Origin of the sequence: Ensifer aridi, from assembly GCF_002078505.1 — a bacterium.
GTDB classification, from domain to species: Bacteria; Pseudomonadota; Alphaproteobacteria; order Rhizobiales; family Rhizobiaceae; genus Sinorhizobium; species Sinorhizobium aridi.
Genome location: NZ_LUAV01000038.1, coordinates 335,524 through 381,622 on the forward strand (window position 1 = coordinate 335,524; position 46,099 = coordinate 381,622).

A 46,099-nucleotide genomic window follows, 5' to 3' on the forward strand; every position below is an offset into this window, starting at 1 on the left:
GCGTTACATTGCATTTCTCGGCGGCGCGCGTGAAGTTGCGCGTTTCGCAGACCGCCAGGAAATAGCGAACGTGGTGAATGTCCATACCTGCCCCCCGGGAAGGCTTCTACGGCATATTGCTTCGGATCGGATCCGATCTAGAAATCAATCATTTCAAAGTGCTATAGAGACCCACCATGGGTCCTGGCCGACGCGCAGCGCCGAAGTCGAGGCGATGAACTTCCTATGTGCGCGCCGCCTTCGCCAATGCAATTCACCTATCGAATTCATAGCACAGTGGCATTTCAGTTGAAATGAATAGAGCGCCATTCTCTTCCCGGAAAAGGCCCTTCGGCCCAAACGTGAGGAGACGCGGACATGCTCAAAAGTACCGACGCTGAAATCGACGCGATGTTCGGACGCAGGGCGCTCGAGGGGCGCAGCGCCATCGTCACCGGTTCCACCAGCGGCATTGGTCTCGGCATCGCCCAGGCGCTGGCCAAGGCGGGCGCGGCAGTGATGCTCAACGGTTTTGGCGATCCGGCCGAAATCGAGCGGCAGCGGGCCGAAATGGCGGATGAGAACGACGTCGACGTCGCCTATGACAGCGCCGACATGTCGAGCCCGGAGGCGATCCGGATGATGGTCGAGCGCGCCGGCGCCCGCTTCGGACAGATCGACATCGTCGTGAACAATGCGGGAATCCAGTATGTTGCGCCGATCGCCGAATTCCCTGAGGCCAAATGGGACGCGATCCTCGGCATCAATCTTTCTGCTGCGTTTCACCTCGTTCGGGCGACCTACGGGCAGATGCGCGCTCGCGGTTACGGACGCGTCATCAACGTCGCCTCGGCTCACGGTCTCGTCGCCTCGCCCTTCAAGTCCGCTTACGTGGCCGCCAAACATGGGCTTGTCGGGCTCACCAAGGTCGTGGCGCTCGAAGGCGCGGAATTCGGCATTACGGCCAATGCGATCTGCCCGGGCTATGTCTGGACGCCGCTGGTGGAGGCGCAGATCGACGGCCAGGCCAAGTCGCGCGGGATCGCCCGCGACGCGGTTATCCGCGACGTGTTCCTGAAGAACCAGCCGACCAAGCGCTTCGCGACGGTCGAGGAGATGGGGGCGCTAAGCGTCTTCCTGTGCAGCAGCGCGGCCGCTTCGATCACCGGCGCGGCCATTCCCGTCGATGGCGGGTGGACGGCCCATTGATCGAGAGGAGCAGAGCCATGAACAAGCACACCCACATGGGCCAGCCGGTGCCCGAGCACCAGGTGCGGCGCTCCGGGGCCGACATGCGTCCGCCGCGAACGATAAACCTCGCGCTTCAGGGCGGCGGTGCGCACGGCGCATTCACCTGGGGCGTGCTTGACCGGCTGCTCGACGAGGCGAACCTTTCCTTCGAAGGCATCGTTGCGACCAGTGCCGGCGCGATGAACGCCGCCGTCCTGGCCTATGGGCTTGCGGAGGGCGGACGCAGCGGCGCGCAAAGGGCTCTCGCCAATTTCTGGCGCCGCATCAGCCATGCGGCAGCCTTCGGTCCGCTGCAGCCGAGTTTGCTCGACCGCCTGACCGGGTCGAAATCCTTGGAGTATTCGCCGGCCTTCGTCGTCTTCGACATGGTGACGCGGCTGCTATCGCCCTACCAGTTCAACCCATTGAACTACAATCCGCTGCGCCAGGTCCTGGAACAATCGATCGATCTCGATGCGATCCGCATGTCCCGTTGTCCCGTGAAGCTGAACATCTGCGCCACCAACGTGCGCTCCGGCAAGGTCAAGGTGTTTTCCAATGACGAGATCTCGATCGACGCCGTAATGGCCTCGGCCTGCCTGCCTTTCCTGTTTCAGGCTGTCGAGATCGACGGTGAGGCCTATTGGGACGGAGGCTACATGGGGAACCCCGCCATTTTCCCGCTGATCTATGGCTGCGACACGCCGGATGTGCTGGTGGTGCATATCAATCCGCTGGAGCGAACTGAACTGCCGCGCACTGCGGCCGAAATCCTCAACAGGATCAACGAAATCAGCTTCAACTCGTCTCTATTGAGGGAGATGCGGGCAATCGCCTTCGTGACGCACCTGATCGATTCCGAGGCCGGCAATTCTCTTGGCCTCAAACGCATCTTCGTACATGGCATCTCCGACGACGAGACGATGAGAAACCTCAGCGTCTCGAGCAAGCTCAATGCCGAGTGGGGAGCCCTCGTAGACCTCCGTGACCGCGGTCGACAGTGCGCGGAGGACTGGCTGATGGCGAACTATGACGCGATAGGGAAGCGTTCGAGCGTCGATATCAGTACGCGTTACCTTTAGACGGCTCAGCGCTTCCCGACCAATCACGGCGCGTCGCCACCGGCCGAGCGCACCTCCCTTGCCATCTCCCTCCCGATGGCAGTCCTGCCCCCCGATACGGCCCGATCGGCCCGACTCCGGGGGGCTTTTTTCGTCTCAGGTGCACCCGTCGCCGGCGGATAGTTCGGCCTATCGAAACCATGCCTGAACAGCATTTCAAAGAGCGCGAGCGGTCTGCGAAGCTTGTCAGTATCAGGCCGATACCCGGTCTGAACAACGTCAGATCCAGGAGATGTTCAATGATCAACACTCGTACGCTCATCAGTTCGGCGCTTGCCGCGATCGCCTCCGTCTCGGCGTCGACCGCATCGGCAGGACCGGCCGCCCAGCCCGAGTTCTCGTTCGAGAAGTGCTACGGCATCGTCAAGGCCGGGCAGAACGACTGCCAGACAGCCACCCATTCCTGCGCGGGCACCTCGACGATGGACGACCAGGCCGACGCCTGGATCTACGTGCCTGCCGGCACCTGCGGAAAGATCGCCGGCGGCAGCAACGCCCCCAAGGCCTGACGGCCTCCAACTACAAGCGAAAAGGGAGTAGACCGATGCCCAAGACGTTTCCAACCCACCCGGTGCCGTGCGCTGCGGGCATCGGCCTCCGTTCGATACACATTGCCGAGATGCTTTCCCGCAGGCCCGCTGCGGGTTGGCTGGAAGTCCATGCCGAAAACTACATGGGCCAATCAGCGGCCGTGAAGGCGCTCGAGAAGCTGCGCGAGGTTTATCCGCTTTCGGTGCACGGCGTCGGACTGTCGCTCGGCAGCGCCTCAGGTCTCGACCGAGCGCATCTGGAGCGGCTGCGTCTCGTCTGTGAGCGCTTCCAGCCGGCGATCGTCTCGGAGCACCTTGCCTGGAGCGTCGCCGACGGCGCCTACCTCAACGACCTCCTGCCGCTCCGTTACGACGACGAGGCGCTCGCCATCGTTTCCGGGAACATCGGCCGGCTGCAGGACACGCTCAAGCGTCAGGTCTTCATCGAAAACCTCTCCGCCTATCTGGCCTTCGCGGAATCGAGCATGACCGAGGCCGAGTTCCTGAGCGAGCTCGTCAACCGGACCGGTTGCGGCTTGCTGCTGGACGTCAACAACGTCCATGTCTCCGCAAGCAACCTCGACTACGATGCATTGGCCTTCATCGACGCTCTGCCTGCCGAAGCGATCGGCGAAATCCACCTTGCCGGCCACGCAGTCAACGAAGTCGACGGCGACGTCATTCTCATCGACGACCATGGGTCGCGCGTGCCGCCGGCCGTCTGGTCGCTGTATGCCCACGCTCTCCGCAGGATCGGCCCGCGACCGACACTGATCGAATGGGACACGGATGTGCCGCCGCTCGAGGTCTTGTTGGGCGAAGCCATGTGGGCGGACATGCTCGCCCGCAGTATCGCCTTCGACGAGCGCCCGGAGGAGCCGCCGGTCACCGTGCCGGACAGCCGTTTCGAGACCATGAAGCTGCCCGGCCGCGACGACACAAGTGGCATTCGTTTCCCGGCGCTTGCCGCAATCGCGGCAGTCAAAGCCGCTTGCGGCAAGTGCGCAGCGGACCATTGCAGGAGGGACGGCCATGTCCTCCATTGAAACCCTGCAGAGCGTGGTCGCGCGTGCGGTTCTGACGACCGGGCCCGCAGATGTCCTGCCGCTCCTCGAGCGGGGTCGTTTCGATCCCGCAAGGCGGCTCAATATCTACCGCAACAATACGCTGGTCTCGCTCACGACGACATTGAAGGCCGTGTTTCCCGTGACGGTGCGGCTGCTCGACGAGCGCTACTTCAGTTATGTGGCCGGCTGCTTCATCCGCAACAGCCCGCCACAAGAGCCGCGCCTTTCACATTACGGCGCAGGATTTGCGCCATTCCTCGCGCGCTTCGAGGGAACCGCCGACATGCCATTCGTTTCCGAGGTGGCGCGCCTGGAGTGGAAGATCGCCGAAGCGCTCGACGCGCCGCTGGAGCGGCCAAGCACACTAATCGAGCTCTACGAGGGGCTTTCGAGCGGGTCCTTCGCGCTCTTCCTACAGCCTTCGCTGCGACTTGTTCTGTGCCGCTGGCCCGCCCTCAGCATATGGGCGGCGCACCAGCAGGGAGGCGATCCCGAAAGGCTCGCCCATCTCAAACGCGAACCGGAGCGCGTCGCGCTGTGGAGACATGCCGACACCGTTCGCTTCCTGCGCCTCGACGCCGCGGAGTTTGCGTTCTGGCACATGTTGATGCGGGGCAGCGGACTCGAGGCTGCGGTCGCTCGCGCCTGCCGCCATTCGCCTGAGTTCGATATCGCTCGAGCGCTGACGGGCCTTTTCGTCAGCGAGCTCGTCATCGGCATCCATCGCATGAAGGGGTCTTCCAACCAGCAGGAGAGAGTGTCATGACCACAATGCGCGCAACACCGATCAGTATTCCCAGAACGATATACAGGCTCCACCACACTGTCGTGGAGTGGGCGACCGCCCTGCCGCTATCGATCGTGCAATTGGCGTCCCGCGTGGCGATCGCGGAGGTTTTCTGGCAATCCGCCCAGACGAAGCTCGCATCCTGGCCGGTAACGCTCCAGCTGTTCGCCTTCGAATATCGCGTGCCGCTGCTCGATCCCGAACTGGCCGCCGTCATGGCGACGACGGCGGAACTCAGTGGCGCGGCGATGCTCGCCCTGGGACTGCTCGCGCGGCTCGCGTCGCTGATGCTGCTCGGCGTCGTCGCCACCATCCAGATCTTCGTCTACCCGGATCATTGGGTCGAGCATCTGATGTGGACGAGCCTGCTCCTGCTCATCCTGTCGCGCGGCGCCGGAGTCATTTCCGTCGATCATCTGGTCGCCCGACGCATCCGTGCCGGAGGCTGAGCAATGCCGGTGACGCCTGTTCAGAGCGGCTCCGCGCCGGGCAAGATCGCGGCCGGCGCGGAGCAGACAAGGCACCGGCCGCGCGTGGTCATTCTCGGTGCGGGCTTCGGCGGCCTGAACGCGGCATTGGCGCTTCGCCGCGCGCCGGTCGAAGTCACCGTCATCGACCGACGAAACTATCACCTGTTCCAGCCTCTGCTTTATCAGGTGGCGACCGCGGGGCTCTCACCGGCGCAGATTGCCATGCCCATCCGCCGCATTCTTTCGCGGCAGTCGAATGCCACGGTCCTGATGGACAAGATCGAGGCGGTCGATACCGCCGCGCGATGCGTCGTGACCGGCAGCCGGCGCATCCCCTATGACTACCTGATCGTCGCGACCGGCGCCCGCCACACTTATTTCGGCAACGATACTTGGGCGGACCACGCCCCGGGCCTGAAGACAATCACGGATGCGACGGCGATCCGCGCGCGTATCCTCTCCGCCTTCGAACGGGCGGAGGTGACCGATGAGCCGCATCTGCGTCAGGCGCTCTTGACCTTCGTTGTCGTCGGCGGCGGGCCGACCGGTGTCGAACTGGCCGGCGCCATCGCCGAGCTCTCGCGAAGGACGATCGTCCGTGATTTCCGGCGCATCGATTCGTCCTCCGCCCGGGTCGTGCTCGTCGAGGCGGGTGAGCGGATACTGCCGGCGATGCCGCCCTGCCTTTCGAGGAAAGCCCAGAGACAACTCGAAAGGCTTGGCGTCGAGGTCCTGCTCGGCAATGCGGTCGCCGGCTGCGACGACAGCGGAGTGCGGCTGGCCGACGGAACTGAAATCGGCTCCGCCTGCATTCTCTGGGCCGCAGGCGTCATGGCTTCGCGCGCCGCCAAGTGGATCGGCGCGCCGGCCGACCGTGCCGGACGGGTCCTGGTCGACGGGTGTCTAAATCCGCCGGGGCACGAGGAAATATTCGTCATCGGTGACACGGCCTCGGTGACCGATGCGGCCGGACGTCCTGTACCCGGCGTGGCGCCGGCAGCCAAGCAGATGGGTCGCTACGCGGCGCGCGCCATTCTCGACGACGTGGCGGGACGGCAATCGGCGCCCTTCCGTTACCGCGACTACGGCAATCTCGCGACCATCGGCCGCAAGGCAGCGGTTGCGGATTTCGGCAAGGCCAGGCTCTCCGGCTATCCCGCATGGCTCGTCTGGAACTTCGCCCATCTCTGGTTCCTCGTCGGCTTCCGTAATCGCCTCGTGGTCTTTCTCGACTGGGCGGTCGCCTACGTCCGCAACGATCGCGCCGCGCGGCTGATCACCGGCCGACACGAGGCCTAGCGATGTATCGCCCGAAGCTCGCCCAGGTCATCATCGTCATCCTCATGCTGGCGGTGCTCTCCACCGCCGCGTTGATCCATCTCATCTGGCAGCGCGCAGCCGGCGAGAACATCGAGGAGATCGTCGCCAGTCTCGATGCCCAGACGGCGGGATCCGTCAGGAACGACCTGTCCCGAACGCTGGCGCTCGTGACGAGCACCGCCGAAGTTGTCCGCTCCATCTTCTTCCAGGGTGCGATCGGCGCCGATGACGAGGTCAAGCGCGAGTTCCTGTTCCTGTCGCTGCTGCGCGAGCAGCCGGCGATCGCCTGGATCGGCTTCGGCTTTCCGGACGGGCGCTTTTTCGGATCGCATGCGACCGCCGACGGTCGGATCGAAATGGTCGAAATCGGCGCTGCGAAAGCCGGCGAGCTCCGTCCGCTGCGGCGCGATCTCTACCGGCCGATCCCGGGCGACATCTTTTTCGAGGAGCGCATCAAGGCGGAGAGCGCCTATGTGGCACTCGGCGCCCCCTGGTATCGATTGGGCAAGGAAACCGGAGAGCCCGTCTGGACGGTCACCAATGTGCTGCCGAACGGTTTCGAGCCGGCCATAGTGCTGTCGAAGCGTGTCGTGACTTTCGGGAAGTTTACCGGCGTGGTGATGGTGGCCGTGAGCCTCCGGCGCCTTTCCGAGGCGCTGCAGGCGCTCGAACTACCAGCGCTCGGCAAAGCCTTCGTTCTTGACGAGCGCGGGCGGGTGCTTGCGACGTCGCAACCCTCCGACGGCGTGATGGCGGCGCATTTTTCCGACTTTCCGGCCTCCGATGCCGTGGCGACGGCCGCCGCCGAGGCCGTTGCGACGAATAAGGTCGACGCCTTCCGCGCCGTAGTGCTAAACGCTTCGCTAGGCCCCGTCTTCGTGTCGTCGTCGCGCTTGCCATTCGAGAACTGGCGCCTTGTTACCGCCACCCCGCGCTCGACCTTCGCAAGCGGTATCGACAAGAATATCCGGCGCATAGCCATAGTCGTGCTCGCCATGGCCGCGCTTGCCGCAGCAACTGCCGTCGGTTTTGCAAATTTTCTCTTCGCCCGGCCGCTCGCCCGGCTGGCGGAGCAATTGCGTGCGGTCGAGCGCTTCTCTCTGGAAAGCATCCGCCATCACCCGACCTTTCTCGCCGAGCTCAACGACTTGTCTCAGGCGTTGAAGCGGATGGCGGTCGGGCTTTCGGCCTTCGCCCGCTATATGCCGCTCGACGTCGTGCGACCGCTGGTCGAGGGTGGCATCGAGCCGAAGCCCGGCGGCTCGCTCTGCGAAGTGACGGTCATGTTCGCCGACCTGCCGGGTTTCACCGAGCTGACGGAAAGGCTCGGGCCTGGCGTCGAGCCGCATCTGACGCGTTTCCTGACGATTGCCGTTACCGCGATTCACGCCGAGGGAGGCACCGTCGACAAGTTCATCGGGGATGCCGTTATGGCGATCTGGAACGCGCCGGGCAAACAGGCGGATCATGCAGCCCGCGCCTGCCGCGCGGCTGTCGCGATCCGGACGGCAATGCATGACGAGCCGCCAATTGCGGCCGGCGAGAATGCGATCCGCGTGCGCATCGGTATTAACAGCGGCACGGCGCTGATCGGCAATATCGGCTCCGCCGAGCGGCTGAGCTACACCGCCATCGGCGACACGGTCAATCTCGCGAGCCGGCTGGTGAATGTGGCCAAGGAGCGCGGCGTCGAAATCGTGCTCAGCGATGCAACGATGCGGGAACTCGGGGCAGAGCCGATGACGAGACCGCTCGGGCTTACGGCCGTCCGCGGCAAGGCCAGGCCCGTCGGCGTGCATACGATTGACCAGCTAAACGCTCGATCCGCGGGAGGAAGCGATGGAAATGGCGATTACGACGGTGGCGATGCTCGCTTGCATGCAGCTCAAGCACTTCGTCGCTGATTATGTGCTGCAGCCTGCCTGGATCCTGCGCGGCAAAGGAAATTTCCGCATGATCGGCGGCTATGTCCATGCCGGCGGGCACGCGCTCGGAACCCTGCCGGCACTGATGCTCGCCGGCGCTGGAATGACGCGCGTCGCCATTCTCGTGCTCGCCGAATTCGTAGCGCACTATCTCATCGACTATGGCAAGGCACTGCTGTCGCGGCATAGCCGCGCCGATGCGACGACCCGGACCTACTGGGCGATGCACGGAGCCGATCAATTGATGCACCAGCTCACCTATGCGGCGCTGATCCTTGCCGCACTGGCGTAGGTACTTTCATGCCTAGCGGCAAAACATTCGCCGCCGGGCCGAGTTCATCGGAATCCCGTCAAGCTCGTCGCTCTCGCCATTCGATATCCAGTCCTAACCTCCCACGACCGCCATTCAGCACGTCGCGTCGAGAGCGGTGCTCGCGACCAGGCAACGGGCGACAAACCTGCGCGAAGTAGCGGGTGTGTGTCTCCACTGCCGTCGGGCCTTATGTCGCTAGAGCCTTAAAGCTCGCGGTGGAGGTTGAGCATCTTTAATATTTCCATGATATTTTGCTGAGCTTTGATAGTATCAGGCCGGAAAACAGCGGAACGCTGTTAGGAGTTGTGCGGCTGTCCGATGGCTACCGGGGGAACACAAGCACAAGTTGGTGCACTTTCGGGAGAGCGCAGGCAGGTGACCGCGCTCTTCTACGACGTAGTTGGCTCAACTGCCTTGTTGCAACAACTCGATCCCGAAGTCTTCGGTGTCGTGTTGCGGACCCTCCACAATGAGGCGAGCGCCCTCATCAGCAGCTATGGCGGTCACCTTGAGCGAGCTCAAGGAGATGGCGGCTGTGCCTACTTTGGGGTCCCGGAGGCGAGGGAGGACGCCGCCGAATGTGCGGTTGCGGCGGCGATTGAGGTGGTTGAACGCTGCCAGCGGCTGGCACAACAGTTCGGAGTGAGTCTGAAGGTCAGAGTTGGCGTCGCCACCAGCCTTGTCGTAATTGCCGACGGCTCGACGGCAGATTTTCCGAGCTACACAGAAGTCATCGGAATCGCGCCGGCGCTCGCTGCCCGCATTCAGTCCGAAGCTGCACCGAATACCGTTGCGGTGGCGGAAGCCACTTATCGGCTGACCACGGGAGTGTTCGAATTTGAGGAGATCGGGGTTCGGGAGCTCAAGGGCTTCGTCGAACCAGTTCGCTTGTGGCGGCCAGTGGCCCGCCGGCCGCAATCCGATCGCTTCACGGCCTACCGGCGTGTGTCGACGCCCTTCGTCGGCCGCGACGACGAGCTTGAGCTTTGCCGAAGGCGCTGGGCCCGTGCCATAAACGGCAACGGCCAGCTCATTTTTTTGCATGGCGACGCAGGGATGGGCAAATCGCGGCTGGTTGCGGAGTTCCGTCGTGATCTCGCAGGGAGAGGCGTGGACTGCCTTGTGTTTCAGTGTCAACCTCGCGGCAATACTGAACCGCTGCATCCGTTTCTGCGGCCGATCAGGCAGGCCGCCGCGGAGGCCACCGGAGAGTCCGAGCCGGATCGGGATGCCGTCATTCGCTTTCTGCGGTCGCTCGGCTCCGAAGTTAGCGAGCTGCACGCCGAGATCGTCGCGTTCCTGCTGGTCGACAAGCCGCAGGAACTTTCAAGCGAAGCCTGGCAAGTCGATCTCTCGGACCAGGAGATCCGGAGGCGCGCTGTCGAGGCCACGCTGGCGGTTCTGACATCGTACTCCGCAACAAGACCAGTCCTCATCGTGATCGAGGACGTGCATTGGGCTGACACGCTCACAAAAGCCCTTATCGCCGGGCTGGCCGAATGGATCGAGTCGAGACCGGTTCTTGCCATTGCAACGTCGCGTTTGGCCACCGACTCTGACTGTCTGGGTGATCCGAACGTGCTCGACATTGCGTTGCCGCGGCTTACAGATCAAGCGACCTCGCAGCTGGTCGGCCGAATTTGGGAGACGACGCCTCCGGATGGGCTCGCTGCCTTTGTCTACGAGAAGAGCGACGGTGTCCCACTCTTCGCCGAACAGCTCGCGCTGCTGCTGAAGGAACGCGCCGGGCCAGACGTTCGGGATCAGGCCGGATGGGAAACGCTGCTTCGCGAGGGCCGCATTCTCAATCTGCAAGACCTTATCGCAGCCCGTCTTGCTGGCCTGGGACGGCTGAGGCGCGTGGCGCAGATCGCAAGTGTCATCGGGCGGGAGTTCCGACTGAAGCTCCTCGTCGCCGTATTGGAACCTGAGCCTCTTCCTGTTCCCCTAGATGAAGCGATCGAGACGCTCGCCCAGGCCGGGATCGTGCGTCGAACTTCCGCGGGCGCGGCGATCCGATTTCGTCACGTCCTCATTCAGGAGGCGGCCTACGACAGTCTCCTGAAGTCCGAGCGGCGGGAAATACACCGACGCATTGTGCGCCTTGTACAGTCGGACTCAGTTCCGCCTCTGCCCGATGAGGCGATGGCATGGCATTGCGAACAGGCCGGTGAGCCGCTCGCGGCGGCGCGCCACGCAATTCAGGCGGCGGAGGCGTGCGGCGCTCGCTCTGCCCTGCACGAGGCCGACCGCCTGTTGGATTTCGCCGAGAAGCAGCTGGCGGGAGTTGGAGAGGGTGGCGAGGCGAACGATCTGCTGCTTCGCCTGCTCGCGGTGCGCGGACCGGTTGCTGCCGCGCTCCACGGGAGGGGAGGGGCGCGAGCGCGCTCGATCTATGAGCATGGAGTGTGGCTTTGCGCGGAACGCAAGAATCAGGATCGCGCGAAATGGTTTCCGCTCTATTGGGGCTGGTGGTTCACTGCCCCGGACTTCGCGACGCAGCGAGTGCGGTCGGACATCCTTTTGCGCGACCTTGAGGGCTCGGCCGATCCGGAGGTCCGGCTCCAGTCCCTCCATTGCGCATGGGCCACGAACGAAGATGCCGGACTGCACGTACACTGTTTGCAGTGCGTCGAGGAGGGTTTGAAGCTCTATGACGAGGACCGAGCCCGATTCAGCCGCGGTCGCTACGGTGGCCATGATGCGAAGGTCTGCGCACTGGGCGAACGAGCCTTCTCTCTTTGGTTCATGGGCGACAACGCCGGATCGTCGGAGAGTATCGACGCGGCGAAGCAGTGGGCTGAGCACATCAATCATCTCCCCAGCGTGCTTCATGCGCTGGAGTTCGAGATCGAGCTGGAACGATATCGCAATGATCATGCGGGCGTTATCGCGGTCGCTGACAGGATCGCTGAGCTCGCGCAGGACGTGCCGGGCGTGGTTGCAAAGGCGGCGCTTTTTCGGGCTTGGGCGCACGGCATGAGCGGGGATGCAGCCGCCGGCTTGGCAGAATTCGAAGCCGGGCTGGCGCGCCAGCGGGAAATCGCCACGTCTGAAGGCATGCCCATCTATGCGGGCATGCGTGCAGAGCTGTTCGAGCGTGCGGGACGCAACGACGAAGCCCTGTCAATCCTCGACGGCGCAATCGCGGCCTCGACCGGGAGTGGGCAGGTTTTCTGGCTAGCGGAGTTGCTTCGCCAGCGGGCTCTCCTTCGGCATGCACGCCACGAACCGGAGGAAGCTGTTGCGTCGGACCTTCACCGCGCGCTCGAAGTCGCCACCGAACAGCAAGCCTCGACGCTTGCTTCGCGTGTGCGCCTGGATCTGGAGCGGCTCGGGCTTCGCGCTCAGACCGGGGATGCATGAACGAAACGCACGCGGCAACAGCGGCTGAACTGGGCGCACAACTCGAGCGAGAACTATCCACCTGCCGCGATTTCCGGGGCAGGAAGCCTAAAGCCACCGAAGAGCTCGTCCGCGCACTCTTCTCCAAACGGAGTCGCTTTGGCATAACGCGCGTTGGATCGCTGACCCGACTTGATCGGGCTGGAGTAGCGGTCGTCCAGGTGGTCCGGCCGCTGTCGCTGTCCAACGCGGTGTCCCAAGGCAAGGGCCCCAATGTCATGGAGGCAGCGGCCTCGGGCCTTATGGAAAGCCTGGAATGCTGGGCGGCGGAGCGGATTGCGCCTGAGCGGATCAAGGTTGCGAGCGCGCGCCAACTGGGGGATGAGATACGCGATCTCTATGCTGGTTGTCGCGTGCACGGTTTCGACGCAGGGTGGGATCAATTGCGGCTTGGCTGGACGGACGGCTACGACCTCTTCACCGCGCGCGTGCGGCCGGTTCCTGTCGCGATGGTCGATACGATCTACACGCTTCCTTCGCCGCACCCCATTGCGTTTCCGCGATCGACACGGGGCCTCGCCGCGAGCCCGACAATGCTTGCTGCGATCATCCATGCAGCACTTGAAATCTTGGAACGGGCGAGCGTCGCTGGGGCGGAGCGATATCCGCGTTCCTACCCGGAGCTTCGGATCGATCCGGCCCGCGTCGCCGGACCTCTCTCATCCGGCATGTTGGCCCGCCTCGAGGCTGCGGATCTTGCTGCGGGTATCTGGCTGGTTCCGGGCGATCACGATATGCCCGTCTTTCGCTGCCAGGTCATGGAGACGCAGCGCCATCGGGAAATCGCACCGATGCCGGGCGAGGGATTCGCCTGCGATTTCACCTATGACCGCGCTCTGGCAAGAGCCCTCATGGAGGCAGCACAGGCGCGGGTCACCGCGCTCGCCGGGGCCCGCGAGGACATTACCCGAGCTGTCTACCCTGAGCGCTACGACCGCGAGCACCTTGATGCGTGCCGGCAAGCGTTCCTGTCGCCGAGCGGGACGACCGCGCTTCCTGCCGACCGCGACGAACCCGCCTCCGCAACCACAGCGCTGACAGCCGTGCTCGGCGCGATCAAGGCCGCTGGAGGGCAAGCGGCCCTGGTCGTGCCTCTCTACAGCAGCAAGGACCTCGACCTGAACGTAGTCCGCCTTGTCGTCCCGCCGCTCAGGGACCTCGTCAGGGAGTAGCGCGATGGTGAGCGAACTGGTCGTCTTCCTCGGTCCGACACTGTCGCGTGCCGAAGCTGCCGGAATCCTCGACGCAACTTATCTGCCGCCGGCCGAGCAAGGATCGGTCGTGCGTGCGGTGCGGCAATATTCGCCTCGGGCGCTCGTCCTGATCGATGGCTCGTTCGGACGGGTGCCGGCGGTGCGTCACAAGGAGGTCCTCTGGGCGCTTGCGAAAGGCATCCCGGTATTCGGGGCGGCAAGCATGGGCGCGCTCCGGGCGGCTGAACTCTCCGCTTTCGGCATGCAGGGCTACGGCTTCATCTATCGGTGGTACTCGATGACGCCCCTCGCTGACGACGACGAGGTTGCAGTAGCGATGAGTCCTCCTGAGCTTGGCACTGCTCCACTGAGCGAAGCACTCATCAATATCCGCCTCACTCTGCGCCGCGCAATGCACGCTGGCATCGTGACTGCCGACGTGCGGAGGAAGCTCGAAACGCTGGCACGCGACACGCACTTCGTCGAACGCAGCTATCCCCGCCTCCTCGCCGATGCGCGGTCTACCTTTTCCGAAGCATCGGCAGTCGCTATGGATCGCCTCGCGGACTGGCTGCCGTCAGGGGCACTCGACCGCAAGCGTGAGGACGCGATAGGACTGTTGACGAAGCTTGCCCGCGGCTCGGGATTTGTTGGAAGACCCCTGAACGCTCCGCCCTTCCGCCTGACCGAAGCATGGGCATACGATCTCGACGCGGCAGGGCTCTGGAGCGATGATATCAAATTAATTCTTTCGGATGAGGGAAGTTGACTTAAGAAAGACCTCGCGTCATCTTCCTCAACTTGGGGAAGACTTTACATCATCCTAAAAGCGAGGGGAGCCGCCTGGATGGACGCGTCCGGACAATGGCCGTCAGAGTTGAATTCGACGGCTTCGCGTCTTGGAACACGCTTTCTCGTTTTCCCGCAGCCTCCGTTCATTCCAGGCTATGAGCGGCCGGAGACGATATGGGTTTCCACGCCTCCAAACCGAATCGGCCCCGGGCCGGCCGACAGCCGAATGTATGTGATCGACCCGATGGTCGACAAACAACCCTATCAGTTTCCCTATCTGCCCCCCTACGCCGGCGCGTCGAAGCCGCCCGCCGTGGCGGGTCCGGACGGTCACTTCGACCACATCCAAATCGGTACGCCGGAATTCGAGGCGGCGCATGTCTACGCCTGCGTCCGCCGCACGCTCGACATTTGCGAGAGTTATCTGGGGCGGGATATCCCCTGGTTCTTTGAACCGACTTACGGCCGTCTCGAAATTGTGCCGCGGCTGCGCTGGGACAACGCGCAGTCAGGCTACGGTTTTCTGGAGATGGGGGAGGACGAGTCGCGGGGCGAGCCGCACCCCTTCGCGCTCAACTTCGATGCTGTCGCGCATGAGGTTGGGCACCTGATCATCTTCGGCGTGATGGGCGCGCCCCAGTTTGACCCGCCGCATGAATACTTCGCCTACCATGAAGCGGCCGCTGATTTCATCGCGCTCATCGGCCTCTTACACTTTGACACGGCGCTCGACCTGCTTCTGCGCCGGACGCGCGGCAATCTCCTGATCACCAACGAACTCGACCGCTTCGGAGAGCTTTGCGACGAAAAGCAGGTGCGCCTGTTCAGCCATTCGCTGAGGATGAGGGACGTCTGCGCCGAGGTGCACGACCTCTCCAAACCCTTCGCAGGCGCGCTGTTCGACGTCCTGGTCGAGATCTACCAGGTGCTGCTTTTCGAGCGTGGGCTTTCCGATCTCGATCCGCGCGACTTCCGCGACCTCAGGAGCGAGCTTTCGGACGAGGAAATGGAGGAACTGTTTTCCGCCTCGCTCGGCGTCAATGACGACCGGGTGTTCGCCTTGAAATCGGCGCTGGAAGAGGCGCGCGATTTCGTGGGCGAAATCCTGGTGCGCTCATGGGATGAGCTGGAGCCGCAAACGCTCGACTACCGCGGAGCGGCGGAGGCAATGATCCAGGCCGCCGAAACCGGGCGCGCGAACCGCTTTGTCCACAGCATCGCCGACAACTTTACCTGGCGCGAGATCCTGTGAGTAACGGCGCATGGCGAAGAAGACATCGCCAACGTCAACGCAAGTTCTGCGGCCAGAAAATCGGGCTCGCAGGTCCGGTCAGCCGCCGGAAAAATCGGGACAGCGTCAACCACGAACCGGTTCAAGGGGAGAATTAATATGCAGTATGAAACTAATCCAGCGCCGCCGAATCCGCGGAGTTATCGGCCGGATCAGATCACGCTTTACGGCGTAAGACTTAACGTCGAAAATGACGCTGCATATCTGCCGTTGGACGGCAATAGGCTTAAGCTGGCTGTTGTGCCTTTTGGTTCAGACGTTGCTGTAGATCCACAGGAGATGGAGATTGCTGTGATCTATGGATATGCGTACGAGGGATACTGCTATCGTTTCGATAAGCCGAAACTCTTCGTGTTCTCCCCAAACACGACCAAGGCGCCCGCGAAAGGATGCGGTTACGAAAACAGTGGATATTTCATGTGGCAGATTACGAAAAAGACTCAGATGATGGAGCTTTCGACAAGTGCCGACCTGGCTGAGGAGCTCGTCTTGAACGCAAATCTTCCGGGAAATCGCAGCCCTAACACTTACGGCAATAGCATGGCTCTGGCCCATCGGAGCGGTCGGCTGAGTCGCGGCGGTGGAACTCAAGGCTAAGCGGTTTATGCTCCGGGAAGTCGTTTCGCTACAGCGCCGTGTGTCTTTCAGACGCACAACGGACGCTCCCTGCCCTTAACTATATTATCAGCTTGCATGCGGCGGGAGTTTTGAATCGTCAATCGGATATAGTTGCCCCTTGCGTACTATCATTCGAGAGTTATGAATGCCGTAGTCGGAACCGTTCCTGCTAACTTCGATTTTTACTTCACCAGTTTGCCCATCGAACGTTGAAACGGAAACCTCAAACGGTGGTTCTCCGGCCTCAGCCCGCTGAAGCTTAATCTCGGGTTCCGCAGCGTCGTTTAGATTATCGGTGACTTTCAGATATTTGTCCGTACCGGTTGCTGTGAATCTTACGATCGCCATGTGTCTCCCTCCAGAGCGCCATTCGCACTTCTAAACTTCCATAGCACTGTTTAGAGTGCAGCTACTTCGAGCCCGTTGTAAAGAAGCGCTACTAGAGAAAGTGCAGACTGTCGGCTGCGTTCAACACACCAAGTCAAGCGTAATAATCGCCAGAAAGCGATTGGCGGCGGTTCGTTTACTACCTTGCCTCAGCCTGGTCGTTTCAAGAAACCTTCGCAGCGCGCAACGAAGGGCAGCAAAGCGCGCTTTCTACTCGTTCCGTCGCCGCAAGGGACGGCAAAATCCCCCCACCGGGCCCTTCGGCGTGCCTGCTTCTGCTGTTACCAGAATCAGCGATGGCTTCTGGCGATCATCGCGAGGATCGTCTCGAAAAGCTCGTCCTCTGCTTGTCGGGCTGTAATCTCGCCGGTAGCGGCGGCATGGGACAGGGCGTCGGCGGCTCCGAGCATGGCCCAGAAGCCCGCTTGTGGAACGCCTCGTGGGCCGATGAAAGAGGCCAACGCCTTTCGACACTTGTCGATGAAGACAAGTTGATAATCCCGCTTGACCGCTTCCAGCTCGGGTGAACCGGCCAGGGCGGCCAGCACGCCGGGTATCTCGCGCCCTTGCGCGAGAACGCATTCGACATAGGCCGCGGCGAGGACCCTCGCCGTCCCTTCCAGTGTTGGCTCGCGTGCCTCGAGCGCCGCGTCGATGATTGCCGTCTGTCGCGCGTCAAAATCCTTGTAGAGCGCGATCAGCAAACCATTGCGCGTGCCGAAATGGTCATAGACGACCGGCTTGGTGATATCGGCTTCTTCCGAAAGCCTCGGGAGCGTCAAGGCATCCGTGCCTTCCTCCCGCACCAGCCGCCACGACACGTCCAGGAGCTGGCGGAGCCGCTCTTCGCGGCTGAGGCGAAGGCGCTTCGGCGCATGCCGGTCTTTTTCCGATGTGCTTGACATGTCTATATACCAAAAGTAACTTACCTTAAGTATATAGGAGCCACCCCTTAACCGCAACCACTCCGCCGGTCTCGTTGCCGGCGGCTGAAGCGGCGTGCCTCGCGCCCGCCGTCGATGGAGGATTTTTGCCAAATGACCGATGCTTCCCTTTCCCGCCCCGTTGACCAGAAGGCATGGCTAGGCCTCATGGCGGTGCTGCCACTGGTCCTGATCGTGGCTATGGACGGTTCCATTCTCTACCTTGCGATGCCGCGCGTGACCTCCGCGCTCACACCCACCGCCGACCAGGCTCTGTGGATTCTCGACATCTATGGATTCGTGGTCGGATCGCTGCTGATCACCTTCGGCAATATCGGCGACCGTTACGGCCGGCTGAAGTTGATCATGGTCGGTGCCGTCGTCTTCGGCGTCGGGTCCCTCGGCGCTGCCTATGCGCAGGCGCCTGAAACCCTGATCGCGTTCCGCGCCCTGATGGGCCTCGGCGGCGCCACGCTGCTGCCCTCGGGCCTTGCGATCGTCAGCGCCCTGTTTCCCGATCCTCGGCTGCGCGCGCAAGTCATCGGTATCTTCGCCGCCACTTTCTCGGCCGGCTTCGCAATCGGCCCGGTCGTCGGCGGTCTTCTGCTCCAGCATTATACGTGGGGGAGCGTGTTTGTGATCAACGTCCCGGTCGTCATCGCCTTCCTGATCGCCGCGCCGATCCTGCTGCGGGAAGTGCGCTACACGCATTACGGGCGCATCGATCTCCCGAGCCTGCTGCTGTCCTTCGTGGGCATCCTGTTGTTCACGTGGTCGGTCAAGGCCGCTGCCGCCTATGGGTTTACAGTGGCGCAAGCAATCGCCGGGATCGTCGGCATCGTCGTGCTCGCCCTCTTCCTGCACAGACAGACGAGGATCGAATATCCGCTGCTCGATCTCAGCCTGTTCCGCGACCGCATCTTCTCCATTGCGATCCTGACCGGCCTTTTGTCGCTGGTCGTCTGGGCCGCCGCGGGATATCTCTCGGGCATCTATCTGCAATCGGTCCTGGGCTTCGACGTCCTTTCGGCCGCGCTACTGACCCTGCCAGGCGCAATCGTGCTGACGGCGGTCTGCGTGGGTGCAGCTCGGATCGTCGAACGCATCGGCCGCAAGCCCGCGCTGGTCGCCACGCATCTTCTCATCAGTGCAGGCGTCTTCCTGCTGCTGTTCACAAGCACCGAAGCCGGTATCGCGGTCTTCATCGCCTCGACCACGATTGCCGGCATCGGTTATGGCCTGTCGTTCAGCCTAGTGGCCGAGGTCGCGGTTTCGGCGGTGCCGGCAGAGCGCGCCGGCGCGGCAGCCTCTATTGCAGAGACCAGCAACGAGCTGGGCAACGCACTGGGGATTTCGCTGCTCGGCTCTCTGGCGGCACTCGGCTTCCGGCTGCTCGGGCCTGATGTGGCCGGCACGCTTAACGAGACTCTGGATCAGCCGGCGCTTACCGCCGAGACGGTGCTCCATGCGAAGCAGGCCTTCCTGACGGGCCTGCATGTGGCCGTCTCTGTCGGCGGCCTGCTTACGCTCGCGGTCGGTATCATCGCGTGGCTCTGGTTGCCGAGGAACCTACCGGAATAACGAATGTCCTCTTATCGCGGTGAATACTATCGGGGAGAGACTCCGAGCGCGGCTTTGGCAACGACGGGCTCCGGCACGCCAGGCAAGGCCATTGCGTTGACCCTCGTCAGAGCCGGAGAGTAGCGCTTGGAGCCTTCGGCTGCCTGACGCAAGAAACTAGCTGATGCCGAACGGTCACACTCAGAGCTTTCCTCGAAGCTGAAGAAGTACGCTTGTCTTCTCTCGCCGCACGTTCGTCAAATTCCTCCCGACTGTTTTGTGACAGTTTCATGACAGGGAGCGAAAGCGATGAGCCGCGAGAATGTTGCGTTTGTCTGTTCGGTAGCCGCCATCGTAGCTTTGCTCTTCACCATCGGTCTTTCGCGGCCGGATTTGCTGGTCGAGGATAACCTCGTGGAAAGTGCGGGCGCCTTGGGTTTTGCCACAGCATCTCTGCTCGCATTAGCAACTGCCATCCAAAGGTGCGCATCCTTGTCCGCAATTGAGAGGAGCCTCCTCGTAGGCACGAGCGGATTGTGTCTGATACTGTTCCTCAGCGAGATCAGTTTCGGCGCCCGCATATTTGGACTGCAGATGCCAAGAATGCGTGGCGGAGGCGAGTTCGACGGTGGCCATGACATCGTCATCCTGGCCTTACGGCTTTTGCGTGATGCCGGCCCCACCGGCTACCTTGCTGCGGCAATAGGGGCGTTGCTATTCCTGACCTTGACGGCTGTGCTTCTCCACATGTTCCGACAGGAGGTTTGGGCGATCCTGCGTCGAATTCTCGCAAGGCCGTTTGAATGCCGCTTGGCCCTGGCTTTGGCTATGCTCGCGAGTGCCGTAACGCTGGATCTCATCACATCATACAAGGCGGCGATCCTGGAGGAGGTCCTCGAGTTCAGCGCTAGCGGCGTATTGATCCTCGCCATTATCGCCTTGCGGCGCGAAACGGGAAGCAAGATGGTCGAACACGCGCCGGACTCCTCCCTCACCCATGACAAACATGCTCTGTCGGCGCGGATTTTCGGCAAGCCGACCGCCTCTCCGGCACTCGCTGAGGTTGGACGGCGCTCACGCCAGCGCGCCAAGTGAAGGACGCTACCCCATTGATGCACGTCAGTCGTTAAGCACCGGCTTCGGCGATGCGAGCAAAGGCGGCAAGCACCGTGCGTTCGGAGCGGGCGAGATAGGCTTCAAGCGCGGCTGCAGCCTCGGCCATCTTTCCTGCCTCCACCTGCGAGAGAATGGCTGCGTTCATATCGACATAGGGAGCGTGCAGGAATTCGACGTCCTCCAGCAGTCCGAAGCTCAGGCGCAGTTCGGCAGCGATCTGACCGTAGAATGCGTTCAGTCGAGCGCTGTCGGCGAGATCGACGATCGCCGCATGGAAGGCCATGTTGGCGCTGCCGACCCCGACCCAGTCGTTCGCCGCGCGGTATTCGAGCGCCTTGTCGACCGCAAGGTGCATGCGGGCGACGGCCGGGTGCTGCGGATAGGCCTGCTCCAGTGCCCGGCACTCGATCACCCGGCGAACACGGTAAATGTCGATGATAGAGGCGATACTCGGGGTTGCCACGAATACGCCCCTGTTCGGCTCGTGTCGCAGCAGCCCTTCCTTGGTCAACAGCCGAAACGCCTCACGCAGCGAGTTGCGTGACACGTCGAGATCGGAACTCAGACTCGCCTCCGACAAGCGCTGGCCGGGCTTCAATTCTCCGGCGATAAGCTTGTTGCGGATCTGCTCTGCCAGCCGCGGCGCCAACGTGAGTGTTGTGTCCTGCTTGGTCATAAATCTCCTCGGCACGCGTGAGTTTTCCGCGCCCGGTGCACGGGGCGCACTTCGCGGCTCGTGATCTTATGTTGATAACGGCGCCCTGCAGCCGGTGGATTCGCGACGCGGCTGGAATATCGTTGAACAATGCGTCGCAAGCAAGCACATGTGCGTCTCGGCTACCTCTTTGCCCATGTTCGGGGCGGTCAACGGCCGCTCCCTCCGTATTTGCACCAATATTGCAGATGTAGAACGAAAATATATAATCGTTGAACAATGTTGACAGAACTGTGAAACGTGAAGAAGCTGATGTGGTGGATCAGCCCAACTCACCTGGATGATGTTCCGGTCAAAGGGAGGATGGTACATGGGCTATAAATCGGTTGGGCCTATCTTCTTGCTCATCAACCCGTAGGAGGGAGGCAAGGACCATGACGGCGATCGATCTCAACAGCGATCTCGGCGAAAGCTACGGCGCCTGGCGCATGGGCGACGACGAGGCGATGCTTTGCATCGTTTCCAGCGCGAATGTCGCATGCGGTTTTCACGCGGGCGACCCGGCCGGCATTCTGAAGACGGTGAAGGCAGCGGCAGAACGCGGCGTCTCGATCGGCGCCCACGTCTCCTATCCCGACCGCGTAGGCTTCGGCCGGCGCGACATCGACGTGACGAGCCCCGAGCTCGTCGCAGACGTCGTCTACCAGATCGGCGCGCTCAAGGGCATCGCAGCCGCAGCCGGCACGCAGGTCCGCTATGTCAAGCCGCACGGAGCACTCTATAACCGCATCGCGACCGACGCCAAGCAAGGTGCAGCCGTCATAGAGGCGGTCAAGGCGGTCGATCCCTCGCTGGTGCTGATGGGCCTCGCAAACGCGCCGATCCTCGATCTCGCAGGCAAGGCGGGCCTCGACGTGGTCGCCGAAGCCTTCGCCGACCGTGCCTATACGCCGGAGGGACACCTGGTTTCCCGCCGTGAACCGGGTGCCGTGCTGCACGACCCCGCGGCCATCGCACAACGAATGTTGCGGCTGGCGAAGGACGGCACGATCGAGGCGATCGACGGCAGCGTCATCCGTATCGATGCGAAATCCATCTGCGTGCACGGCGACAGCCCCGACGCCGTGGCGATCGCCCGCGAAATCCGCCGGACCTTCGAGGCGGAAGGCATCGCTATACGATCCTTCCTTGCACCAAGCGCCGCATGAGGAGGATCGAATGCACGCGAAAGACGCTCTTGGCCACCTCGATGCTGCGGCGGCGCGCAATGCGCGCGGCCGTTATCGTGCCGGCGCGGTAGGGCCGACCTCGGGATGTGGCAAAGCCGGACTTCGGCGCTCCGGTGCGCATCGAGGCGGGCGAGGTCCCCGTCTTCTGGGCCTGCGGGGTCACGCCGTAGGCGGCGGTTATGGCCCCCGTGTTCCTTTCGCGATCACCCACGCGCCGGGGCACATGTTCATCACCGACGTCCCCGATTCCGCCTATTACGTCTGAGGTCACGATGCGCTTCCTTCCCGTCAACCTGACGACGCTTCTGGTGGAGCTCGCCGACCTGGACGAGACACTGGCGCTCTTCGCCTCGCTCTCAGCCGATTCCATCGACGGCGTCGAGGAAATGGTGCCGGCCGCACGCACGCTGATGATCCGCTTCCGGTCGGAACGCCTATCGGCGGAAGAGATCGCGGGGGCTATCGCCGACCGCGATCTCTCCGCCCGCGTCGCTCCATCCAAGCGGCTCGTGGAAATCCCCGTGCATTATGACGGCGAGGACCTGGAAGAAGTCGCCCGGTTGACGGGACTGAGCGTCGAGGAGGTGATCCGTCGCCACACGCAAAGCGAGTTCACCGTTGCTTTCTGCGGCTTTGCCCCGGGATTCGGCTATCTCGTCGGCGGCGATCCGGCCCTGCACGTGCCTCGCCGGCAGGCGCCGCGCACGCGCATTGCAGCCGGCTCCGTCGCGCTCGCCGGCGCCTTCAGCGGTGTCTATCCGCAGGCGAGCCCCGGCGGTTGGCAGATCATCGGCGTGACGCCGCTGAAAATGTGGGACCTGACGCGGGATCCGCCGGCGCTTCTTGAGCCCGGCACTCGTGTGCGTTTCTACGACCTATCCAAGCGCCCCATGCCGGCGCCATCCGCCTCTGAGCTTGTGCCGCGAAGAGATGTGACCGAGGGAACGGCTGATGGGAGCGGGAACCGCTTGACGGTGCTCGCCGCCCCGATGCCCGCGTTGTTCCAGGATCTCGGCCGCTTCGGCCTAACGGGCCAGGGCGTCTCCGCCTCGGGCGCGCTCGACCGGGGAGCACTGAAGTCCGCAAACCGGATCGTCGGCAATCCCGACGGCTTCGCCTGTCTCGAGGTCACGCTCGGCGGCTTTTCCTTCGAAATTTCCGGCCGTGCGGTGATCGCGCTCGCCGGGGCCCCTTGCCCGATTACAGTGCGGGACCTTTCTGGGGCAAGCTTCGAAGCCGCCGCCGGCCAGGCGATAGCGCTCGAACCGGGGGATGTCGTGACGCTCGGTCATCCGCCGAAGGGCGTACGCTCCTACCTCTCGGTTCGCGGCGGCTTCGACGTGAAGAGAGTTCTCGGCAGCGCCGCCACCGACACGCTCGCTGTCGTCGGTCCTGAACCGGTCTCGGCCGGCGCCGTCCTGCCGTTGCGACCACCGGTCCCGCCCATGGAAAGCGTATCGCTTTCGGAAGTCCCGGCCGAAAACTTGCCGGCCGCCGGCGACACGGTCACACTCGACGTGATCATGGGCCCGCGCACCGACTGGTTCACCGCGGCCGCCATCACCCGTTTCTCTGAGCAGGATTGGCTGGTCACGCCGCAGTCCAACCGCGTCGGTCTCCGGCTTTCAGGCGAAGTGCCGCTGGAGCGCCTCGACAAGGCGGAATTGCCAAGCGAGGGCACCGCGACCGGCGCAATCCAGGTGCCGCACAACGGTCAGCCGGTGCTCTTCCTCGCCGACCACCCGCTGACAGGCGGTTACCCCGTCATCGGCACGGTTGCCGAGTACCATCTCGATCTAGCCGGCCAGATTCCGGTCAATGCAAAAATAAGGTTCCGGCCCGTCACGCGCTTCGCCGAAATCCGGCCGATGCGGCGTGCTGCGCGCGGGAGGGAGTGAGGAGACATCGATGAAAAAAGTGCTGATCGCCAATCGCGGCGAGATCGCCGTGCGCATCATCCGCGCTTGCCGCGACTACGGCGTTGGCTCCGTCGCCGTCTATGCGGACCCGGACGTGGACGCCGTCTTCGTGCGGCTTGCGGACGAGGCCTACGGTCTTTCGGCCAGCCGGCCGGCCGAGACCTATCTCGACATCGCAAAACTCATCGACGCAGCACGTCGCTCCGGCGCGGATGCCCTTCATCCGGGCTACGGGTTCCTGTCCGAAAGGGCGGAGTTCGCGCGCGCGGTCATCGACGCCGGCCTGACCTGGATCGGACCGGACCCGCAGGTGATCGAGGCGCTCGGGGACAAAGTCCAAGCCCGGCGTATTGCCGAAAGCGTCGGAGCGCCTCTCGTTGCCGGCAGCGACGGCCCGGTGGGAAGTGCGGCGGAGGTTATCGCCTTCGCCGAAAAGCACGACCTTCCGCTTGCAATCAAGGCGGCGCACGGCGGGGGCGGACGGGGCATGAAGGTCGCCCGGCGCCTTGAGGAAATCTCCGAGCTTTACGCATCCGCCGTCCGCGAGGCGACGGCGGCCTTCGGACGGGGTGAATGTTTCGTCGAGCGCTTCCTGGACCGTCCGCGCCACATCGAGGCGCAGGTGCTTGCCGATCGCCATGGCAGCGTGCTCGTGCTCGGTACCCGCGATTGCTCGCTGCAGAGACGCAATCAAAAGCTCGTCGAGGAGGCCCCTGCCCCGTTCCTGACAGACGGTCAACGGACTGCTATCCACGATGCCGCAAGGGCGATTTGCGCCGCCGCAGGCTATACGGGAGCCGGAACGGTCGAATTTCTGCTGGGTGCTGACGGCACCATCTCTTTCCTCGAGGTCAACACCCGTCTGCAGGTAGAGCACCCAGTGACCGAGGAGACGACCGGCATCGATCTCGTCGTCGAGCAGTTCCGCATTGCCGACGGATTTCCGCTCGGGATCACCGAAACGCCGGCGCCGCGGGGGCACGCAATCGAGTTCCGCATCAACGCCGAAGACCCCGGCCGCGGTTTCTTGCCGACGCCCGGCCGGATCACCGTGTTCGAACCCCCCTCAGGCCCCGGCGTCCGGCTGGACAGCGGCGTCGTGGCCGGTTCGGCCGTTCCCGGCGTCTTCGATTCGCTTGTGGCAAAGCTGATCGTTACCGGGGCGACCCGCGAGGAGGCGCTGAGACGCGCCCGCAGGGCGCTTGCGGAATTCCGCATCGAGGGGTTGGCGACCGTCCTGCCCTTCCATCGCGCCGCCATAGACAGCGAAGATTTCATCGGGACGAGCGGCTTCAGGGTTCATACGCGCTGGATTGAAACCGAGTTCGCGGACATGCCCCAGGCCGCAAGCAGGCCGGAGCGCGCCCCGGACCCCTCGCTGTTGCGCACCCATATCGAAATCGACGGCCGGAGGCATGAACTCGCCATTCCTTTCACCCTCCTGTCAGGCTTTGCCGCGCCTTCCCAAAGCAGCGGCAGCATTCCGGCCGCCAGCACGACGTCCGACCCGGGCGACCTCGTGGCGCCCATCGCCGGCATGCTGCAGGCCTGGAAAGTCCCCGACGGTGACGGGGTTCGGCAAGGCGACCTGGTTGCGGTCATGGAAGCGATGAAGATGGAAACGCCGATAACTGCACCCCGCGACGGCACCTTCCGCATCATCATCCCCGAAGGCAGCTACGTCCAGGCCGGAGCGATCCTCGGACGCATCGATGACTAGTATACGGCAGTCGCGAGCGGCTCATTCTGGTGAGGATTAGTTTCCGATCCTCCGAGGCACAACAACTCTGCGCCCTCGGCGGAGATGATGGCGGTGGAGGGCGGATGCTATTTTGCGCGATGCCGCGTAGAGTTTCGAGCCGCAGCTGGCCGCCGTGCGGGGCTTCGGATAACTCCCCTCGTCACGTCGACTGTTTGTCAGTCGAACATTCGCCTCCGGCCGTTCGGTCGTGGCAGGCGTTCTTTGCAAGCTCAAGCGTCAGAATGCGCGTCCCGAATAATACGCGTTTAGTATGATGAATCCTCAGACCCCTTATTTTTTATTGTTTCTATAAGACTTTCGGATAATATCCTTTCTGCAACGACACATCTTCCCGAATTGCCCTTAGAGCTTGCTGTTTCGGCGAGGGAAGAAGCATTGCCGTGTCGATGCTTAATATTGCAATAGATAAAGTTAGAACATGATTTGAGCCCGGATCGTCACGATCCGGGCTTCTTTCGAATATGCGCGTGACGTCATGTGAGCATTGCTTGCGGTGCCACGCGCCGAGCCCATTCGACTCCATCAAAAGACTCGCCATGCCGTTCAGCCCCTGTTCGGGGCCGCGCTCGAGGTGTTTTCTGGAGTTATTTAGAATAGTTCTAACAAACCTCGACATATACAGCCCGCAGGGATTAAAGTTGCGCATCGACAACTCGCGCGGAGGAGCGTCCGATGAGAGGGGATCCGAAGGTAATTGAGCGTCTGAACGAAGCGTTGTTTCTCGAGCTGGGGGCGGTAAACCAATTCTGGCTGCATTATCGCCTCGTCGAAAATTGGGGCTACACGAAGCTCGCCAAGAGAGAGCGCGAGGAGTCGATCGAAGAAATGCACCACGCGGACAAGCTTGTGGTCCGCATCATCTTCCTTGAAGGCCATCCCAACCTCCAGGCGGTTGCGCCGCTGCGCATAGGTCAAAACGTCAAGGAAGTCCTGGAAGCCGATCTTGCCGGCGAGTACGACGCCCGGAACTCCTACATGGCCTCCCGTGATGTCTGTCGACAGGCCGGAGACTACGTCTCGATGAAATTGTTCGAAGAGCTGCTAAGCGACGAAGAAGGTCATATCGACTTTCTCGAAACGCAGCTCGACCTGCTCTCGCAAATCGGCGACAAGAAATACGGCCTCCTCAACGCGGACTCGGCCGACGAAGCCGATTAGTTCAGCAAAGATGGGAATGGATGCAGGCCGGCGGATGGCGGCCGTGTCCAAAATCGATCTCAGATGCGCACCACGGGCTGCGACGACAGCCTCTGTATGCTCGATGGCGCGTCTCGCCATCCGGAACACTTCGCTGACAATGCCGGTCAATAATACCGCACAGCCGAAGGCGACCCAGTCGGCAGCGTCTGGCGTCGACGCGCTCCCCGCCCGCTGACGATAAGTTGCCGCAATAGCCGAAAGCCCCGCTGCGAATGCCACCGGTCTTATACCGCCGAATGGCGCCAACAGCCGCTTCCCTCTGCGGCGGGGTGCTTGTTGCGGTTCTGTTCACCGTGCACGGCAGCGAGAACAGCCACCCCGGCCACTGACGATCGAACAGTTACCAGAATGTATTTTGTCAATTCTTCAATTAGGAACTAATAAACGTCTTGCGTGCAGTATAGCGCAGATGCAACAAACCGTATTGATTAAGATTCCATTACCGACGATCGACAATCCCGGACCATTTCTCAACGACGTCTCAGAAAATAGCCGAGATATGTCGAACTGAGCTACCTCGAGTTAGAGTGCGGAGGAAGACATGACTCACGAGGGCAACGTTCAGCGCGTCTCTTCGCGCACCCGGACGAGTATCACCGGCAATGTCAGCTGCAAGACCGGATCGAGCAACGGTATAGTCAGAGACCTTTCGGAAGAGGGCATCTGTTTCCAGCTCCTCTTCGACATCGGCGCCCAAACCGGACAAGAAGTCACGATACGCAGCGAGGAGCTCGGCTTTCTGACCGGGATCGTTCGTTGGACTAGGGGGGACAGGATAGGAATAAAGCTCAAACTGTCGTCCAACACCGCAACGCAGATTGCCTCGTATTTCAAATTTTTCCGCTAGCCGGAGTTTTCGAGCCGTGGCGTAGGCGATGCATGTCAAGCACGTTCTGAGTTGGTGAGATGAGCGAGTTCCAAAACAAAGCTGTGCGACTCATGGCGGCGCGCAGTGGAGAAGCGTCGGTGAGCGACCTCGCAGAGCGCCAGAGAAACCTCCTCTTCGCGACGCTCGAGCTCTACCGTGCGCTTGGGGGGTCGTTTGAGCAACTTGAGGCAAGCATAATGGAGGATGCGACGGGTGCTCCTCGGCGCGTTGACGTGATCATCGGCGATCTGATGCACGAGCTGGCGGCCATCAGTCACATTCATGACATGGACCTCATGCAGGCCGCTCACAACACACTCGACATTCGCCTAAGAGAAATCAGAGCTGTTCTGGCAACCGGTGGGGCGCCCTAATGCATGTCGCCCGGCAAGAGCTCTGGCGGCAGCTTTTTTGTGTACCGAGCGGGTGAACCGCACCTTCCCGTATCGCCCATGGTCCGGGATCACCGCATCTTCAACGCTGTCAGGCAGTCGCACAAGCTAGAGCATTTGGCAGTCAGGTGGAATCACCTGACGTAGCACAAGTGCGGCAAATACAAAGGGATAGCGGCGGCGCGAACGCATATGAGCGCATCCCGCTCTAGTCACGCCCACCTTCGGCCAGTACGCGAGGCCGGGCCGATCGCGGATGATGAGCTTCTGGCGGCCCTCGATGACGCTGGCGGTCATGACGCGCGCAAGCCGCGGCCTCACGGGCCCATCCGCTGAATCGAGCACGTTTATGACCAATGCACGTCGCCCAAAGTGTGCAGCGGAACAGGTCCGCGACGGCTATCTCGACAGGCGGCTCTCGTCATCGATCAGCGTGAGACGGCATGGGGCGGCGTCACCCCATTTCCAGAGCACAAGATTGAGGTCATCCAGGCTTGCCGCAGGCGCGAAGCTCCTGACCATGAGGCCATGATAGCCGGCCGCGATTAGTCGCCGGGCGAAGGACTGCGTCCTGGCCTCTCCGCTGGTCTTCATCTGGTCACGCCATGTGGCGTCGCCGAGCGCCGCAGCATCCATGGCCTCGTCGGCAAGCGCCGCTTCCTCCCGGCTATCGAAGACACGCTCGATCTCGGCGTCGTAGCAGACAAGCGTCGTTGGCTGGAGGTTGCCCACCTGGGTCGCCTCCCTCAACGCCGTCATCACCGACAGCGAGCAATAGAGCGCCGGAACGCCCTTCGGATTGAAGCGGCCGCCATGGAGTTCAGCGCCGCGGCCCGAGAGCGGCTCACGCGCATAGATGGGATTGAGCGCTCGATAGAGCTTTCCTTCATAACGCATCGCACGGGGTCAAGCGTGCACGCCGGCATCAACCGCGTCGATGTAGTCGAGCACCTCTTCGCCCCGGCCGCTGCGGACGAGCTGCATGGCCGTCTGGCCGGAGAAGCCGGGAAGCGGCTCGGACCGGTACCAGGCATAGGCCATCAAAGCCGAGCCAAATCGGGGCTCGACCTTGTTGACGACCTCGATCATCTCGCGCAGCCGCCGCTGCGTCTTATCCGACCGGACGCGGTCCTTCCGCTGGATCGCATCCTTTCCGAGACCCACCGTGCGCGCGACCTCCTCGCTCGTCGTTCGAAAGGCCTCGGCGATCTTGCGCGGGGCGAAAACTCCGTCCTCCGAATACTGCGCGAGACCCATGACATTCACCTTTGCCGATTTCATTGACGCAATATAGCGTCAGAAACACTGGGCTTCAAGCATCAAGGCCAATGGACGGCATCGGTTTCTCGGCTCCCGAGGACGACCTTGCAACGCCCTCCGAGAATCGCTGGGTGTTGCCCGCACGCGTGCATCATGCTCAACTACCGCAACCATATTTAGACGAGGTTGCGACGATGGCGACAGTGATCCTCTTGCATTCCGTCCGTGGCTTGCGCTCGCTCGAGCGCGACGCTGCCGAACGTCTCCGGGCGGCAGGGCACGACGTCTCCGCCCCCGATCTCTACGACGGCCGCGTCGCCACCTCGATCGAAGAGGGCTTCGCATTGAAGGACGAGATCGGCTGGTCGAACCTTTGCGAGCGCGCGGAGCGGGCCGTCGCGGGGCTGCCCGCAACCGCTGTTCTCGGCGGTTTCTCGATGGGCGCCGCCGTGGCGGCGAGCCTCTGGGCGAAGCGGCCCGACACGGCCGGCATCGTCTTCCTCCACAGCATCGCCGAGATCCCGGCAAATGCGCGAAGCGGCCTGCCGGTCCAGGTCCATCTCGCCGATCCGGACCCCTTCGAGCCGGCAGACGAGGTCGCCGGCTGGCGCGCAGCGGCCGGACGATCGCCGATCGCTCTCGAAGTGTTCACCTATCCAGGCCCCGGCCATCTTTATACCGACGCCACGCTTCCCGACTACGATGCGGAAGCCGCTCGCCTCACCTGGAGCCGCGTCGAGCGCCTGCTCGCTGCGCTGTGAACAGGAGCGCCTCTATTTTCACGCCGATAGCTGAACCGGAGCGGGACTAGAATCCGCTCAGTTCGCCGCGGCGGCAGCGCCCGTGCCGCTCTGCAAGGTCTCGCCGAGCTTCGGACGTTTCCTGCGCGACACCGGCTCTTCGAGGATTTTCACCGGCGCGGAGATGGTCGCGGCCGCCACGGTGCCGACATTCTTGGCCGTGCCGGCGACGACAGCGCTTATTCCGTCGCCGAGCGTGACCTGGGAATCGGTCAAGGTTTGCCCCTTGACGATGCGCTGGCCGATTAACTGCACGATCTCGGGGGTCTCGGCGAATTTGCCATGGTTTAGACGATCGCCGGACTGCACCTTCGTGAGGTCGATCGCGGTGATGCCGGCCCGCTCGAGCTGCGTGCGATAGGGCTCGGCCGTCGGATCGATCGCGCCCAATCGCGAGACGTCGCCCGAGATGAGGCGCGACACTGCCAGCGCCCGGTCGTCCTGCGACACGAATATCGTGAATTTCGGCCGCCGCTCGCCAAGCTCCACGAACTGCTTCGCAAAGACGTCAAGATCGATGTCCGGTGATGCCAGGATCACGTTCTTGATCTTGGGCGCGATCCCGCCGTCGCGGATACCCATCTGGCGAAGGGATTCCATCGTCAGCCAGGTTCCCATCGAATGGGCGAGGATCGTAACGTCCTTCACTTCAGGGGCGCGCGCCAGAGACCACAGGGCATCTTCGAGCGCGGTCCTCGAATAGTTCGTGCTCTCCTTGTCGTAGTTGTAGTCGAGCACGCGCGCACGCGACGGCCAGGTGAACAGCATCGGCGTCGCCTGGGCGCCGGAATCGTGCACGATCTGCGCCAGCCGGAAGACGGAATCCTCATAGGTGTTGTTGAAGCCGTGTACGAACAGGAGGACATGACCGTCGGCAGTGTGCTCGCGAAACCAGTTCCGCGCCTCGTCGCGGGACGGCAGCTCACGCACGCGCGTCACGGCGAAATCGCTGTCGGGATTGGGCGGCAGCCGGCGCGGCCACTGCACCGTGCCGGGCTTGCGCCGCGAATCTGGTGGGATCGAGACCGCGACATCCGTCAGCGAGAGCGTCGGACTTCGTTCGCCGGAGAACAACGTGGCCGGGTCGCCCGAGGGCTGACGTGTCGTCGCGACAAGCATGTCGACCTGGGACGTCGTAGCCGGATTCGCCACAGCCACCGGCGTCATCACGCCCTTCGCATGGCCGCCGCAGCCCGCCAGCAGCAAGAGCGTGACAAGCGCCGAGGCGGCGCGTCCCGGCCCCGCAAACCGACGCGTGCGGACGCGGAGATCCATCTTTTCAGGCATCGGCATTCCCCTCTGACGACCCCCGATACGGATCCGCGTCACCTGATCGCGGCCGCAGGAAGAACGATGACCTTGCGGATATAGCCGCAATCCACCTTCGTTCTGAAGGCAGAAAATGGACTTTTCCAAGGGCGATGTCACCGGGCACTGACGATCGGGCTTCGGTGATCCGGGCTCGCCTCTGGCCGGGCGGCGCTGATTGTGCCAGATGGAAATGGGATGCGAGGTGGACTTCGCGAAATGGATTTGGCGAGATGCACTTGGAATGACAGTGCGGAGATTTGACGAGTGAAGCGGCAGGCACGGGCGGCGGGCAGGAATCGCGATCATGCGCATACCGGCGAGCGCGCCGGCAAACGCGTGACACTGCCGCGTGCCCTTTCCAAGCTCGGCTATTGCTCGAGAGCGCAGGCGGAGAAGCTGATCGCCGACGGTCGCGTCAGCGTCGGCGGCAGGAAGACGACCGATCTTTCCCATTGGGTCGACATCGATACGGACAGGATCGCCGTCGATGGTGTGCTGATCGCGGCACACGCGAAGATCTATCTGATGCTGAACAAGCCGCGCGGGCTCGTGACGACGCGCGACGATCCCGAGGGACGGGCGACCGTCTTCAGTTGCCTCGAGGCGGTCGATGCACCATTCCTCTCGCCGGTCGGCAGGCTCGACAAGGCTAGCGAGGGGCTTCTCCTCTTCACCAACGACACCGTGCTGGCGCAGCGCCTGCTCGATCCGGCGACCCACCTCGGCAAGGTCTACCATGTCCAGGTGCGGGGCATCTTCGACGAGGCCATGGCCGCGCGCATGATGGAAGGCGTCGCCGAGGGCGGCGAGTGGCTGAAGGCGAAGAGCGTCCGTCCTTTGAGAAGCGGCGACAGGAACAGCTGGATCGAAGTCGAGCTCGAGGAAGGGCGCAACCGGCAGATCCGTCGCATGCTCGACGTGCTCGGCTTCGAGTGCCTGCGCCTCATTCGCATCTCGATCGGTGAGATCCGGCTCGGCGATCTGCCGAAAGGCGCAAGCCGACCGCTGACGGAGGCGGAAATCCACTACCTCAAGCGTCGCACCGGTCTTTGACGAATGCCCTGGCGAGACGGAAGGCACGATCCGTGGACGGGCTCAACCCCTTCCACTCTGGTTTCAGCCCTCCCCTCCCCACAAGGGGGAGGGGCTCGGCGGCCGCGGCCCCGACCACTCCAACTCCACCCTTGAGGCTGGTGCAACAGTGCAAAAGGGAAGTGCGGGCGGACGCGGCACAGGCGCCCCCTCCCCCTTGTGGGAGGGTTGGGGAGGGGTTTATTTAGAAGGCATTCCCGCCGTCCCGCCCGTTGTATGCCCCGCTCCAGTCACCGGCCGGGCCTGCGTGCGATCGCCGATGTGTGGAAATCCACCCACTGCCTGGCGCTTTTGTTTCCGATTCCACCCATCTTTCGCCGCCGGACGCGGGAAATGCAGGAAACGACCTCGGGCGGCAGTTGTCTGTGGTAAAATCCCGTTTGCTAAATGGGTGAAGCCAGAACCGGTGCGGGAGGATCCATGCCGGCTGGTCGACAATTCATCCGGGAGGAAAAGATGAAGATTCTGAACGCGCTTCTGGGCGCCGTCGCCGCCGTTTCCCTTTTTGCCGCCTCGGCCAACGCTCAAGGCTATCCGGAGCGCACGATTACGATGGTGGTGCCCTTCTCGGCCGGCGGTCCGACCGATACGGTCGCCCGTCTCGTGGCCGAGTCCATGTCGAAGGACCTCGGGCAGCAGATCATCGTCGAGAACGTCGGCGGTGCCGGCGGCACGCTCGGCGCCGGTCGCGTCGCTCAGGCGGATCCCGACGGCTACACGCTGCTTCTGCATCATATCGGCATGGCCACCAGCGCGACGCTCTATCGCAAGCTCGCCTATGACACCTTGAATGCCTTCGAATACGTCGGCCTCGTCACGGAAGTGCCGATGACGATCGTGGCGCGCAAGGATTTCGAGCCGACCGACCTCAAGGGCCTGATCGACTACGCCAAGGCGAACAAGGACACGGTGACCGTCGCCAATGCCGGCATCGGCGCGGCATCGCATCTCTGCGGTATGATGTTCATGAGCGCCATCGAAACGCAGCTCACGACCGTGCCCTACAAGGGCACCGGGCCGGCAATGACCGACCTGCTCGGCGGCCAGGTCGATATCATGTGCGATCAGACGACGAACACGACCAAGCAGATTCAAGGCGGCACGATCAAGGCCTATGCCGTGACCTCGCCCAAGCGGCTGAAAATCTTCCCGGACCTGCCGACGGCTGAAGAAGCCGGTCTTCAGGGCTTCCAGGTTGGTATCTGGCACGGCATCTACGCGCCGAAGGGCACGCCGGCCGAAGTCACCGACCGCCTGTCGAAGTCGCTGCAGAAGGCTCTCAAGGACGAGAACGTCGCCGCTCGCTTCGGCGAGCTCGGCACCGAGCCGTCGAGCGAAGCGGACGCCACTCCGGCGGCGCTGAAGGCCAAGCTCGAAAGCGAGATCGCCCGCTGGAAGCCGGTGATCGAGGCCGCCGGCCAATACGCGGATTGATCTGCTCTGGCGACCCACTGCCGTTCTGTTCTCCGCCAGGAGGAGGGAACGGCAGCGGCATCGCGTCCGACCGGCCGCTTCGGGGGCAGCGGCCGGTCGGAAGAAATGATCGAGACCGCAGTTGACAGCCGTCAACTCGCGCAGGACGCTGCGAGCTTAGTCGGACAATAAAAGCGAGGACATTCGCGAAGATCGGTGCGTAGCGGCCGCGTCCGAGCAACAATATGGGGAACAGATGAAAGCCATCTCCTTCGATACAACCAACGCGCTGTGCGGGAGTATCCTGACGGCCGTTGGCCTTTTCTTCGCCTGGCAATCCTTCAACCTCGAGCTCGGCACGGCCTTCCGCATGGGGCCGGGCTATTTCCCGCTGCTGCTTTCGGCGGTGCTGACGCTGCTCGGAATCATCATCCTGGTGCAATCGGCCCGCGTTCACGGCGAGCCGATGGGACCGATCGCGATCCGCGGCATCTTCTTCATCCTGCCGGCGCCGATCTTCTTCGGCCTGACGGTACGCGGGCTCGGCTTCGTTCCCGCGATTTTCTTCACGGCGCTGATCGCGTGTTTCGCCTCGCACCGCATGCGGCCGCTCTGGGCGGTGGCCCTTTCGCTGGCGCTGACCGTCTTCTCGGTCGCCGTCTTCAGCTACGGCCTCGGCCTGCCCTTCGAGCGCTTCGGCCCCTGGGTCCGGTTCTAGGAGGCGGACAATGGATCTCATCAGCAACCTCGCTCTCGGCTTCTCCACCGCCGCTTCGCCGGCTAACCTTCTCTTCTGTCTGATCGGCGTCCTGCTCGGAACGCTGATCGGCGTGCTGCCCGGCATCGGCGCCACGGCAACCATCGCCATGCTCCTGCCGATCACCTTTCAGTTGGAGCCGGTCTCCTCGCTGATCATGCTCGCCGGCATCTACTACGGCGCCCAATATGGCGGTTCGACCACGGCGATCCTCATCAACATGCCGGGCGAATCCTCCTCCGCCGTCACGGCCATCGACGGCTACCAGATGGCCCGAAACGGCCGCGCCGGCACGGCGCTTGCGATCGCGGCGCTCGGTTCCTTCTTCGCCGGCACCGTCTCCACCTTCCTCGTCGCGCTCTTCGCACCGCCTTTGACCGAGATCGCGCTGGAATTCGGAGCGGCCGAATATTTCTCGCTGATGATCGTCGGCCTCGTCTCCTCGGTCGCGCTTGCGCACGGGTCGGTGATCAAGGCGCTCGCCATGGTCGCGCTCGGGCTGCTTCTCGGCCTCGTCGGCACCGACATCTATACCGGCACACCGCGCTTCACCCTCGGCATCCGCGAATATGCCGATGGGCTCAATTTCGTGGCGGTCGCCGTCGGCGTCTTCGGCATTGCCGAAATCCTGCGCAACCTCGAAAGCGAGAAGACTCGCGAGGTGCTGATGGCAAGGGTCACCGACCTGATGCCGACCAAGGAGGACTTCAAGCGCATGTTCGCGCCGGTGATACGCGGCACGGTGATCGGCTCGGCGCTCGGCGTTCTGCCGGGCGGCGGCGCGATCCTCGCCGCCTTCGCCTCCTATACGGTGGAAAAGCGCCTCTCCGACCGGCCGGCGGAGTTCGGCCGCGGCGCGATCGCCGGCGTGGCAGGGCCGGAAAGCGCCAACAACGCCGGCGCGCAGACCTCGTTCATTCCGTTGCTCACCCTCGGCATCCCGGCAAACCCGGTGATGGCGCTGATGATCGGCGCGATGATCATCCAGGGCATCGTGCCCGGCCCGAACGTGGCCGTGGAGCAGCCGGCGCTCTTCTGGGGCATCATCGCTTCCATGTGGATCGGCAACCTGATGCTCGTCGTCCTGAACCTGCCCCTGATCGGGCTCTGGGTGAAGCTCCTGAAGATTCCCTATTTCGTGCTCTTCCCGATCATCATGGCCTTCTGCTCGATCGGGGTCTACAGCGTCAATTCCAACGTCTACGACCTCTATGCCGTCGCCTTCTTCGGCCTCGTCGGCTACCTGCTCCTGAAACTGCGCTGCGAGCCGGCACCGCTGTTGCTCGGCTTCGTTCTCGGGCCGCTGCTCGAGGAGAACCTGAGGCGCGCCATGATCCTCTCGCGCGGCGACCCGACGACCTTCGTCACTCGGCCGATCAGCGCCGTCCTGCTCGCCATCGCCGCCGCGGTCCTCGTCATCGTCTTCCTGCCGGCCGTAAAGGCCAAGCGCGAGGAAGTCTTCGTCGAGGAGGATTGAGAGCGCTCTTCTTGTTGCCCCGCGCCTAGAGCGCCGCGCGTCTGATCAGACGCGCGGCGCTCTAGCACTTTGAATTGCTGCATGTTTTTAAGGAAACATGCAGTAGACGGCGCGGGGCGAGCGACTTTGCCGGCCGCCGGATCAAGACCGGCCGACCTCGCTCCTTCGGCTCGAGACCAGCCTCAGCCACGGCGCCGAGTGGAAGACGGCCATCAGCAAGTACATCGCGGCCATTCCGGTCAGCGGCAGGGGCTCTTGCGCCGAAGAGCAGATCATATCCGCCCCACCGGTGACGGCCGTGAAAAGCACCATGATCGCGAATGTCGGCGCGGCAGCGAGGGATAGCCAGTCGGCCATTCCCCGCGGCGCCGGACCTATACCTGCGGCACCGCGAGATCCGTTGCTGGCGCGCGACGTGCCCGTTGGGTGGCTTGACCGGAACGGCATCGGTCAGCCCTGACCATACCGGTCGTGGTGGCGCCACCAGACACCCGTCTCGTTGCGCCCTTTCGGGGCACGGTCGAGCCATTGGTACACGCCCCACAGGCCGTCCAGTCCGCGCGCATAGCTCGAATAGGTGTGGTAGACGATACCGTCCTCGAGCGTGAATGCGCTCACGCCCGGCCTGTCGCGCGTATATGTGGCGACGTCGGTTCCGGTCATGGCCGCAATCTCGGCGACCGGTCCTTCGTTGCCCCGCCATTCCTGAACGGTCTTGCCTGCGAGCGGCTCGCGTGCCGGCGGCTCGCGGCGATAGTTGTATTCTATGCCGCCCGCGCGCTGCTCATCCTCGGTGAACCAGACGCTGAAATCGTGGTTGAAGTCGCTGCCGAAGGAGGACGCCCAGGGGAAAGTCCATCCCATTCGCTGCTTGAACGCCTCGAGCTTTGCCGGCGGTGCGCGCGACACCGCCGAGAACGCGACATCATGGTTCTCGAGATGAACGACGATGCCGTTGAAGCCATCCGCGATCGAGGAGCAGGAAGGGCATCCGGCCGTATAGTCGGGTCCGAACATGAAGTGATAGACGAGGAGCTGCGAGCGGCCCCGGAAGAGGTCCTTGAGCGAGGCGCTCCCCTCTTCGGTTTCGAAGCGGTACTCCTTGTCGATCCTGACCCAGGGCAAGGCCTGCCGTTGCTCGGCGAGTTCGTCGCTGCGCCGCGTCAGCTCCTTCTCCGCCGCGAGCAGTTCGAGCCGCGCCGTCAGCCAGTCTTCACGTGTTCCAGTCAGATGTGCTGTCATCCTTCTTCTCCTTTGCCTATTTGTTGTCGTAACTTGCCGGTCGTGAGCCAGACTAGAACCGGATATCGGATGGTGAGAGTGACAAGTGTGACGGGATTCCGATGGACTCGATGATCACCGCCGCGGCGCGGGCGCTTGCGGCGGGTGATTCCCTCGGCGCCTTGAAACGGGTCGCGCTGCGTGACGACGCGCCCGCGCTCGCGCTCAGGGGCATAGCGATGGCACAGCTCGGCGACCTCGTTCGGGCGAAGGTTCTCCTCAAAAGTGCTGCCCGCGCCTTCGGACCGAAGGAGGCGGTGGCCCGCGCTCGCTGCGTCGTTGCCGAGGCCGAGATCGCGCTCGTGTCGCGCGATCTCTCCTGGCCCGCAAAGGCGCTCGATACGGCTTGGGCGACGCTCGAGGCGCATGGCGATCGCGTGAATGCCGCCCATGCGGGCAATCTCAAGGTGCGACGCCTGCTCTTGATCGGCCGGCTCGACGAGGCCGAGCGCACGCTTGCCGGCCTCGATCCGGCGCCGCTCCCGCCCGCCTCCACGACTGCCCGCGAACTGGCCATTGCGGGGATAGCCATCCGGCGTCTGAAGACGGAGGCAGCGCGTGCTGCGCTCACGCGGGCCGCGCACTCGGCGCGGCAAGCGAACATTCCCGCGCTGACGGCGGAGGTCGAGGCCGCTTCGCTCGCCTTGAAAACGCCGGCGGCGCGGCTGATTGCGCGCGGTGAGGGACGCTCCCTCTTGCTCGACGAGGTCGAGGCGCTTCTGGCGTCCGGCACGCTCGTCGTGGATGCCTGCCGTCATGCCGTGCGGCAAGGGAACGCAATGGTCTCGCTGTCGACCCGCCCGGTATTGTTTGCGCTTGCCCGGGCGCTCGCGGAGGACTGGCCGGGGGACGTGCCGAGAGGCACGCTCCTTCGGCGCGCCTTCCGGGCAAAGCACGCCGACGAATCGCACCGCGCCCGTTTGCGGGTCGAAATCGGACGGCTGCGCGCGGAGCTCAAGGATCTGGCAGACGTGAGAGCGACGAAGCGCGGTTTCGCGCTTTCGCCGCAGGGTGGCCGCGAGATCGTCGTCCTGGCACCACCGGTCGAAGGGCAGGATGCGTCGGTGCTCGCCTTGCTCGCCGATGGCGAGTCATGGTCGAGCTCGTCGCTCGCGATCGCTCTTGGAACCAGCCCGCGTACCGTGCAGCGGGCGCTGGAACAGCTTGCGGCAGCGGGCAAGGTGCAACCGCTCGGCCATGGCCGCGCGCGGCGCTGGATGACGCCGCTCGTGCCGGGATTCCCGACAATCTTGTTACTTCCCGGTCCCCTGCCGAGTGACTAGAGTGGCATCGAACCGGATGCCGGCTTCGTCGATCGGCGGCGAAAGGGTATCCGCCTCTGAGCACTCCGCACAAGGATGAGAGCATGAGACGATCCAAGGCCGAAATCCTTCGCGAATACGGACCTTTCCCGGGAGCCGATCAGGTGGCAGGCGTCACCTTCGACGGCCGCCGCGTCTGGTTCGCCTCGGGGGACAAGCTGAACGCATTCGATCCGGCGAGCGGAGAAACTCTGCGCTCGATCGACGTGGCCGCGCATGCCGGAACCGCCTTCGATGGCAAGCACCTGTTTCAGATCGCCGAGGATCGCATCCTGAAGATCGATCCGGAGACAGGTCGCGTGCTCGCTACCATTCCGGCGCCGGAAGACGGCAATTCGGGGCTTGCCTGGGCCGAAGGGGCACTCTGGGTTGGGCAGCATCGCGGCCGGAGGATTCATCAGGTCGATCCCGAAACGGGAAAGATCCTCCGCACGATCGAATCCAACCGCATGGTCACCGGAGTCACCTGGATCGACGGCGAACTCTGGCACGCCACCTGGGAAGGCGACGAGAGCGAGGTGCGGCGTGTGGATTCTGACACAGGCGAGGTTCTGGAGAGGCTGGAAATGCCACCCGGAATGGGTGTGTCAGGCCTCGAGTCCGATGGCGGTGACCAGTTCTTCTGCGGCGGTGGCGCAAGCGGAAAGGTGCGAGTCGTCCGCCGACCCCGCCGGTAAGCCCCCGCTACTGCGAGGCCCCGCTTTCGGGCCCATTGCGGACCTTCTTACTGACCTCTAGAAGCACCCACCATGATCAAGATTCGCGCTTCTACGCGCAAAGACGGTGAGCGTGTTATGGACATCTGGCGCCGAGCCGTAGATGCCACGCATGACTTCCTCTCACCAGACGACCGGCGTGATATCGAGAAGGAGGTGTCCGGCTTTTTGCCCGGGGCCCCTCTCTGGGTTGCAGTAGACAGCCAGGACAGGGCGGTTGCTTTCATGCTGCTTGGCGGTAGCCATATGGAGGCGCTGTTTGTTGATCCTGCGCATCGAGGATCCGGTGTGGGGCGTGCCCTTGTCCGACACGCGCTGAGCATCTGTCCGAATCTTACCACCGACGTAAATGAACAAAACGCTCAAGCGGTTGGGTTCTACGCGCGAATGGGGTTTCAGCCGACCGGACGTTCCGAGACTGACGGCCAAGGCCGGTGCTATCCTTTGATCCACCTCCGGTATGTCGGTGAGACTTAGAACTCTGCTTTCGGCCCGGTCCAGCCGTTCCCACCACGCTTCACGAACGGCGCTGTGCGCCTTCATGTCGGCCATTGAGGTGATCTTTGCTGTCGCCCGATAGCAGACGTTGCTGGCGACCACTCTGGACATCGTAGTTGCGCTCCGACACAGATCGCAACCGGGACCGCCTTCGTCGATCGGGACATGCTGTGCGAGCAGAGCGAGAACGTGTTACTCGGGCGGCCCCGCTGCGGCCCGGTTTATCGGCGAACCCATGACCCGGGCAAACCCGAATACACCTATGTCAACGCGTTCACGCTCTTCCATTTTTCGCCCGTCGAGTAGGTCCGCTGCCCGTCTCGATGTGGCACCTCGATCTGCGCATCACTGGAACCCGTCCTGCTCTAGCTGGGTCTCGACGGCGGGCCAATTAGCCTCGGCCTTTGCCAAGAGGTCCGGAAAGCCGTCTTGCCATCGCGGCCAAGTTGCAGGAGAGCCGGCTCGCCCGCGCCTGTCTGTCCCTGCCATGTCCGCCCGAAGGCCAGGCGGGAGATATCCGCCCCACTCAGCCTGTCGCGATCCTCGCCGCGGAAGTCGAAGGGCCATTCGGGAAGCCCGGCGTCGCGCATGGCTTCGAGGACGCGCTCGAGGTCCTGGCCATTGCGAAAATGGGCATAGAGAACGCGCCAAGTCTCGACGGAAGTGACGGGGGCGGTACGGCGGGCTTCCCCCGCCGCGTCGCGGGCTTCGCTCAAACGACCGGCGCGAGCGTAGGCCGCGGCGAGTAAGGCATGAATATCGATGAGGCGCGGCGCCTCGGCGCGCGCGCGCTTCAGCGTTTCAATCGCCCGGGCGTAATCCCCATGCAATAGGAACGCCAGTCCCGCGACCAGCCGTTCGCTCGTCGAGAGGCTGGGGTTGAGCCGCAGCGCGGTCTCGATTGCAGCGACAGCCTCGGCGTGGCGGCCGGCGAAAGTGAGGACGAGGCTCAGCGCCGCATGGGCCTCGGCGTCGCTGGGCCCCAGCGCCACGGCCCGCCCGGCGGAAGCGAGTGCCTCCTCGTATCGGCGATCCACGACTTGCAGAATGGCGAGGATGGCATAGGGCCGTGAGGATTCCGGGTTCAGCTCCAGCGCGCTTCCGGCCTTCTCATACGCCCGTCTCCTAGCCACGGGGCCTGGCAGAACGTTGTCATAGTCGAGGCGCCAGACATAAACCGCGGTGCGCGCATCCGCCGCATGCGCCTCGGCGAAGGAGGGATCGAGCGTGGTCGCTTTCGCGTAGAGCTGCAACGCTTCCCGCAGCAGGCCGGTTCTCTCCGCCTGCTCGCCGCGGAGATAGTAGTCATAGGCTTCGAGGTTCGCGGTCGGCGGCCGCGCCAACTGATCTTGCTCCGACGCCGTCGGCTGCACCCCGAGAGCCTCGACGATATGGCGGACTACTTCGTCCGCCACGGCGAAGACATCCGAGGCGCTGCGGTCGAACTCCTCGGCCACCACATGGTCGCCGGTCGCCGTATCGATGAGCTTAGCATTGACATGAATCCGGTCGCCGCCTCGCCGGACGCTGCCTTCCACCACATAGCGGACACCGAGGTCGCGCGCTATGTCCTGCACGACGACCGGCCGGCCCTTATAGGTGTAGACAGAATTGCGAGCGATGACGACCAGTCCCGACAGTTTAGCGAGGTCGGTGATGAGATCGTCAGTGATCCCGTCGGCGAAGTATTCCTGTTCGGAGTCGCCGCTCAGGTTTGCAAACGGCAGGACGGCGACGGACGGCCGCTCAGGCGGCATAGACATCTGCCAGACCACGAGCATCGCGACGGCGGCGGTCAACACCGCTCCAGCCACTGCCAAGATCAGGAGCCGAGCGCCCGCCTTGCGCGTTGTGCCGACAACTCTTCCCGCTGCCCCAGCATCGAATAGGACGCGATAGACGCGCACCGGATCGGCGATGTTCTTGAGGTGTTGCTCACCGAGATAGGCAAAGCCCACATCGGCCTTGTGAATGGCCTGATCGAAGGCGGTGCCAGAGATCATCACACCGCTGGGATCGGCCATCGTCTGCAATCGGTCGGCAATGATCACGCCCTCGCCGTGGATGTCGTCGCCCTCTACGATCACGTCGCCAAGATTGATGCCGATGCGAAACGCAAGCCGACGGTGGGCCGCAACGCCGACGTCGCGCTCGGACTTCGCGCGCTGGACCTCAACCGCGCAGCGCACCGCATCGACCACGCTGTGGAACTCCACCAGCAGCCCGTCGCCCATGGTCTTGACCAGCCGGCCATGGTGCGCGGCGATTCTCGGCTCGAAGACCTCGCGCAGATCGGCTTGGAAGCGGGCACGCGTGCCTTCCTCGTCGGCTTGGCTCAGGCGGCCATAGCCCACGACGTCCGCGATTAGCACGGCGGCGAGCCGACGCTCCATACCTAGTCCTTCGTGAGAGCGACCACACGGCTAACCACGCAAGGTTACGCCGAGCCATTGGCAAACGCGAGTGCGCCGAAGATGGAGCTGAAAGATTGACGCGGTTTGTAGGTTGATCCTAGCGGACGTAGTGGTCAGCGCTGCCTTTTCGATCTCTGTGTGAGAAGGTCGGCTTAGGGTCCAGTCAGTCAGGGACCTCGGACCTACCGGATCGAATGTCCGCTATCGCTTTTTTGGACGCCAGAAACTGCCTGTCGGCTGTCGGCTCCGAACGCGACGTTAGCGTATTCGATTGGCAATAACCGCTCCTGGCGCTTGCCGGCCTTCGGCACTGTTGCTCCGAAATTCCGCTCACCAACCCTTCCGCCGCGGTAGTGAACGTGAGTGAAGAACCGACCCATTCCGGTCGTGGCGATCTACGAGGGCCTAGGGCGGCCTATGCCCACTAGAAGACGATTTTGCTGACAACTGATGGCGAGGGCACCAAATGATTGCGATGTTCGCTCTGAAAATAGCTCAGCGGCCCGACGCCCCGACGTGTGATGCGGATCGACTTCCAGCAGCGCGGCCCGCGCTCCGTAGGGAGGGCCTGGGGCGCTCGTACTCAGCAGCGCTTTTCGACCCACTAAACCTGTTCCTGGGCGGCGAACCAAGCGGAGATCGTGGGCATATTGCGCTCGAATCCACCGGGTATGAAAAGATTGAGCAGCCTGGCGGTCGTTTCTCCGGTATTTCGGAAATCGTGGACGACACCGGCCGGTATTCGCAGGAAAGTCCCCGGCATGCAGCGCCGCCAGCAGGTGCCTACGAGGATTTCGGGCACACCCTCGAGCACATAGAACACCTCGTCATTTGCGACATGGCTGTGCCAGCCGACACCGCTCAGGCCAGGCTTGAGTATCCACTCTGACACCGAATAGGCCGCCTCCGTCTCGGCTTCGTCGGCCTTGAACACGCCGGTGAGCAGGCCGAGCCCGTAGCGCCGCCCTTCTCCCGGCTGCAAAAGGATGATGTCGCGACGGCGGTGCGACAGACTGTCCTCGCCTGCGCTGTTCTCCAAGGGAGCCATGCCGGCTCTTTCAGTTCGAGTTCCGTCCGCCCGGCTCATGCCCCGGTCTCCTCGTTCCAGCGGCGCTGCATCTCTTCCGGCGCCACATCCTCGATCTTCTGCGAGAGCATCCACCGATGGCCGAAAGGATCGACGACCATGGCGACGCGCTCGCCATAGGCTTGATCTGCAGCGGCGCGCAGAACGACGGCCCCCGCGTCGACGGCGCGGGCAAGATCGGCATCGACCGACAGAGTTGCGAGGTGGAAGGTCACGGGAGAGCCACCGATCGTGTCTGGGCTCAGTGCACCGAAGTCGGGATACTCGTCGGCAATCATGACGGTGCTTTCGCCGATCTTGAGTTCCGCGTGGCCGATCCGCCCGTCGCGCGGGTCGGTCATCCGGAAGAGCTCCTCGGCACTAAAGGCGCGACCGTAGAAATCAATCGCTGCGCGAGCATTCTTGACGATGAAATAGGGGGTCAGGGACGAAATCGAGGTGGACATGCGCGGCCCCTTGTCGCTGGCGTATAGTTACGTTACGTTACGTTTTATAATTAAATGAGTCAACAGCACATGAGTCCACCGAAACGGCGCGGAAGACCGCCAAACCAATTGGCGCAGGCGAGAATCCTGAAAGCGGCGCACGACATCCTGACGGAGGACGGGTTTGGCCGTCTGACCGTCGAGGCCGTTGCCGCGAGGTCCGGTGTGGGCAAGCCAACGATCTACAGGCATTGGGCGAACGCCTCCGAACTCGCCATGGCCGCCTTGATGTCCGGAGATCCGGGCATCTTCGCAGGAGGCGGGACAAGTCTGCGATCGGCGCTCGCGGGGCAGATGCGATCGCTGATCCAGGCCTTTGCGACGACCAGAGGGCGCCAAATCGCCATGACGCTCGCGGCCGCCGACCCCGAAAGCGAATTCACCAAAGCCTTCCGCAACCAGGTCATCCTCTCGAGCCGCGAGGCCGGTCGCGCCTTGTTGCTAGAGGCTGCCGCGCGGGGAGAGATTACGTTGCAGCACGACCTGGAGGTGCTGCTCGATATGATTTACGGACCCGTCTTCTACCGGCTGCTTGTCGGGCATCGCTCACTCGACACGGGCTTCGCCGACGGTATCGTCGCCATTGCCTTGGAAGCAGTGGCGGCCCGCGCAGATAGGTAGAAAACGAGAGCGGAACCAAACCCGCTCGCAGAACCGAGATTACCGGCCCGTTGCGGCCATTACCGACTAAAAGACGACCGACGTCTTCCTATACAGCTCGTTGCGAACCGCGCACCGCAGGTACTGAGCGTCAATTGAAGGTATGTAGCTTGATTTTCAGGCTGCCGTCAGACTGTCGCTCGAAAACATGTGTGGCAACTCCGCCCCAAGGCTGGTCTTTGCCCTGAGCATCTTTGCCCTTTGCCGACCATTTTGCTGCGCCGTAGATCAATTTCTGGTCGCCATCCACCCTGATCACTTCCAATTTGTGATCAGTCGCGCCCATGCCGAATATGCCGCTGAAAAACTTTTCAACGCCAGCAGGTCCTTCGATCACGTCATGACTGGGGGGAAGAAGGAGCGCATCCTCGGTATAGAAGGTGGCCACCGCCTTAGAATCCTTTTTTCCGAAGGCCTCGTCCCAAGCTGTGTAGGCAGCCTTGACATCCTCTTCTAGCGGACCGGCCCGCACCTCCATCAAGGTCATAGGGCTCGAGCAGACTGCAAGCGCAATTAGCCAACCAATGCGTGTCCTGGACATAACTTCCCTCCTTTTTTTACTGTTATTTATCCTCCTGCAACTTCGCACTATACCACCGCTTCGCCTATAATGGCGCTCTCTGCGGCGGGTCCAGGACAAGGTCAACTTCCGCACACCACCCGGGTCCGCCGTTCAGTTCGCCGCGGCGGCATCCGAACGTTGCCGCCCGTTATCACTGCCGTCGCTGCCCACCTCATCGGGGCAGCCGGGGTCGATTGCCGGGTTCCAAACTCATGAGCGTCATCCTCTCCTGAGCCTCCGGGAAGCCTCGCACTTGCCGATGCGAATGCCTGATTTCGATCGATCCGGACCGCGAGCGGGAAGAGCGCTTTCGGCCCGACGAATGCCTAAACACTGGCGAGCGACCGTCTGCCCAAGTAGCCCTGTGATACGTCAAGCTGTGTCTCAGTACGTGGAACGTGCGGGCAATGTCGTCGAGCTCAGCGGCTCGTAGTAGAGCGACCGTCGAACGCAATTCTTCGATAAGGCTTCGCCCCGTTCGTGTTTTAACGGTCGAGACCCCAGACGTCCGGATTTCGTGCGAAGTACTCGATCAACATTTCGATGAGGACCCGGAAACGTGACGGTCGTCACCGATGCGTCAGGCGCCGTTTCGGTCGAGGCCCATGAGGTCGCGATCCAGCGCATGATCGCGGCCGGCGCGAACATGATGACCTGGCTGGCGGTGGCTTCGGAATGGCAGCGCGACTGGGCCTGCACAGAGCATGCCGCCGAGCTTGCGCAGGTACTTGTGCAGCATGCCGCTGGTAGCGGTATTGCCTTCCTCTGGGAGCAGCAGCTCCTCAACACGCCTGTGCGGAGCGAAGGCTGATCCGGGCCGGGATGGCGAGTATTCGGTGAGCGTCGGGATCGATCCGTTTGCCGGCCCTCGCCATCTTCGCCCTTCTGGTTTCGACCCAGGCTGTGTGAAAA

At 63.1% G+C, this 46,099-nt stretch carries 44 protein-coding genes and 2 pseudogenes (1 of these 46 cut by a window edge); 33 read left to right on the forward strand and 13 right to left on the reverse strand.

From position 1 onward, the window contains the following. Window positions 1–85: the 5' portion of a LysR family transcriptional regulator gene (locus AYK65_RS30275; RefSeq protein WP_081163037.1), read on the reverse strand. 827 nt of this gene lie to the left of the window's left edge; only the first 85 of its 912 coding nucleotides appear in the window; its start codon is at window positions 83–85; its stop codon lies beyond the left edge, outside the window. A 272-nt stretch (window positions 86–357) separates the two neighbouring features. Between AYK65_RS30275 and AYK65_RS30280 the strand changes: the two genes are divergently transcribed. The 14 genes from AYK65_RS30280 (at window position 358) to AYK65_RS30345 (ending at window position 16,020) form a co-directional block, all read left to right on the forward strand. Further along, window positions 358–1,188 (forward strand): 3-hydroxybutyrate dehydrogenase, encoded by an 831-nt coding sequence (locus tag AYK65_RS30280; protein WP_081163039.1) that lies wholly within the window; start codon window positions 358–360, stop codon window positions 1,186–1,188. A 17-nt stretch (window positions 1,189–1,205) separates the two neighbouring features. Further along, entirely contained in the window at window positions 1,206–2,291 is a 1,086-nt protein-coding gene (locus AYK65_RS30285) for a patatin-like phospholipase family protein (RefSeq protein WP_081163040.1), read from the forward strand. A gap of 278 nt (window positions 2,292–2,569) precedes the next feature. After that, window positions 2,570–2,839 (forward strand): BufA1 family periplasmic bufferin-type metallophore, encoded by a 270-nt coding sequence (locus AYK65_RS30290; protein ID WP_018237578.1) that lies wholly within the window; start codon window positions 2,570–2,572, stop codon window positions 2,837–2,839. 35 nt (window positions 2,840–2,874) lie between these two features. Continuing rightward, a complete protein-coding gene (bufB, locus tag AYK65_RS30295) occupies window positions 2,875–3,906 on the forward strand; it encodes an MNIO family bufferin maturase (RefSeq protein WP_081163042.1) in 1,032 nt (343 codons plus the stop codon). Beyond that, window positions 3,893–4,693: an HvfC/BufC N-terminal domain-containing protein gene (locus AYK65_RS30300; protein ID WP_081163044.1), complete on the forward strand. Its 801-nt coding sequence runs from the start codon at window positions 3,893–3,895 to the stop codon at window positions 4,691–4,693. Before bufB ends, AYK65_RS30300 begins: the two co-directional genes overlap by 14 nt. Beyond that, window positions 4,690–5,163, forward strand: a complete 474-nt coding sequence (locus AYK65_RS30305; RefSeq protein WP_081163045.1) for a DoxX family protein — start codon at window positions 4,690–4,692, stop codon at window positions 5,161–5,163. The genes AYK65_RS30300 and AYK65_RS30305 overlap by 4 nt, the downstream gene beginning before the upstream one ends. Window positions 5,164–5,166: 3 nt before the next feature. After that, window positions 5,167–6,483 (forward strand): NAD(P)/FAD-dependent oxidoreductase, encoded by a 1,317-nt coding sequence (locus AYK65_RS30310; protein ID WP_081163047.1) that lies wholly within the window; start codon window positions 5,167–5,169, stop codon window positions 6,481–6,483. 2 nt (window positions 6,484–6,485) lie between these two features. After that, window positions 6,486–8,408, forward strand: a complete 1,923-nt coding sequence (locus tag AYK65_RS30315; protein ID WP_081163049.1) for an adenylate/guanylate cyclase domain-containing protein — start codon at window positions 6,486–6,488, stop codon at window positions 8,406–8,408. Further along, a complete protein-coding gene (locus tag AYK65_RS30320; protein WP_026614734.1) occupies window positions 8,344–8,721 on the forward strand; it encodes a DUF3307 domain-containing protein in 378 nt (125 codons plus the stop codon). The genes AYK65_RS30315 and AYK65_RS30320 overlap by 65 nt, the downstream gene beginning before the upstream one ends. A gap of 396 nt (window positions 8,722–9,117) precedes the next feature. Further along, complete coding sequence (locus tag AYK65_RS30325; RefSeq protein ID WP_172402089.1) at window positions 9,118–12,108, forward strand: AAA family ATPase; 2,991 nt, start codon at window positions 9,118–9,120, stop codon at window positions 12,106–12,108. Further along, window positions 12,105–13,319, forward strand: coding sequence for a YcaO-like family protein (locus AYK65_RS30330; protein WP_081163052.1), 1,215 nt, complete (start codon window positions 12,105–12,107; stop codon window positions 13,317–13,319). The genes AYK65_RS30325 and AYK65_RS30330 overlap by 4 nt, the downstream gene beginning before the upstream one ends. Before the next feature lie 4 nt (window positions 13,320–13,323). After that, window positions 13,324–14,109 (forward strand): TfuA-like protein, encoded by a 786-nt coding sequence (locus AYK65_RS30335; protein ID WP_081163053.1) that lies wholly within the window; start codon window positions 13,324–13,326, stop codon window positions 14,107–14,109. A gap of 249 nt (window positions 14,110–14,358) precedes the next feature. Further along, on the forward strand, window positions 14,359–15,384 hold the full coding sequence (locus AYK65_RS30340) for a gluzincin family metallopeptidase (RefSeq protein ID WP_338031566.1): 1,026 nt from the start codon (window positions 14,359–14,361) through the stop codon (window positions 15,382–15,384). Between the two features lie 138 nt (window positions 15,385–15,522). Next, entirely contained in the window at window positions 15,523–16,020 is a 498-nt protein-coding gene (locus AYK65_RS30345; protein ID WP_081163056.1) for a hypothetical protein, read from the forward strand. 87 nt (window positions 16,021–16,107) lie between these two features. Here the strand turns inward: AYK65_RS30345 and AYK65_RS30350 are convergent, their stop codons facing one another. Together AYK65_RS30350 and AYK65_RS30355 are read right to left on the reverse strand one after the other, a co-directional pair. Beyond that, the gene (locus tag AYK65_RS30350; RefSeq protein WP_081163057.1) at window positions 16,108–16,389 is read right to left on the reverse strand and encodes a hypothetical protein; all 282 of its coding nucleotides are present in this window, start codon (window positions 16,387–16,389) and stop codon (window positions 16,108–16,110) included. A 329-nt stretch (window positions 16,390–16,718) separates the two neighbouring features. Further along, the gene (locus AYK65_RS30355; RefSeq protein WP_081163059.1) at window positions 16,719–17,333 is read right to left on the reverse strand and encodes a TetR/AcrR family transcriptional regulator; all 615 of its coding nucleotides are present in this window, start codon (window positions 17,331–17,333) and stop codon (window positions 16,719–16,721) included. Between the two features lie 132 nt (window positions 17,334–17,465). Between AYK65_RS30355 and AYK65_RS30360 the strand changes: the two genes are divergently transcribed. Both AYK65_RS30360 and AYK65_RS30365 read left to right on the forward strand, forming a co-directional pair. Beyond that, window positions 17,466–18,932 carry an MFS transporter gene (locus AYK65_RS30360; protein ID WP_081163060.1) on the forward strand — a complete coding sequence of 489 codons (1,467 nt, stop codon included), beginning with the start codon at window positions 17,466–17,468 and terminating at the stop codon, window positions 18,930–18,932. Window positions 18,933–19,220: 288 nt separating this feature from the next. Beyond that, complete coding sequence (locus AYK65_RS30365; RefSeq protein ID WP_081163062.1) at window positions 19,221–20,006, forward strand: hypothetical protein; 786 nt, start codon at window positions 19,221–19,223, stop codon at window positions 20,004–20,006. Window positions 20,007–20,037: 31 nt separating this feature from the next. On the opposite strand, the gene AYK65_RS30370 is transcribed toward AYK65_RS30365, so the two are convergent. Beyond that, window positions 20,038–20,703 (reverse strand): GntR family transcriptional regulator, encoded by a 666-nt coding sequence (locus tag AYK65_RS30370; RefSeq protein ID WP_081163063.1) that lies wholly within the window; start codon window positions 20,701–20,703, stop codon window positions 20,038–20,040. 413 nt (window positions 20,704–21,116) lie between these two features. Between AYK65_RS30370 and AYK65_RS30375 the strand changes: the two genes are divergently transcribed. From AYK65_RS30375 to AYK65_RS30405, 7 genes and pseudogenes are all read left to right on the forward strand, one after another. Further along, entirely contained in the window at window positions 21,117–21,890 is a 774-nt protein-coding gene (locus tag AYK65_RS30375; protein ID WP_081163065.1) for a LamB/YcsF family protein, read from the forward strand. A gap of 101 nt (window positions 21,891–21,991) precedes the next feature. Then, a pseudogene (locus AYK65_RS30380) lies at window positions 21,992–22,176 on the forward strand (D-glutamate cyclase family protein); the annotation flags it as partial. A gap of 7 nt (window positions 22,177–22,183) precedes the next feature. Then, complete coding sequence (locus tag AYK65_RS30385; protein WP_081163067.1) at window positions 22,184–23,809, forward strand: 5-oxoprolinase subunit B/C family protein; 1,626 nt, start codon at window positions 22,184–22,186, stop codon at window positions 23,807–23,809. Window positions 23,810–23,819: 10 nt separating this feature from the next. Then, entirely contained in the window at window positions 23,820–25,550 is a 1,731-nt protein-coding gene (locus AYK65_RS30390) for an acetyl/propionyl/methylcrotonyl-CoA carboxylase subunit alpha (protein WP_081163068.1), read from the forward strand. Window positions 25,551–26,264: 714 nt separating this feature from the next. Continuing rightward, entirely contained in the window at window positions 26,265–26,750 is a 486-nt protein-coding gene (gene bfr, locus AYK65_RS30395) for a bacterioferritin (protein WP_026614748.1), read from the forward strand. A gap of 583 nt (window positions 26,751–27,333) precedes the next feature. After that, window positions 27,334–27,639, forward strand: a complete 306-nt coding sequence (locus AYK65_RS30400; protein ID WP_081163070.1) for a PilZ domain-containing protein — start codon at window positions 27,334–27,336, stop codon at window positions 27,637–27,639. Between the two features lie 119 nt (window positions 27,640–27,758). Next, window positions 27,759–28,034: a hypothetical protein gene (locus tag AYK65_RS30405; protein ID WP_244560153.1), complete on the forward strand. Its 276-nt coding sequence runs from the start codon at window positions 27,759–27,761 to the stop codon at window positions 28,032–28,034. 417 nt (window positions 28,035–28,451) lie between these two features. Here the strand turns inward: AYK65_RS30405 and AYK65_RS30415 are convergent, their stop codons facing one another. Further along, entirely contained in the window at window positions 28,452–28,949 is a 498-nt protein-coding gene (locus tag AYK65_RS30415; protein ID WP_081163075.1) for an RES family NAD+ phosphorylase, read from the reverse strand. Between the two features lie 9 nt (window positions 28,950–28,958). Then, the gene (locus AYK65_RS30420; protein WP_026614753.1) at window positions 28,959–29,309 is read right to left on the reverse strand and encodes an MbcA/ParS/Xre antitoxin family protein; all 351 of its coding nucleotides are present in this window, start codon (window positions 29,307–29,309) and stop codon (window positions 28,959–28,961) included. A gap of 197 nt (window positions 29,310–29,506) precedes the next feature. Here AYK65_RS30420 and AYK65_RS30425 point away from each other — a divergent pair, with 197 nt between their 5' ends. Then, window positions 29,507–30,073, forward strand: a complete 567-nt coding sequence (locus AYK65_RS30425; protein ID WP_081163126.1) for a dienelactone hydrolase family protein — start codon at window positions 29,507–29,509, stop codon at window positions 30,071–30,073. 57 nt (window positions 30,074–30,130) lie between these two features. Here the strand turns inward: AYK65_RS30425 and AYK65_RS30430 are convergent, their stop codons facing one another. After that, a complete protein-coding gene (locus AYK65_RS30430; RefSeq protein WP_081163127.1) occupies window positions 30,131–31,399 on the reverse strand; it encodes an alpha/beta hydrolase in 1,269 nt (422 codons plus the stop codon). 288 nt (window positions 31,400–31,687) lie between these two features. On the opposite strand from AYK65_RS30430, the gene AYK65_RS30435 reads away from it, so the two are divergent. The 4 genes from AYK65_RS30435 to AYK65_RS30450 all read left to right on the forward strand — a co-directional run bounded on the left by AYK65_RS30435 (window position 31,688) and on the right by AYK65_RS30450 (window position 36,162). Then, window positions 31,688–32,476 (forward strand): pseudouridine synthase, encoded by a 789-nt coding sequence (locus AYK65_RS30435; protein ID WP_081163076.1) that lies wholly within the window; start codon window positions 31,688–31,690, stop codon window positions 32,474–32,476. Between the two features lie 495 nt (window positions 32,477–32,971). Then, window positions 32,972–33,949, forward strand: a complete 978-nt coding sequence (locus AYK65_RS30440) for a tripartite tricarboxylate transporter substrate-binding protein (RefSeq protein ID WP_026614757.1) — start codon at window positions 32,972–32,974, stop codon at window positions 33,947–33,949. Window positions 33,950–34,184: 235 nt separating this feature from the next. Further along, window positions 34,185–34,646, forward strand: coding sequence for a tripartite tricarboxylate transporter TctB family protein (locus tag AYK65_RS30445; protein WP_081163078.1), 462 nt, complete (start codon window positions 34,185–34,187; stop codon window positions 34,644–34,646). Window positions 34,647–34,656: 10 nt separating this feature from the next. Beyond that, on the forward strand, window positions 34,657–36,162 hold the full coding sequence (locus tag AYK65_RS30450; protein ID WP_026614759.1) for a tripartite tricarboxylate transporter permease: 1,506 nt from the start codon (window positions 34,657–34,659) through the stop codon (window positions 36,160–36,162). A 141-nt stretch (window positions 36,163–36,303) separates the two neighbouring features. Here AYK65_RS30450 and AYK65_RS30455 read toward each other — a convergent pair whose 3' ends face one another. Together AYK65_RS30455 and AYK65_RS30460 are read right to left on the reverse strand one after the other, a co-directional pair. Next, window positions 36,304–36,519 carry a hypothetical protein gene (locus tag AYK65_RS30455; protein ID WP_139015687.1) on the reverse strand — a complete coding sequence of 72 codons (216 nt, stop codon included), beginning with the start codon at window positions 36,517–36,519 and terminating at the stop codon, window positions 36,304–36,306. A 93-nt stretch (window positions 36,520–36,612) separates the two neighbouring features. Continuing rightward, window positions 36,613–37,404, reverse strand: coding sequence for a DUF899 domain-containing protein (locus AYK65_RS30460; protein WP_081163080.1), 792 nt, complete (start codon window positions 37,402–37,404; stop codon window positions 36,613–36,615). Window positions 37,405–37,505: 101 nt separating this feature from the next. Between AYK65_RS30460 and AYK65_RS30465 the strand changes: the two genes are divergently transcribed. The 3 genes from AYK65_RS30465 (at window position 37,506) to AYK65_RS30475 (ending at window position 39,958) form a co-directional block, all read left to right on the forward strand. Continuing rightward, window positions 37,506–38,726 (forward strand): hypothetical protein, encoded by a 1,221-nt coding sequence (locus AYK65_RS30465; RefSeq protein ID WP_026614762.1) that lies wholly within the window; start codon window positions 37,506–37,508, stop codon window positions 38,724–38,726. Between the two features lie 83 nt (window positions 38,727–38,809). Then, window positions 38,810–39,442, forward strand: a complete 633-nt coding sequence (locus AYK65_RS30470; RefSeq protein WP_026614763.1) for a Vgb family protein — start codon at window positions 38,810–38,812, stop codon at window positions 39,440–39,442. A gap of 72 nt (window positions 39,443–39,514) precedes the next feature. Then, a complete protein-coding gene (locus AYK65_RS30475; RefSeq protein WP_081163082.1) occupies window positions 39,515–39,958 on the forward strand; it encodes an acetyltransferase in 444 nt (147 codons plus the stop codon). Between the two features lie 386 nt (window positions 39,959–40,344). Here the strand turns inward: AYK65_RS30475 and AYK65_RS30480 are convergent, their stop codons facing one another. The 3 genes from AYK65_RS30480 to AYK65_RS30490 form a co-directional block, all read right to left on the reverse strand. Continuing rightward, window positions 40,345–42,372 (reverse strand): adenylate/guanylate cyclase domain-containing protein, encoded by a 2,028-nt coding sequence (locus tag AYK65_RS30480; protein WP_081163084.1) that lies wholly within the window; start codon window positions 42,370–42,372, stop codon window positions 40,345–40,347. 625 nt (window positions 42,373–42,997) lie between these two features. Continuing rightward, the gene (locus AYK65_RS30485; RefSeq protein WP_244560154.1) at window positions 42,998–43,480 is read right to left on the reverse strand and encodes a cupin domain-containing protein; all 483 of its coding nucleotides are present in this window, start codon (window positions 43,478–43,480) and stop codon (window positions 42,998–43,000) included. Beyond that, window positions 43,477–43,926, reverse strand: a complete 450-nt coding sequence (locus AYK65_RS30490) for a VOC family protein (protein ID WP_081163088.1) — start codon at window positions 43,924–43,926, stop codon at window positions 43,477–43,479. Before AYK65_RS30490 ends, AYK65_RS30485 begins: the two co-directional genes overlap by 4 nt. A 54-nt stretch (window positions 43,927–43,980) precedes the next feature. Between AYK65_RS30490 and AYK65_RS30495 the strand changes: the two genes are divergently transcribed. Further along, window positions 43,981–44,586: a TetR/AcrR family transcriptional regulator gene (locus AYK65_RS30495; protein WP_139793394.1), complete on the forward strand. Its 606-nt coding sequence runs from the start codon at window positions 43,981–43,983 to the stop codon at window positions 44,584–44,586. A gap of 130 nt (window positions 44,587–44,716) precedes the next feature. Here the strand turns inward: AYK65_RS30495 and AYK65_RS30500 are convergent, their stop codons facing one another. Continuing rightward, window positions 44,717–45,103 (reverse strand): DUF4440 domain-containing protein, encoded by a 387-nt coding sequence (locus tag AYK65_RS30500; protein ID WP_085028419.1) that lies wholly within the window; start codon window positions 45,101–45,103, stop codon window positions 44,717–44,719. Window positions 45,104–45,743: 640 nt separating this feature from the next. On the opposite strand from AYK65_RS30500, the pseudogene AYK65_RS30505 reads away from it, so the two are divergent. Continuing rightward, window positions 45,744–45,998 (forward strand): annotated as a pseudogene (locus AYK65_RS30505) (hydrolase); the annotation flags it as partial. Window positions 45,999–46,099: the final 101 nt, after the last annotated feature.

Bases quoted from the DNA above. Each gene is read 5' to 3' on its own strand.
- AYK65_RS30280 (WP_081163039.1), top strand. From the start codon at position 358: ATGCTCAAAAGTACCGACGCTGAAATCGACGCGATGTTCGGACGCAGG.
- AYK65_RS30285 (WP_081163040.1), top strand. From the start codon at position 1,206: ATGAACAAGCACACCCACATGGGCCAGCCGGTGCCCGAGCACCAGGTG.
- AYK65_RS30290 (WP_018237578.1), top strand. From the start codon at position 2,570: ATGATCAACACTCGTACGCTCATCAGTTCGGCGCTTGCCGCGATCGCC.
- bufB (WP_081163042.1), top strand. From the start codon at position 2,875: ATGCCCAAGACGTTTCCAACCCACCCGGTGCCGTGCGCTGCGGGCATC.
- AYK65_RS30300 (WP_081163044.1), top strand. From the start codon at position 3,893: ATGTCCTCCATTGAAACCCTGCAGAGCGTGGTCGCGCGTGCGGTTCTG.
- AYK65_RS30305 (WP_081163045.1), top strand. From the start codon at position 4,690: ATGACCACAATGCGCGCAACACCGATCAGTATTCCCAGAACGATATAC.
- AYK65_RS30310 (WP_081163047.1), top strand. From the start codon at position 5,167: ATGCCGGTGACGCCTGTTCAGAGCGGCTCCGCGCCGGGCAAGATCGCG.
- AYK65_RS30315 (WP_081163049.1), top strand. From the start codon at position 6,486: ATGTATCGCCCGAAGCTCGCCCAGGTCATCATCGTCATCCTCATGCTG.
- AYK65_RS30320 (WP_026614734.1), top strand. From the start codon at position 8,344: ATGGAAATGGCGATTACGACGGTGGCGATGCTCGCTTGCATGCAGCTC.
- AYK65_RS30330 (WP_081163052.1), top strand. From the start codon at position 12,105: ATGAACGAAACGCACGCGGCAACAGCGGCTGAACTGGGCGCACAACTC.
- AYK65_RS30335 (WP_081163053.1), top strand. From the start codon at position 13,324: ATGGTGAGCGAACTGGTCGTCTTCCTCGGTCCGACACTGTCGCGTGCC.
- AYK65_RS30340 (WP_338031566.1), top strand. From the start codon at position 14,359: ATGTATGTGATCGACCCGATGGTCGACAAACAACCCTATCAGTTTCCC.
- AYK65_RS30345 (WP_081163056.1), top strand. From the start codon at position 15,523: ATGCAGTATGAAACTAATCCAGCGCCGCCGAATCCGCGGAGTTATCGG.
- AYK65_RS30350 (WP_081163057.1), bottom strand. From the start codon at position 16,389: ATGGCGATCGTAAGATTCACAGCAACCGGTACGGACAAATATCTGAAA.
- AYK65_RS30355 (WP_081163059.1), bottom strand. From the start codon at position 17,333: ATGTCAAGCACATCGGAAAAAGACCGGCATGCGCCGAAGCGCCTTCGC.
- AYK65_RS30360 (WP_081163060.1), top strand. From the start codon at position 17,466: ATGACCGATGCTTCCCTTTCCCGCCCCGTTGACCAGAAGGCATGGCTA.
- AYK65_RS30365 (WP_081163062.1), top strand. From the start codon at position 19,221: ATGAGCCGCGAGAATGTTGCGTTTGTCTGTTCGGTAGCCGCCATCGTA.
- AYK65_RS30370 (WP_081163063.1), bottom strand. From the start codon at position 20,703: ATGACCAAGCAGGACACAACACTCACGTTGGCGCCGCGGCTGGCAGAG.
- AYK65_RS30375 (WP_081163065.1), top strand. From the start codon at position 21,117: ATGACGGCGATCGATCTCAACAGCGATCTCGGCGAAAGCTACGGCGCC.
- AYK65_RS30385 (WP_081163067.1), top strand. From the start codon at position 22,184: ATGCGCTTCCTTCCCGTCAACCTGACGACGCTTCTGGTGGAGCTCGCC.
- AYK65_RS30390 (WP_081163068.1), top strand. From the start codon at position 23,820: ATGAAAAAAGTGCTGATCGCCAATCGCGGCGAGATCGCCGTGCGCATC.
- bfr (WP_026614748.1), top strand. From the start codon at position 26,265: ATGAGAGGGGATCCGAAGGTAATTGAGCGTCTGAACGAAGCGTTGTTT.
- AYK65_RS30400 (WP_081163070.1), top strand. From the start codon at position 27,334: ATGACTCACGAGGGCAACGTTCAGCGCGTCTCTTCGCGCACCCGGACG.
- AYK65_RS30415 (WP_081163075.1), bottom strand. From the start codon at position 28,949: ATGCGTTATGAAGGAAAGCTCTATCGAGCGCTCAATCCCATCTATGCG.
- AYK65_RS30420 (WP_026614753.1), bottom strand. From the start codon at position 29,309: ATGGGTCTCGCGCAGTATTCGGAGGACGGAGTTTTCGCCCCGCGCAAG.
- AYK65_RS30425 (WP_081163126.1), top strand. From the start codon at position 29,507: ATGGCGACAGTGATCCTCTTGCATTCCGTCCGTGGCTTGCGCTCGCTC.
- AYK65_RS30430 (WP_081163127.1), bottom strand. From the start codon at position 31,399: ATGCCTGAAAAGATGGATCTCCGCGTCCGCACGCGTCGGTTTGCGGGG.
- AYK65_RS30440 (WP_026614757.1), top strand. From the start codon at position 32,972: ATGAAGATTCTGAACGCGCTTCTGGGCGCCGTCGCCGCCGTTTCCCTT.
- AYK65_RS30445 (WP_081163078.1), top strand. From the start codon at position 34,185: ATGAAAGCCATCTCCTTCGATACAACCAACGCGCTGTGCGGGAGTATC.
- AYK65_RS30450 (WP_026614759.1), top strand. From the start codon at position 34,657: ATGGATCTCATCAGCAACCTCGCTCTCGGCTTCTCCACCGCCGCTTCG.
- AYK65_RS30455 (WP_139015687.1), bottom strand. From the start codon at position 36,519: ATGGCCGACTGGCTATCCCTCGCTGCCGCGCCGACATTCGCGATCATG.
- AYK65_RS30460 (WP_081163080.1), bottom strand. From the start codon at position 37,404: ATGACAGCACATCTGACTGGAACACGTGAAGACTGGCTGACGGCGCGG.
- AYK65_RS30465 (WP_026614762.1), top strand. From the start codon at position 37,506: ATGGACTCGATGATCACCGCCGCGGCGCGGGCGCTTGCGGCGGGTGAT.
- AYK65_RS30470 (WP_026614763.1), top strand. From the start codon at position 38,810: ATGAGACGATCCAAGGCCGAAATCCTTCGCGAATACGGACCTTTCCCG.
- AYK65_RS30475 (WP_081163082.1), top strand. From the start codon at position 39,515: ATGATCAAGATTCGCGCTTCTACGCGCAAAGACGGTGAGCGTGTTATG.
- AYK65_RS30480 (WP_081163084.1), bottom strand. From the start codon at position 42,372: ATGGAGCGTCGGCTCGCCGCCGTGCTAATCGCGGACGTCGTGGGCTAT.
- AYK65_RS30485 (WP_244560154.1), bottom strand. From the start codon at position 43,480: ATGAGCCGGGCGGACGGAACTCGAACTGAAAGAGCCGGCATGGCTCCC.
- AYK65_RS30490 (WP_081163088.1), bottom strand. From the start codon at position 43,926: ATGTCCACCTCGATTTCGTCCCTGACCCCCTATTTCATCGTCAAGAAT.
- AYK65_RS30495 (WP_139793394.1), top strand. From the start codon at position 43,981: ATGAGTCAACAGCACATGAGTCCACCGAAACGGCGCGGAAGACCGCCA.
- AYK65_RS30500 (WP_085028419.1), bottom strand. From the start codon at position 45,103: ATGGAGGTGCGGGCCGGTCCGCTAGAAGAGGATGTCAAGGCTGCCTAC.